The organism is Alteromonas sp. DY56-G5 (genome assembly GCF_041414725.1).
Classification (GTDB): Bacteria; Pseudomonadota; Gammaproteobacteria; order Enterobacterales; family Alteromonadaceae; genus Alteromonas; species Alteromonas macleodii.
Genome location: NZ_JANHZQ010000032.1, coordinates 1 through 57,671, shown reverse-complemented (window position 1 = coordinate 57,671; position 57,671 = coordinate 1). Strand labels below are relative to the sequence as shown.

General features: G+C 46.2%; 53 protein-coding genes (1 of these 53 running past the window's edge). 37 read left to right on the top strand and 16 right to left on the bottom strand.

Translation table 11 applies throughout. The features are described 5' to 3' along the window. The 4 genes from ltrA to NO989_RS15285 form a co-directional block, all read right to left on the bottom strand. Nucleotides 1–1,184: the 5' portion of a group II intron reverse transcriptase/maturase gene (gene ltrA, locus NO989_RS15300; RefSeq protein ID WP_371342824.1), read on the bottom strand. The gene continues 475 nt to the left of window position 1, outside the view; the window shows 1,184 of its 1,659 coding nt (coding positions 1–1,184); the start codon lies at nucleotides 1,182–1,184; its stop codon lies off the left edge, out of view. 1,052 nt (nucleotides 1,185–2,236) lie between these two features. Then, entirely contained in the window at nucleotides 2,237–3,877 is a 1,641-nt protein-coding gene (gene groL / locus NO989_RS15295) for a chaperonin GroEL (RefSeq protein ID WP_371342823.1), read from the bottom strand. 40 nt (nucleotides 3,878–3,917) lie between these two features. Beyond that, entirely contained in the window at nucleotides 3,918–4,208 is a 291-nt protein-coding gene (locus NO989_RS15290; RefSeq protein WP_015068434.1) for a co-chaperone GroES, read from the bottom strand. A 276-nt stretch (nucleotides 4,209–4,484) separates the two neighbouring features. Next, the gene (locus tag NO989_RS15285; protein WP_333972740.1) at nucleotides 4,485–5,009 is read right to left on the bottom strand and encodes an FxsA family protein; all 525 of its coding nucleotides are present in this window, start codon (nucleotides 5,007–5,009) and stop codon (nucleotides 4,485–4,487) included. A gap of 214 nt (nucleotides 5,010–5,223) precedes the next feature. Between NO989_RS15285 and cutA the strand changes: the two genes are divergently transcribed. The 8 genes from cutA to NO989_RS15245 all read left to right on the top strand — a co-directional run bounded on the left by cutA (nucleotide 5,224) and on the right by NO989_RS15245 (nucleotide 13,042). Then, the gene (gene cutA, locus NO989_RS15280) at nucleotides 5,224–5,538 is read left to right on the top strand and encodes a divalent-cation tolerance protein CutA (protein WP_371342822.1); all 315 of its coding nucleotides are present in this window, start codon (nucleotides 5,224–5,226) and stop codon (nucleotides 5,536–5,538) included. A gap of 63 nt (nucleotides 5,539–5,601) precedes the next feature. Continuing rightward, nucleotides 5,602–7,488, top strand: a complete 1,887-nt coding sequence (locus tag NO989_RS15275) for a protein-disulfide reductase DsbD (RefSeq protein WP_371342821.1) — start codon at nucleotides 5,602–5,604, stop codon at nucleotides 7,486–7,488. A gap of 115 nt (nucleotides 7,489–7,603) precedes the next feature. Further along, a complete protein-coding gene (locus NO989_RS15270; protein WP_371342827.1) occupies nucleotides 7,604–8,413 on the top strand; it encodes a M23 family metallopeptidase in 810 nt (269 codons plus the stop codon). 303 nt (nucleotides 8,414–8,716) lie between these two features. Next, complete coding sequence (gene aroQ / locus NO989_RS15265) at nucleotides 8,717–9,157, top strand: type II 3-dehydroquinate dehydratase (protein ID WP_014951275.1); 441 nt, start codon at nucleotides 8,717–8,719, stop codon at nucleotides 9,155–9,157. Between the two features lie 14 nt (nucleotides 9,158–9,171). Beyond that, entirely contained in the window at nucleotides 9,172–9,636 is a 465-nt protein-coding gene (gene accB / locus NO989_RS15260; protein WP_014951276.1) for an acetyl-CoA carboxylase biotin carboxyl carrier protein, read from the top strand. A 14-nt stretch (nucleotides 9,637–9,650) separates the two neighbouring features. Further along, a complete protein-coding gene (accC, locus tag NO989_RS15255; RefSeq protein ID WP_014951277.1) occupies nucleotides 9,651–10,994 on the top strand; it encodes an acetyl-CoA carboxylase biotin carboxylase subunit in 1,344 nt (447 codons plus the stop codon). Nucleotides 10,995–11,403: 409 nt separating this feature from the next. Next, a complete protein-coding gene (locus NO989_RS15250; RefSeq protein ID WP_371342820.1) occupies nucleotides 11,404–12,348 on the top strand; it encodes a hypothetical protein in 945 nt (314 codons plus the stop codon). 253 nt (nucleotides 12,349–12,601) lie between these two features. Continuing rightward, nucleotides 12,602–13,042 carry a hypothetical protein gene (locus tag NO989_RS15245; RefSeq protein ID WP_076011918.1) on the top strand — a complete coding sequence of 147 codons (441 nt, stop codon included), beginning with the start codon at nucleotides 12,602–12,604 and terminating at the stop codon, nucleotides 13,040–13,042. Nucleotides 13,043–13,098: 56 nt separating this feature from the next. On the opposite strand, the gene NO989_RS15240 is transcribed toward NO989_RS15245, so the two are convergent. The 3 genes from NO989_RS15240 to NO989_RS15230 form a co-directional block, all read right to left on the bottom strand. Next, nucleotides 13,099–13,362, bottom strand: a complete 264-nt coding sequence (locus NO989_RS15240; RefSeq protein WP_015000000.1) for a TIGR03643 family protein — start codon at nucleotides 13,360–13,362, stop codon at nucleotides 13,099–13,101. Between the two features lie 92 nt (nucleotides 13,363–13,454). Beyond that, nucleotides 13,455–15,602 (bottom strand): exonuclease domain-containing protein, encoded by a 2,148-nt coding sequence (locus NO989_RS15235; protein WP_371342819.1) that lies wholly within the window; start codon nucleotides 15,600–15,602, stop codon nucleotides 13,455–13,457. Between the two features lie 117 nt (nucleotides 15,603–15,719). After that, nucleotides 15,720–16,007 (bottom strand): hypothetical protein, encoded by a 288-nt coding sequence (locus tag NO989_RS15230; protein WP_230598863.1) that lies wholly within the window; start codon nucleotides 16,005–16,007, stop codon nucleotides 15,720–15,722. Between the two features lie 186 nt (nucleotides 16,008–16,193). Between NO989_RS15230 and NO989_RS15225 the strand changes: the two genes are divergently transcribed. The 3 genes from NO989_RS15225 to NO989_RS15215 all read left to right on the top strand — a co-directional run bounded on the left by NO989_RS15225 (nucleotide 16,194) and on the right by NO989_RS15215 (nucleotide 17,523). Beyond that, the gene (locus NO989_RS15225) at nucleotides 16,194–16,385 is read left to right on the top strand and encodes a CPXCG motif-containing cysteine-rich protein (protein ID WP_014980678.1); all 192 of its coding nucleotides are present in this window, start codon (nucleotides 16,194–16,196) and stop codon (nucleotides 16,383–16,385) included. After that, complete coding sequence (locus NO989_RS15220; RefSeq protein ID WP_014951284.1) at nucleotides 16,378–17,007, top strand: flavin reductase family protein; 630 nt, start codon at nucleotides 16,378–16,380, stop codon at nucleotides 17,005–17,007. The genes NO989_RS15225 and NO989_RS15220 overlap by 8 nt, the downstream gene beginning before the upstream one ends. Nucleotides 17,008–17,229: 222 nt before the next feature. Continuing rightward, nucleotides 17,230–17,523, top strand: coding sequence for a high-potential iron-sulfur protein (locus NO989_RS15215; protein WP_014951285.1), 294 nt, complete (start codon nucleotides 17,230–17,232; stop codon nucleotides 17,521–17,523). A gap of 98 nt (nucleotides 17,524–17,621) precedes the next feature. Here the strand turns inward: NO989_RS15215 and NO989_RS15210 are convergent, their stop codons facing one another. Then, complete coding sequence (locus tag NO989_RS15210; protein WP_371342818.1) at nucleotides 17,622–19,241, bottom strand: amidase; 1,620 nt, start codon at nucleotides 19,239–19,241, stop codon at nucleotides 17,622–17,624. A gap of 142 nt (nucleotides 19,242–19,383) precedes the next feature. After that, complete coding sequence (locus NO989_RS15205) at nucleotides 19,384–20,145, bottom strand: substrate-binding periplasmic protein (protein WP_371342817.1); 762 nt, start codon at nucleotides 20,143–20,145, stop codon at nucleotides 19,384–19,386. 291 nt (nucleotides 20,146–20,436) lie between these two features. Between NO989_RS15205 and prmA the strand changes: the two genes are divergently transcribed. From prmA to NO989_RS15170, 7 genes are all read left to right on the top strand, one after another. Next, on the top strand, nucleotides 20,437–21,315 hold the full coding sequence (gene prmA / locus NO989_RS15200) for a 50S ribosomal protein L11 methyltransferase (protein ID WP_061486807.1): 879 nt from the start codon (nucleotides 20,437–20,439) through the stop codon (nucleotides 21,313–21,315). Nucleotides 21,316–21,685: 370 nt separating this feature from the next. Beyond that, nucleotides 21,686–22,684 (top strand): tRNA dihydrouridine synthase DusB, encoded by a 999-nt coding sequence (gene dusB, locus NO989_RS15195; RefSeq protein ID WP_371342816.1) that lies wholly within the window; start codon nucleotides 21,686–21,688, stop codon nucleotides 22,682–22,684. A 30-nt stretch (nucleotides 22,685–22,714) separates the two neighbouring features. Continuing rightward, on the top strand, nucleotides 22,715–23,008 hold the full coding sequence (fis, locus tag NO989_RS15190) for a DNA-binding transcriptional regulator Fis (protein ID WP_012520109.1): 294 nt from the start codon (nucleotides 22,715–22,717) through the stop codon (nucleotides 23,006–23,008). 82 nt (nucleotides 23,009–23,090) lie between these two features. Continuing rightward, nucleotides 23,091–24,689, top strand: a complete 1,599-nt coding sequence (purH, locus tag NO989_RS15185) for a bifunctional phosphoribosylaminoimidazolecarboxamide formyltransferase/IMP cyclohydrolase (RefSeq protein WP_014977764.1) — start codon at nucleotides 23,091–23,093, stop codon at nucleotides 24,687–24,689. 300 nt (nucleotides 24,690–24,989) lie between these two features. Beyond that, the gene (locus NO989_RS15180) at nucleotides 24,990–25,805 is read left to right on the top strand and encodes a class I SAM-dependent methyltransferase (protein ID WP_039228695.1); all 816 of its coding nucleotides are present in this window, start codon (nucleotides 24,990–24,992) and stop codon (nucleotides 25,803–25,805) included. A 27-nt stretch (nucleotides 25,806–25,832) separates the two neighbouring features. Continuing rightward, nucleotides 25,833–27,125: a phosphoribosylamine--glycine ligase gene (gene purD, locus NO989_RS15175; protein ID WP_014977766.1), complete on the top strand. Its 1,293-nt coding sequence runs from the start codon at nucleotides 25,833–25,835 to the stop codon at nucleotides 27,123–27,125. Between the two features lie 457 nt (nucleotides 27,126–27,582). Further along, complete coding sequence (locus tag NO989_RS15170) at nucleotides 27,583–28,335, top strand: glucosaminidase domain-containing protein (RefSeq protein WP_371342815.1); 753 nt, start codon at nucleotides 27,583–27,585, stop codon at nucleotides 28,333–28,335. A gap of 169 nt (nucleotides 28,336–28,504) precedes the next feature. Here the strand turns inward: NO989_RS15170 and NO989_RS15165 are convergent, their stop codons facing one another. After that, nucleotides 28,505–29,266: a sugar-binding protein gene (locus tag NO989_RS15165; RefSeq protein WP_371342814.1), complete on the bottom strand. Its 762-nt coding sequence runs from the start codon at nucleotides 29,264–29,266 to the stop codon at nucleotides 28,505–28,507. A 157-nt stretch (nucleotides 29,267–29,423) separates the two neighbouring features. On the opposite strand from NO989_RS15165, the gene NO989_RS15160 reads away from it, so the two are divergent. The 5 genes from NO989_RS15160 to envZ all read left to right on the top strand — a co-directional run bounded on the left by NO989_RS15160 (nucleotide 29,424) and on the right by envZ (nucleotide 35,179). Beyond that, a complete protein-coding gene (locus NO989_RS15160; protein WP_371342813.1) occupies nucleotides 29,424–30,359 on the top strand; it encodes an ion transporter in 936 nt (311 codons plus the stop codon). Between the two features lie 122 nt (nucleotides 30,360–30,481). Continuing rightward, nucleotides 30,482–31,387, top strand: a complete 906-nt coding sequence (locus NO989_RS15155) for a phosphoribulokinase (protein ID WP_015000013.1) — start codon at nucleotides 30,482–30,484, stop codon at nucleotides 31,385–31,387. Nucleotides 31,388–31,554: 167 nt separating this feature from the next. Continuing rightward, on the top strand, nucleotides 31,555–32,700 hold the full coding sequence (locus tag NO989_RS15150; protein ID WP_371342812.1) for a DUF2855 family protein: 1,146 nt from the start codon (nucleotides 31,555–31,557) through the stop codon (nucleotides 32,698–32,700). Between the two features lie 301 nt (nucleotides 32,701–33,001). After that, nucleotides 33,002–33,724, top strand: coding sequence for a two-component system response regulator OmpR (gene ompR, locus NO989_RS15145; RefSeq protein ID WP_014951298.1), 723 nt, complete (start codon nucleotides 33,002–33,004; stop codon nucleotides 33,722–33,724). Between the two features lie 135 nt (nucleotides 33,725–33,859). Beyond that, nucleotides 33,860–35,179, top strand: coding sequence for a two-component system sensor histidine kinase EnvZ (gene envZ / locus NO989_RS15140; protein ID WP_371342811.1), 1,320 nt, complete (start codon nucleotides 33,860–33,862; stop codon nucleotides 35,177–35,179). Between the two features lie 26 nt (nucleotides 35,180–35,205). On the opposite strand, the gene NO989_RS15135 is transcribed toward envZ, so the two are convergent. Together NO989_RS15135 and NO989_RS15130 are read right to left on the bottom strand one after the other, a co-directional pair. Further along, complete coding sequence (locus NO989_RS15135; RefSeq protein ID WP_239257754.1) at nucleotides 35,206–36,378, bottom strand: sugar MFS transporter; 1,173 nt, start codon at nucleotides 36,376–36,378, stop codon at nucleotides 35,206–35,208. A gap of 140 nt (nucleotides 36,379–36,518) precedes the next feature. Continuing rightward, complete coding sequence (locus NO989_RS15130) at nucleotides 36,519–38,942, bottom strand: TIM-barrel domain-containing protein (RefSeq protein WP_371342810.1); 2,424 nt, start codon at nucleotides 38,940–38,942, stop codon at nucleotides 36,519–36,521. 282 nt (nucleotides 38,943–39,224) lie between these two features. On the opposite strand from NO989_RS15130, the gene NO989_RS15125 reads away from it, so the two are divergent. After that, entirely contained in the window at nucleotides 39,225–39,716 is a 492-nt protein-coding gene (locus NO989_RS15125) for a hypothetical protein (RefSeq protein WP_075177188.1), read from the top strand. 137 nt (nucleotides 39,717–39,853) lie between these two features. Here NO989_RS15125 and NO989_RS15120 read toward each other — a convergent pair whose 3' ends face one another. The 3 genes from NO989_RS15120 to hslR form a co-directional block, all read right to left on the bottom strand. Beyond that, nucleotides 39,854–41,416, bottom strand: a complete 1,563-nt coding sequence (locus tag NO989_RS15120; RefSeq protein ID WP_283645351.1) for a phosphoenolpyruvate carboxykinase — start codon at nucleotides 41,414–41,416, stop codon at nucleotides 39,854–39,856. Nucleotides 41,417–41,862: 446 nt separating this feature from the next. Further along, the gene (gene hslO, locus NO989_RS15115; RefSeq protein WP_014951303.1) at nucleotides 41,863–42,762 is read right to left on the bottom strand and encodes an Hsp33 family molecular chaperone HslO; all 900 of its coding nucleotides are present in this window, start codon (nucleotides 42,760–42,762) and stop codon (nucleotides 41,863–41,865) included. A gap of 23 nt (nucleotides 42,763–42,785) precedes the next feature. Beyond that, entirely contained in the window at nucleotides 42,786–43,190 is a 405-nt protein-coding gene (hslR, locus tag NO989_RS15110; RefSeq protein ID WP_014977772.1) for a ribosome-associated heat shock protein Hsp15, read from the bottom strand. 129 nt (nucleotides 43,191–43,319) lie between these two features. Between hslR and gspC the strand changes: the two genes are divergently transcribed. The 13 genes from gspC (at nucleotide 43,320) to NO989_RS15045 (ending at nucleotide 56,306) form a co-directional block, all read left to right on the top strand. After that, the gene (gene gspC, locus NO989_RS15105; RefSeq protein ID WP_014951305.1) at nucleotides 43,320–44,237 is read left to right on the top strand and encodes a type II secretion system protein GspC; all 918 of its coding nucleotides are present in this window, start codon (nucleotides 43,320–43,322) and stop codon (nucleotides 44,235–44,237) included. Nucleotides 44,238–44,335: 98 nt separating this feature from the next. After that, on the top strand, nucleotides 44,336–46,387 hold the full coding sequence (gene gspD, locus NO989_RS15100; protein WP_081106123.1) for a type II secretion system secretin GspD: 2,052 nt from the start codon (nucleotides 44,336–44,338) through the stop codon (nucleotides 46,385–46,387). A 1-nt stretch (nucleotide 46,388) separates the two neighbouring features. Continuing rightward, nucleotides 46,389–47,954: a type II secretion system ATPase GspE gene (gspE, locus tag NO989_RS15095; protein WP_275445276.1), complete on the top strand. Its 1,566-nt coding sequence runs from the start codon at nucleotides 46,389–46,391 to the stop codon at nucleotides 47,952–47,954. Next, nucleotides 47,955–49,181, top strand: coding sequence for a type II secretion system inner membrane protein GspF (gspF, locus tag NO989_RS15090; RefSeq protein WP_014951308.1), 1,227 nt, complete (start codon nucleotides 47,955–47,957; stop codon nucleotides 49,179–49,181). Next, nucleotides 49,181–49,618: a type II secretion system major pseudopilin GspG gene (gene gspG, locus NO989_RS15085; protein WP_014951309.1), complete on the top strand. Its 438-nt coding sequence runs from the start codon at nucleotides 49,181–49,183 to the stop codon at nucleotides 49,616–49,618. Before gspF ends, gspG begins: the two co-directional genes overlap by 1 nt. A 5-nt stretch (nucleotides 49,619–49,623) precedes the next feature. Continuing rightward, on the top strand, nucleotides 49,624–50,250 hold the full coding sequence (gspH, locus tag NO989_RS15080; protein ID WP_014977775.1) for a type II secretion system minor pseudopilin GspH: 627 nt from the start codon (nucleotides 49,624–49,626) through the stop codon (nucleotides 50,248–50,250). Further along, nucleotides 50,247–50,675, top strand: a complete 429-nt coding sequence (gene gspI / locus NO989_RS15075) for a type II secretion system minor pseudopilin GspI (protein ID WP_014951311.1) — start codon at nucleotides 50,247–50,249, stop codon at nucleotides 50,673–50,675. The genes gspH and gspI overlap by 4 nt, the downstream gene beginning before the upstream one ends. 1 nt (nucleotide 50,676) lies before the next feature. Next, nucleotides 50,677–51,303: a type II secretion system minor pseudopilin GspJ gene (gene gspJ, locus NO989_RS15070; protein WP_239217823.1), complete on the top strand. Its 627-nt coding sequence runs from the start codon at nucleotides 50,677–50,679 to the stop codon at nucleotides 51,301–51,303. Next, complete coding sequence (gene gspK / locus NO989_RS15065; protein WP_239217825.1) at nucleotides 51,300–52,346, top strand: type II secretion system minor pseudopilin GspK; 1,047 nt, start codon at nucleotides 51,300–51,302, stop codon at nucleotides 52,344–52,346. The genes gspJ and gspK overlap by 4 nt, the downstream gene beginning before the upstream one ends. Continuing rightward, nucleotides 52,346–53,545, top strand: a complete 1,200-nt coding sequence (gene gspL / locus NO989_RS15060) for a type II secretion system protein GspL (protein ID WP_239217827.1) — start codon at nucleotides 52,346–52,348, stop codon at nucleotides 53,543–53,545. Before gspK ends, gspL begins: the two co-directional genes overlap by 1 nt. Beyond that, the gene (gene gspM / locus NO989_RS15055; protein WP_014977776.1) at nucleotides 53,542–54,021 is read left to right on the top strand and encodes a type II secretion system protein GspM; all 480 of its coding nucleotides are present in this window, start codon (nucleotides 53,542–53,544) and stop codon (nucleotides 54,019–54,021) included. The genes gspL and gspM overlap by 4 nt, the downstream gene beginning before the upstream one ends. Next, nucleotides 54,018–54,773, top strand: coding sequence for a type II secretion system protein N (locus NO989_RS15050; protein ID WP_371342809.1), 756 nt, complete (start codon nucleotides 54,018–54,020; stop codon nucleotides 54,771–54,773). The genes gspM and NO989_RS15050 overlap by 4 nt, the downstream gene beginning before the upstream one ends. A gap of 99 nt (nucleotides 54,774–54,872) precedes the next feature. After that, entirely contained in the window at nucleotides 54,873–56,306 is a 1,434-nt protein-coding gene (locus tag NO989_RS15045) for a YdgA family protein (protein ID WP_371342808.1), read from the top strand. Between the two features lie 58 nt (nucleotides 56,307–56,364). Here NO989_RS15045 and NO989_RS15040 read toward each other — a convergent pair whose 3' ends face one another. Beyond that, nucleotides 56,365–57,420 carry an MBL fold metallo-hydrolase gene (locus tag NO989_RS15040; protein WP_371342807.1) on the bottom strand — a complete coding sequence of 352 codons (1,056 nt, stop codon included), beginning with the start codon at nucleotides 57,418–57,420 and terminating at the stop codon, nucleotides 56,365–56,367. Nucleotides 57,421–57,671 lie beyond the last annotated feature (251 nt).

Genomic DNA, 57,671 nt, shown 5'->3' with positions numbered 1-57,671 from the left:
TCCACATAGTTGAAGGTTTCTTTAGCCACCACATGGCGATGATAATTCGCCCACCCCTGTAAAACAGGATTTAGCATCATTATCAAATTGCCAGCAGTGACCGTTTTGTTACCCGCAACTATTTGTTTCAACTTCCTGAGTACATTTCGCAGATTCTTCCGACTGGGCTTAATTAAAAGCTTGCCGTTGTAACTGCGTAAATTCTGACCCAGAAAATCAAAGCCCTCAGAAACATGAGTGACCAGTGTTTTCTCTTTCGATAGCGTTAGTCCTCGCTCGGCCATAAAGGCTTCAACAAAGGGTTTGACTTTATCTTCCAGTAACTCTTGCGAGATTCCTGTGATGATGAAGTCATCCGCATATCGTACGTAATTGACCTTGGTCTTGTAGGCGGCTTTGGTATTTTTCATCCCAAAATGGGATTCAAGCACCGCTTCCAAACCATCAAGCGCCATGTTGGCCAATACAGGAGAAATGATCCCGCCCTGAGGCGTTCCCGCTTCTGTCGCATGTAGACTACCGGATTCCATGAACCCTGCTTTCAGCCACTTTCTGAGTACCTGTTTATCCAACGGAATGTTGGCAAGTAACCAGTCATGACTGATGTTGTCGAAACACCCCTTAATATCCCCTTCCAAAATCCATTTGGCAGAGCTCTTCCTACTGATGTTCACAAAGCATTGCTCTATGGCATCAGCGGTCGAACGCATGGGTCTAAAACCATAGCTATTACGATCCGCAGTAGTTTCCGAAACCGGCTCAAGACCTAGCAGGTATAAGGCCTGCATAGCTCTGTCCAGCATTGTCGGTATTCCCAACGGACGGCGTTTGCCGTTTGCCTTTGGGATATAAACTCTGCGCAACGGTCTGGGCTTGTACCCGTTTCGCTTTAATCGTTCTATAGCATTCCATTTACTCTCTGGAGTGCTCCACAACTCCCCATCGACACCGGGCGTTGCTTTGCCACGGTTCTCAGTCACGCGCTTGACTGCCAATGCCTTGGCAGCAAACGAGCGCACCAACATACGTTGCAGGTTTTTCACCCTGCGCCACTGTTGCTGTTTAGTCGCCTTCGCGATCCGCACCTGTAACCCTCTCACCTGCCTGTGAACCAGATACCAGTTAATGGTATGCCAGCCCAAAGGTGGGTGGGAGAATGCAGGTACTGACATTGGCGTACTCATCTTGCTTTCCTCCTTAACCTAAAATGGAGAAAAGCCCGCCCCAAAGGGGAAGCTAATCCCCATTTGGGTTGGTTTTAAGACGGCTTTACAAGCCTTCACACAATTAAAGACCAGTCTGAAGTCTGCACCTTTTCAGGTTAGGGCAAAGTTTGAACCCCTATCTGAGCTATTACCGCTCAGCATTCGCTTTTTCAGACCTCCTTTACCCGCTCATCCAAAAGCGCTCCTTGCGGATTGCCTGCCTGCTTTACTGTTACCAATAATCAGGCGGATAATCGGGCTTACCGAGTACCGTTGCAGTTACACGAACAACGTAGGTTCTGTCTATCTACCGGTGGTCATAAGACGGCGTAATCCCAGATGTAAAAGGATTAACCGACCACGTACCTTTTGGTTAGAGCGCATCAACAATATTTCGCTCCCGCGGTTGACGGTATTTATCAACAGTTCACTTACGTTAACCATATTGCCCAGCCTAGCCCCCAGCCAGCTTATTGTTAGCCAACTATGCTTACTCTCACGAGTTAAGACACTGCTTACGCAGGGGTACATTGTCAGGAAGCTTCGCACCATGCCGTTACCAGCATCGCACTATCCCTAGGCTACTGTTAGCCGTATAACAGGTCTCGCTACCGAAGTGCCGAAACAAAGCGGTGAGACAATAACTACAACAGCTTACGCCGGAGATCGCTCCAACAGCTGAAATAACCGTGTGGTCTTGTCGAGTACGACAAGTAGAAAGGAGTATCCTCGAAGGTTAAAATTGTCGGCAGGCCAAAGCCGCCGTTCTTTTTCCCTTTCGCACAAAAGACTATGCTTCTAGATACTGACGTGTTGAAGGCAGCGTGAACACGCGCCTGTTTTCTTTATACTGATCGACAATCGTGATCAGGCGAACACTCCCTAAGGGAATGCCGTTGATCGGATTGTGCGATCCGACCAACGGATTTCGACTACTAAATTTGCAGGTGGGCTGGTGGCACTAACTTAAAAGTTAGTACTCACCATCAATATAGCCTGCTAGGTTAGCGACCTACGCGACTCTCGTCGCACTACATCATGCCGCCCATTCCGCCCATGCCGCCCATATCAGGCATTGCTGGCGCAGCTTCGTCTTTAGGTAGTTCAGCTACCATTGCTTCAGTAGTGATCATTAGTGAAGCAATTGATGATGCGAACTGTAGTGCAGAGCGCGTTACTTTAGTTGGGTCAAGAATACCCATCTCTAGCATGTCGCCGTAAGTGTCGTTACCAGCGTTGTAACCGTAGTTACCGTCGCCGTTCTTCACTTCGTTAACCACTACTGATGCTTCTGCACCTGAGTTGATAGAGATTTGACGTAGAGGCGCTTCCATTGCACGTAGCGCAAGCTTAACACCTACTGTTTGGTCTTCGTTGTCGCCAGTTAGCTCAGAAAGCTTCGCCGCTGCGCGTACTAGTGCAACACCACCACCAGGTACCACACCTTCTTCAACCGCTGCGCGAGTTGCATGTAGTGCATCTTCTACGCGGTCTTTCTTCTCTTTCATTTCAACTTCAGTCGCTGCACCAACTTTAATTACTGCAACACCGCCTGAAAGCTTAGCAAGACGTTCTTGAAGCTTCTCTTTGTCGTAGTCAGACGAAGACTCTTCAATTTGACCTTTGATTTGTGCACAACGGCCTTCAATTGCTTCTTGGTCGCCGTTACCGTCAACAACAGTGGTGTTGTCTTTGTTGATAACTACGCGCTTAGCAGTACCAAGGTCTTCTAGCTGAACTTTTTCAAGCTCAAGACCAATCTCTTCAGAGATTACAGTACCGCCAGTTAGAATAGCGATGTCTTGAAGCATTGCTTTACGACGGTCACCAAAACCAGGAGCTTTAACCGCTGCAACTTTAACAATACCACGCATGTTGTTAACTACTAGTGTAGCAAGCGCTTCGCCTTCAACATCTTCAGCGATGATCATTAGCGGCTTACCCGCTTTCGCTACGCCTTCAAGGGTAGGCAGTAGTTCGCGGATGTTAGAAATTTTCTTGTCAACCAATAAGATGAACGGGTTGTCTAGTTCAACGGTGCCGTTTTCTTGGTTGTTGATGAAGTATGGAGATAGGTAACCGCGGTCGAACTGCATACCTTCAACAACGTCTAGTTCGTTTTGAAGTGCCTGACCTTCTTCTACAGTGATAACACCTTCTTTACCTACTTTTTCCATTGCTTGAGCAATGATATCACCAACTTCTGCATCAGAGTTTGCAGAGATAGTGCCTACTTGAGCAATAGACTTGCTGTCTGCACAGTCAGTAGAAAGAGCTTTAAGCTCTTCAACTGCTGCCGCAACCGCTTTGTCGATACCGCGCTTAAGATCCATTGGGTTCATACCCGCTGCAACGCTCTTAAGACCTTCAGTTACGATTGCTTGCGCAAGTACAGTAGCAGTAGTAGTACCGTCACCTGCTTCGTCGTTCGCTTTAGACGCTACTTCTTTTACCATCTGTGCGCCCATGTTCTCGAACTTGTCTTCAAGTTCGATTTCTTTCGCTACAGACACACCATCTTTAGTGATAGTGGGTGCACCGAAAGACTTGTCTAGAACAACGTTACGGCCTTTTGGACCTAGTGTTACTTTAACTGCGTTAGCTAGTGTGTTTACGCCTTTTAGCATTTTGCTGCGAGCGTCATCACCAAAACGTACTTCTTTAGCTGCCATGATTAAATTCCTCTAAAATTCGTTTTAACGTTAGTTGTAATTACTCAACAATCGCTAGAATGTCGCTTTCGCTTAGGATAAGTACTTCTTCACCATCCAGCTTTTCTGTTTTAACGCCGTAACCGTCGTTGAAAATAACGGTGTCGCCAACTTTAACGTCTAGCGCTTTAACTTCGCCGTTCTCAAGAATGCGACCGTTACCTACTGCGATTACTTCGCCGCGTGTAGATTTTTCTGCTGCAGAACCAGTCAGAACGATACCGCCTGCAGATTTGCTTTCTTGCTCTGCGCGCTTAATGATTACGCGGTCGTGTAAAGGACGAATTGCCATTTTCAAGTCTCCTGAAAATTCCACTATTCAAAGTTGTGTGATTACCAACACTCAGACTGCCTGAATGTTGTGTGCCTGGGTTGCTCATTGCTGAGCAGTTAAAATCGTTTCTGCACGGATAGATGGGGTAGTACCCTGATAACTTCAAGGGTTTTTAAACAAAAAAATGTAAAAAAATTGGTTTTTTCGCTAAATACTTCTTTTTATTGGGCAAGTAAACGCCGTTTATCGCGGTAAACGGCGCTCATAACCTGATGGAGAGGGCGTTGGGGCTCGCTATTTTAAGCGCTTATCTGGGTCGTTAGTGGTGTGATCAGTGTACTCACCTTCAAACACATCACCATCGCTATTATTTGAACGTGGACGCTGGTCGAAAGGACTTTGCCCAAACGGTGACTGACCCTGTCCGAAGCCTGCAGTTCCCGGCCCCATACCCGGAGCGACAACACGCATTTTCATGTGCTTACTGACCTGAGCAGCAAAGAAGTGACGAGAGCCTGGTATTGCCAGCAAAAAGCCGAAAATATCGGTAATAAAGCCTGGCGTCACAAGTAAAATACCCGCAACCACCAGCATCAAGCCTTCAACTAGTTCTTTTCCTGGCACTTCATTTCGCTGCATTTTTTCTTGTGCAGTTTGCAGAGTACTCACGCCTTCGCGTTTAACAAAGTAAGCACCAATAAAGGCAGAAAGAAGTACCAAGCCAACGGTATTCCAACCACCGATCACGCTGCCCACATTTATCAGCAACGCAATCTCTAAAATAGGTAATAGGGCAAACAGTATAAATAAAACCCGCAAAATGCTTCCTCTTTCATGTATTCATAACCTGTTATAGGGTCTTTGTACGTAATAACAAGAAAAGGTGCCCACCCTTTCGCTTAAATAGCCACTTAAAGCGACCGATAACGACCGTGATATACTGTAGCTATGAAAGAATAGTGCGACTTTTCAGGTCAACTACATATCGACCCATTAGCAAAGTAACAGGCGCGAAATAAAGTAGGAAAAGTTCATGACAATTAAGCTTATATTGTGCACCACGCCCGATGAAAAGACAGCGCAGTTAATTGCCAGCACGCTCGTTAAAGAAAAGCTTGCCGCCTGCGTCAACATAATCAAGGGTATAGAGTCCGTTTATGAGTGGCAGGGGAAGGTGGAAACCGACGCAGAGTGCCAACTGCTTATTAAAACGAACACACAACACGTTTTACAGGCCCTCGAGAGAGTAAGTGAACTACATCCGTACGATGTCCCTGAATGGTTAGAACTTAATGCTGAGGCTAGCAGCGCTTACGGTCAGTGGTTACAAACCATGCTACAGCGCTAGTTAAAACTTAATTCTAATAAAAATAACGACAACGCAAAATAGATAAAAATGAACTGTAACTTTATGACTTTACTTTCTTTCTCATCAGGCACTGCATCAGCTTCACTGTTTCGTCGCTTTAGCGCTTATGTACTTTCAGCATTTTGTTTAATGACGTTATTAAGCACGTTCGCCTTGGCTCAGGTGCCCAATGCCTTTGACGATCCGTTCGTGGATGAACCCCAGTTTTTAGATGTAGACCAAGCGTTTGCGTTTGATTTCAACCAAAAAGGCGATGTGCTTACGGTAAGCTTCGATATTGCGGACGGCTACTACCTCTACCTAAAGCAGTTTAAGTTCGTGGCGAAACAAGCCGAAATTGGCGAGCCTGACTACCCAAATGGGGTAATGATTCAGGATGAGTTTTTTGGCGAGTCTGAAGTGTTCTACAACGGCGTATCTATTACCTTGCCTATTGAATCAGCACTCAGTGACGGCGTAGTTAAAATTCGCTATCAAGGCTGCGCTGACGCAGGGCTTTGCTACCCGCCTACAGTGAAAGTCGTGTATTTAAACGAAGTGGGAAGCAGTGCAGTTGCCGATACAGATACGACCTCAGAATCAAATGACGCAGCGGCCTCTTCGCAAAGCGAGCAGTTCGATTTAGCGCAAAGGCTAATTGATAAAGATAACCTTGCGCTCACTTTAGCGCTATTTTTTGCACTAGGCGTAGGCTTAGCCTTTACGCCTTGCGTATTTCCTATGTATCCCATTGTGTCGGGCATTGTGATTGGTCAGGGCAAGCCTAAAACCGCATCGCATTCATTCTGGCTAACCTTTGTTTATGTTCAAGGTATGGCGATTACCTACTCGCTTCTTGGATTAGTGGTTGCGGTAGCCGGCGCGCAGTTTCAGGCTGCGCTGCAACACCCTGTGGTGCTGGGCGTATTCATTGTGCTATTTGTGGCGCTTGCCGTTGCCCTGTTTGGTGGCTTTGAAATTCAGCTACCGGCAAAGTATCAAGAAAAGCTCACTCACATGAGTAACAATCAAACGCCCGGCAGTTTCGCAGGGGTGTTTATTATGGGCGTATTGTCTGGCCTTATCGCTTCACCCTGCACTACTGCCCCGCTAACCGGTATATTGTTATTCATCGCCCAAACTGGCGATATGACACTGGGCTTTATTTCTCTTTACTTGTTAAGTATTGGTATGGGCGTTCCACTTATTCTGTTCGGCATGACAGGTGGAAAACTCCTACCTAAAGCAGGTAACTGGATGAATGTGGTGAAGGTGACTTTCGGCTTTATGATGCTTGCCGTGGCCATTGTGTTTATTGAGCGTTTATATAATAGCCCAGCCACTGGCTTCCTATGGGGATTGCTTGGCTTCGGTTTATTCGGTTACTACTGGGTACTCAATCGCGCCAGCAAAAACTCACTGATGAAACTTGTACGTGCTGTTGTGGTGGCAATAGGCATTATGGGAAGTGCTGGCCTTACTTATCAAGCAGGGCTAAACACAGGGCTTTGGGGCGAGCACTCTCATGGTGTCCACGCAGGGCACCCAGACTTTGTTGTTGCGCGAGACTTGGCAGACTTACGTAATAAAATAGCGGCGGCTAACGCACAAGGTAAAACCGTAATGGTCGATTTGTACGCCGACTGGTGCGTAGCCTGTAAGGAATTTGAAAAGTACACCTTCCCTGACGAGAAAGTGGTATCTGCACTTAGCAATACGGTATGGATGCAAATGGACCTTACCGATAACACACCAGAACGTCAGGAGATTTTTGACACCTTTACTGTGCTAGGTCTGCCTACCATTTTGTTCTTTGACGAAAACGGCGACGAGCTAACCAAAGCCCGTGTCACCGGGTTTATGAAAGCAGACGCCTTTGCCGGTCACGTAAACGAGTGGCTTAACAATGGGTCTAACACTAATGACGGTCAAAGTGGTCGCTTGGACTAAGGCGCGTCGATTCCAGGACTTTCCTCTTCTCATATGGCGAGTATGGCGAGCAGTGCGAAGCGCTGCTCTCTTTATCTTGGTTAGAAACGGGGTTCAGAAAAGAAGGTTGGATTCAATGCTGGCCTTCTTATTTATTTCGCTCACTTTTGCCCTATCAGTAACAGCGAAAACCACGGGGTGCTTTGATAACAAACGCTTTTGTTTTGAGCTTACGCCTTCGTCTTCTTCTCTTTATTTAGTCTCAGTACAGAGAAAAGTAGAATTGCCCGTAGCGCTAACTCTGTATTCCAATGTGATGCAAGACATTCCAACAGGCAATGGGGAGCTTAAATCAAAAGCCCACGTTAATGCATTTTTAGATACCAATGACCAAGTGCCCCTTGGCGTAGTAAAAAATGCCGACGCATTCTGGGATTCTATGCGCGTTAAATGGACGGTGGGGCGCGTAGACGCGATACACGACAACGCCTATACGTATCTGCCACCGCTACAACCAGCTAGCAAATACCGTATTGTGCAAGGCTTTAACGGCAATTTTAGTCATTCTGGTGCGCCAAGGTATGCTCTCGATTTTGCCGCGCCTGTAGGTACACCTATTTTAGCCGCCCGGGAAGGCGTAGTGGTCGACACGAAAGATGACGGCACGAAAGGCGGGCCAACGCCGAAGTTTGCAAAATACGCTAACTACGTTGTTATTCTTCATAGCGACGGAACCACCGGCGAATACTACCACCTGAAATATAAAGGTGTTGTAGTAACAAGAGGGCAAACTGTAAAGCGCGGGCAGCTTATCGGTTATACCGGCAATACGGGGTTTTCTTCCTTACCCCACCTTCACTTTGGCATTTATGTAGCCAAATTCCATGGTAAGTACGTGAGTGTGCCGTTTTCCCTCGACAGCGCCCTAACTAAGGCCTCGCCTTAGCATTTATAGCAATACATACTGATACTTTTCGTTAAAACTGCCATCTCATCCCCCACTAACGCCTTCTGAGAGTGCAGCATGCTGCGGTTTCACAGGCAGCCAACAAGCAAACATCCCAATAAACTTTGCGCCGAAAACACCTGATTAGACCAGTATTTTGCTGCGAAATCTTTATCTATCACTATAATCAGCATTTAACACAATAAACGAGCAAATTAATTGGCTTTTTTTCGTGCAACTGTCACAAAAGTTTGTTGAAATGGCAATAACCGTGACTTTTTCCCGAAGATAGCAGCAAACTAGATGAATATTTTGTTATTGAACGGCCCTAACCTGAATATGTTAGGCCAAAGAGAACCCGACAAATACGGCACACAAACCTTGCAAGACATCGTAGATGATTTGCAGGCGCAGGCTGCGTCAAGCAACGTGACCTTAACGCATTTTCAGTCAAACGCTGAGTTTGAACTGATTGATCGCGTGCACGCTGCTATGGGTACTGTTGATGCCATTATTATTAATCCTGCTGCCTTCACGCACACCAGCGTCGCCCTTCGCGATGCATTATTAAGTGTCAATATCCCGTTTATTGAAGTGCATTTGTCGAACGTTCACGCCCGTGAACCGTTTCGTCATCATTCTTATTTTTCTGATGTTGCAGCTGGCGTCATTGTTGGCCTTGGTGCCATGGGCTACTCGCTCGCGCTAACTGCAGCAATCAACTTACCGAAATCGCATAAATAAAGCAGAGACAGAACATGGATATTAGAAAGATTAAAAAACTCATCGAACTAGTGGAAGAATCTGGCATTGCCGAGCTAGAGATCACTGAAGGCGAAGAGTCTGTACGCATCCACCGTGGCCCAACGGGTGTTCAAGCGCCAATGAACTACAGCTTTGCAGCTCCTGCTGCACCGCAAATGGCCCCTGCTCCAGCGGCGGCAGCTACCACTGCTTCTGAAGCACCAGCAGAGCCAGCTCAGCCAGAAGGTCACGTTGTTAAGTCTCCAATGGTAGGTACGTTCTACCGTGCATCTTCACCAACGGCAAAAGCATTTGCAGAAGTGGGTCAACAAGTGAAAGTTGGCGACACGCTTTGTATCGTTGAAGCAATGAAGATGATGAACCAAATTGAAGCAGATAAAGCCGGTGTGGTTAAGGCAATCTTGGTTGAAAACCAAGACCCTGTAGAATTCGACCAGCCAATGTTCATCATTGAATAAGCGAGTGCTTAACTATGCTAGATAAAGTACTTATTGCTAACCGTGGTGAGATTGCCCTGCGTATTTTGAGAGCCTGTAAAGAACTAGGCATCAAAACCGTAGCGGTGCACTCTACTGCGGATAAAAACTTGAAGCACGTGTTGCTGGCTGACGAATCAATTTGCATTGGTAAAGCATCGGCAACCGAAAGCTACCTGAACATTCCTCGCATTATTGCTGCTGCAGAAGTCACTAACTCTATTGCTATTCACCCAGGTTACGGTTTCCTAGCGGAAAACGCAGACTTTGCTGAAGCAGTAGAAAAAAGCGGCTTTATTTTCATTGGCCCTAAAGCTGAAACTATCAACCTTATGGGTGACAAAGTTTCTGCTATCAACGCCATGAAAAAAGCAGGCGTACCGTGTGTACCCGGTTCCGACGGCCCGCTAACTGACGACGTAGAGCGCAACAAAGCCATTGCTAAGCGCATTGGTTACCCAATCATCGTTAAAGCTGCGGGCGGCGGCGGTGGTCGTGGTATGCGCGTGGTGCGCAGCGAAGCTGAGTTGATTAAAGCCATTGAAACAACGCAAGCGGAAGCTGGCGCTGCATTTGGTAACTCAACGGTTTACATGGAAAAATTCCTTGAGAACCCACGTCACGTTGAAATTCAAGTATTAGCCGATGGCCAAGGTAACGCCATTCACTTAGGTGAGCGTGACTGTTCAATGCAACGTCGACACCAAAAAGTGGTTGAAGAAGCGCCTGCACCGGGTATTTCTGAGCAAATGCGCACCAAGATTGGCGATCGCTGCCGCAGAGCCTGTATTGAAATTGGCTACCGCGGAGCAGGTACATTCGAGTTCCTATATGAAAACGGCGAATTCTATTTCATTGAAATGAATACCCGTATTCAGGTAGAGCACCCAGTATCTGAAATGATCACAGGCGTTGACCTTATTAAAGAGCAGCTTCGCATTGCAGCCGGTCAGCCACTATCAATTGATCAGTCGCAAATTCAAATTCGTGGCCACGCTATTGAATGTCGAATTAACGCAGAAGATCCACAAACCTTCATTCCTAGCCCTGGTCCTATTGATATGTTCCATGCGCCAGGTGGTTTAGGTATTCGTTGGGAGTCGCATATTTACGCGGGCTACCACGTGCCTCCTTACTACGACTCAATGATTGGTAAGCTTATCACTTATGGTGAAAGCCGCGACGAAGCGATTGCTCGTATGCGCCACGCCCTTGAAGAGATTGTGGTTGAAGGAATTAAAACGAATATCCCTCTTCAGCGCGCCATTATGGCCGATGAAAACTTCTTCGCGGGTGGAACCAACATCCACTACCTAGAGAAGAAGCTAGGTTTAGCCTAATCCCCCCTTTGGGCTACACGCTGTTTTTTGTGTAGCCCAATTTTCTTTCTTCGCTATTCGCTATTCGCTATTCGCTATTCGCTATTCGCTATTCGCTATTCAGCACATTCTAATTTTCCGATTACTACAATCAATTTTTAACGATTTTCCTATTAAAAAACTGGTTCTATACTGCATACAAGTTTTAAGACATCTCCCTGAGTTTTAATGCTTTTGTGTGTTTTACCCTCATTGGAGTCCCACTCCACTTATTGCCGGCATCCCTGCCGGCTTTTTTTTGTATTTTTTTCTTAAGCCGTTATTCGTTGCGCTAACTACGTTATTCGTTGCGCTAACTACGTTATTCGTTGCGCTAATTAATTAGATTTAATGTATAAACTACTTAATCATGTTGTTTAGGGTTGAACAGGTGCGAAATCCTTTTTTGTTTATTTTACAGCTGATAGCCATTGCAGGAACTAACGCGCATGCAGAACAAATAGCGCCCACCTTCTCACAGAAGCTAGATATTCAAGTTCGTTACGATAATCGTTCCAACCGCCCAAGCCGCGAACAATATCGACTGCGTTACTATCCCTCTCTTGCCATCACTTCTGCGTGGTCAGTAAACAGCTTTGTGGTGACTGGCGATGACTTTTCATCAAGTCACAATACATTCGGCAGCGACAACACTGATTATCTCTACGCAAGGCGTCTGTACTTAAGGCATGAAACCGATTCGGGGAAAACTGAGTTAGGTGTTATTCCAACTTACAAAGGGCGTGTTTCTTCCACCGGCTTGTCGAAAGATGGTTGGATAACGGGAGTACGTCACGTGAAGCAATTGCAAAACGACACCGCCATTGAAATAGTCGTTGGTCAACTTGCAAATGCTGAAGCATCTGAAGCCTTTAATATTGGCGGAGAGGATGAGTATTTCGAAATTGAATATTCGGCCAAGATGGGACAACGACATAGCTACGAAGCCAGTTTTGAAAGAATGCTGAACGGTACGTTTGCCCGGGCAGAATATCGATTACGTATTAATGAACAAGATACCGCGTTCATTGAATTAGTGCAGCGTACTGATGAAAGTGCTGCGAAAGTTGTAGTGGGCACCAGCGGCGAATTCGCTGCAAGCGCTTTTAACACATCATATCCTATCGAATATTTTGCTTACTATTCCTATATAGACAGTAGTTTTGGTGAGCGCGCCGAATTAATTGAAGATTTCCTTGGAACAGGCCACGGTGGCTCAGTAGAGTTTGGTGGAGTGCTTTCAGAAAAGCAGGACATCGAGTGGTTTATAAGGGCTGATGTAGTTGATAGCGTCAGCCGGTTACTAGCAGGGGTAAAACTTTCTTTCGAAAGTTAAGCAGAACCGAATTGGTGGGCCATAGTAAAAAAGGCCCACCAATGGGTGGGCCAAACAGCAAGAACGCGTACACACTTTAACAGTGCATAGTGAGTTACGGTTTATCGACAAACAGAGTTCAGTTATCGCAGATTACGTATTTTTAATCTTAACAACTTTCAACGATATTTAGGTTTTATTACAATTTGGCGGTGTTGATAGGAATTATCTTCATTTTATTTCAAGGTTTTACCCGTTAAGAAAAGGTGTTTTTGTGCCAAGCCGCTACGCTCAGTTCAAAGAAAAACTTCCCATTTCTCGACTCTCAGATGAAGCGCTTCTAGCGTTTCGTGTCCTCTTTGATGATCCCCTAGATATAGTAGACTTAGCTCAGGATATATCTGACTTAACGCTCTACCCTGAACGCCTGAAAGACAGTTACAGGAAAGAATGGGAAGCGTACGTGATCAAGGCGCTGGCCTTTGAAATAAGGCAGCATAATGACCTTTCACCAGCAGAATTCATTGAATTAATGATGAAAAAAGTGGAAGCCGTTCAGCAAAGTGATGAAACCTATCAGAATTTACTGCGCCAAGTCCATCACGCAAAAAGCATTACCCAATCTAGTAATACCATCATATTCCCTACGCCGTTACGTCAGCAGCTAACCGCATTCCTCTTACCGATAACAACAATGACGCATCCTAAGAAGTAATGTAGTGCAGCCTTCGCTAAAGGGGCTCTACAGACCCCACGCGCTGATTGGGTACACTACTTATTGGCACTTTTGTATTTATACTGTGAAGGACAATACCCTCTGTCTACACCTTCAGGTCGCAAGCTAGCGTGCTTTGTTTTTCTGCCCGATACACGCTCTCGCCAGTTTTTGAAAGTTTTCTGTTTGAGGTTTTTGCGCATAAGCTTTATTACGTCTTTTTCTGGCAGCCCGTATAAACGCTCAATGGCTTCAAACGGCGTGCGGTCTTCCCACGCCATTTCAATTATTCGTGATTCTTGTTCTTCAGTTAATGCCATCTCTTACTTCTCAATATGCATTTTTAACCCTTTAGATACTAAGCTAACGCGCATTTTGTTCAGTACACCAGTCTAAAATAACACGAGGACAATTACGTATTTGACGAAATACCCACCAGCTCATCGTCTTTTTCAAACGCTAGCTTTAACAACTCGGCAGCGGCTTTGGCATCGCTCAGCGCACGGTGATGCTGCTCCATATCGATGTGAAAGTGCCGGGTCAGGTTTGCCAAGGAGTAGGATGGTAGCCCCGGATAAGTGCGGCGCATTTCGCGCACGGTGCACATTTTCGGTCGCCTAAAAGTTTGCTCTAATCTTGCGAACTCTTGCTTAATGAACCCATAGTCGAAATTCACGTTATGCGCGACAAACACAGCATCTTCGGTGAAGCTGGCCACGTGTTCCGCGACTTCGGCAAAAATGGGGGCATTTGCCACCATGTCATCCGAAATTCCGGTAAGACGGGTAATATTGCTTGGAATACGGCGCTGCGGGTTTAATAGGGTTTGAAACCTGTCTACCTCTTTCCCACCAACAAGTTTTACCATACCTATTTCGGTAATCCGGTTGTAGCTGCTGTTTCCTCCCGTGGTCTCTATATCTACCACAACATAAGGCTGTGCTGGGTCGCGTATCCATTTCACTGTTGTTACCGCAACGTCAAATCCAGCTTGCTGCAAACGTTGAATTGAAACCAGCTGATTTCGGCGAAGCTGATCGCCAGGCGCTTTGATTTCTTCAAAGCGAAGTGCGCCGTCAAATACCATGATATCGGGGAAGCCATCTCGGAGGCTCTCAAAGTCTTTGCACATCATGCGAAGTAAAGCATAAATAGAATCTAGCGAACCATGCTGAATTAGCGCTTCTATAGGCGTAAGCAAATGACTAGACCACATAAACAGGCTATTCACTTTGCCATAGTGCATCGTGGCCATTTTGTGAATATGAAAACGCAGTTTTTCTTTGCTATCAAGCGCCTGTAACAACGCTTCAATACTGTGTTCAAACTTAGCGTAAAAGTTATTCTGTTTAAGCGATAACGGCCTGCGATCAAACTCCGTAACCAGCGTGTCTTCTTCGTAAAGTTGCCTCCAAAAGGTAAGGCCGAACAAACTGCGCCACAATCGGTTTTCCGTGCGCCAGCCTTCAATGCCGTGCCTTGCATAATGCGCCAGCACACCACGCTCAACCTGTTGGTTTTGGCTTACGTCAATATCCAGTGTACGGCTAGCATTGCGAAGCATGTCGGTAACCGTGCTGGTGCGTTTTTTGTGGTATTTACGGGCATAGAAATCTTCTGCAAATGCTAACAGCGTATCCGATTGCGGATTATCAATTATCTCTTCAAGGGTCTGTTTAACACTATTTTCATTTCCGTCCTTGTAGCTCTCTCTTAACCACTTTTCTTTTGCCTTATCGCTTTGCGCCGCTTTCAATACTTCTAGCCCTTTCGCTCTATCAAACATCAGCACTTTTAGACCTAGTGCATAGAGAAACTGGTCGCGATAAAAACATGCCGACACACCTTCTGTAATGGGCAGTTCACCTTCGGCAATGGCAAGCAACATATCATCGTTATAAAAAGCTAACTGGCTGTAATGGTTGGCGTAAAACCATGACGCTTGGGCGTCGCTTTTAGTTTCAAAACGCGCCGTATCCGTTACGGAATCAGAACGGGTTCTCATTACGCCTAAATCGCGCATAGAAAACTGATTTAGGCGGCTTTTGGTGTTACCAAAATAGATAAACAGCAAATAGCGAAGTGCATCGTCGAACAAGCACACTAAGTAGTTATCTAGCGAAAAACGCTCTGGCCAGCCTCTAGCTTCGATATGTTCATTAAGCAACGTCACGAGTTTAGGCTTGGTGAGAGATGCGAGCCCCTGAATACTGCCGTATTCAGCAAGTAGCTCAAGCAGAGCATCTTTGGTCAAGACACCAGCGATGTCATTAAGCGAAGCGTGGGTAAGGTCACCAAACCAGCCGTTGTCGGTAAGCCAATCTATTTGCTCTTGTGGCACAGCGATTTCGCTATAATTGAACTGCGTCCTGTCAATCACTGCATACTTGCGATTTGCAGCGCGCACAACAATACACTGTTTGTCATCGTCTAACGCTTTAAAACGCCTAACAAAGTCAGTGGCTTCGTCACTTAGAAGCGCCCTGCTAGCACTCTCAAAGAACCCAAGGAACTCGTGAAAGTGTGTAAGGTAATAACGTGGCGGTAAATCTTTTCGCATGAGGTATCTTTGGCTATGAAAACACCAATAGTGTATATTTATACAGCCACGCGAATCAAATTAAATCCTCCGCGATTGGGTATCACATCTGCTGCCAATAGTGCACAGCGTGTACTTTTACACGCGTACGCGCTGTTTAGACACCCAATGAAAGAACGAAGAAAGCTGCGCATCTGCCAATAAACGCTGCAAATTGAAGTAGTGTTTGGCCAACGTCATCTCATCATAAAATCGATGTATACCGCTGTGACATTGTCTGCAAATGTAAATGCCGTCCTGAAGCTCCGCTTTGCTAAAGTGCTTTTTAAAATAGGTACGCCTGTGCATTTTTCGCGGAATAAGATGATGGTAAGTAAGGCGAGTTTCTCTATTACAGCACGGGCATTGACCAACTTTATTTGCCACAAGGTCACCTTTTTCGTCTATCACATCTATTATTTGTGGACCCAGTTTTCTGATTACTCATAAGCGTCAAATGGCAGTCTTGTCCTTTTCTCTTAAAATCAGATACAAGGGGCGTGTCTAAAAGAAAATCCAGTCGTCTTTGCATTACGTAACAAATAGCATTAGTGATTACAAAGGCATTTAAATATGAGTTTAACTCGTTCCATGGGCTTTTCCTGTCCTTACTGCATGGCTCCAAATGATGTTGAAATAGATGAAATTAACGATGTTGGCCAAGTACAGGTGCTCGACTGCCAAGTGTGTTGTCAGCCCATTGAGCTTACTGCTTATCAGCACGGTGATGACATTCAGATAGAGGCAGAAAGAGAGAATGACTAAGCAGTTTACCCGCGGTGATATAGACGCCCTTGCACAGCGCTACCGCGCAAACCTAATTAATAGTTTGTCTGGTTTTAAATCGGCGACTTTGGTGGGTACAACAAACGGCGTTACAAACAATTTGGCTATAGTGAGCTCTATTGTTCATGTCGGTGCAAACCCGCCTCTCATTGGCATGATCATGCGTCCACATACCGTCACGCGAGATACGTTGAGCAATATAAAACAGCAGGGCTTTTATACGCTAAATCACGTGGCTGTTGACTGGGTCGACAAAGCCCACCAAACATCAGCCCGCTATGCGCCAGATGAAAGTGAATTTGAAGCCGTTGGGTTAACCGCGCAGATCAGTGAGTCCTTCAGTGCGCCGTATGTCAAAGAAAGTGAAATTAAAATGGGCTTAAAAGTAGCACAGCATTTTACTTTGCTTAATGAAACCGAAATGGTTATCGGCGAAATCCAGGAGCTCTACGTTCCTGAGCAAATAATAGATTCAGACGGCTATGCAGATATAGAGCAAGCGCAAACGGCCTGTATCTCAGGCCTAGACAGCTACCACAGCACACAACGAATTGCGCAATTTGCGTATGCAAAGCCCGATGTAAAGTTAACCGTGAAGTGAACTAATAAACTGTCCAACGGTCTTACATTCAATACTTAAGGTTGTAACTCTGAAGTTTATTTAATCTGGATCAAGCGAAAATGCGACATTTCGTTCGATCTTTTTTCAAAAAGAGATAGTATTTAAACATGAAACAAAACCTGCCTCTTTGGGCAGGTTTTTGCGTTTAAGGCACTGAATAAAAAAGAATCATTATCGTTTCTATCTCTTAAGGAGAATGTTATGAAATCTGTAAATCGCCGTGACTTTTTAAAGCTTTCTGGCTCGACAGTTATCGGTCTTACATTAGGTGGTGTAGCGTTACGTGCTCAGGCTCAAGAACAATTGAGCGCTGATGACCCTACTGCAAAAGCACTGAACTACACACCGTCGTCAACTGTTGAAGGTGCAAAATGCGCAAACTGCATGTATGTGCAGGGCGCCGATGGCGAACAACACCGCCCTTGTAACATTTTCCCTAATAAGCTTGTTAACGCTGATGGCTGGTGTAGCGCTTGGGTGAAAAAGCCTGGCTAACCAATCGAAAGAAAAGACGTTCAAAAGCCCTTGAGTTAAACCAAGGGCTTTTTTCGTTTCTGTTGAGGCGAAATACGATTATGTATCCTCATTTCCCGCTAGCGAACTACGTCAATTCCGTCTTCGATACCTTTTAGCGCTGGGTTGTCAAAACGTGTAGGCAGAAGGCCAGGCTTAATGAAGAAGCCGTGTTTTGCTTCAAAGACTCTACCTATTTTTAACACGCTTTCGTCTTGCCATTTTCCACCAATAAAGCTAATTCCCACAGGAAGATCTTTCACCTGTCCAGCGGGCACTGTGAGATGCGGATATCCTGCAATTGCGGCCAAATACCCGATACCGATAAAACCGACAGGCGAATGGTCACCATATACGCCGTCTATTAAAAAAGAAGGGCTGTTTGAGGGCGCAACTAGTACATCAACATTGTGCTTTGCTAACAACGTATCAATACCATTTTTGCCCGCCGTGTCTTGAATAAGGCGCAGTTCATTTTGATACTTTTCGCTGTCAATGGCTGCCGACGCGAGCGATTTTTCGAAAATGTCTTGATTGAATAACGCTAACTCGCGCTCTGTTTTGTTATTGAAATCGATAAGCTCAGACAAGTTCCTTGCAGGGAGCTCTGCCGGCGACCCCGACAAGTATTCGTTAATACTATGATGGAACTCGCTCAGCAGAACATTGTAAGAGTCGGCCCAAAATGAATCTGGCTGAGAGAAGTCACTGATGTCCACCAGCGTCGCGCCCGATGCTTTAAGCTGCTTTAACGCGTTTTCATAAACAGCCAGCACATGAGGGTTATCGCCTTGGCGGTACCTAACCACACCAATACGCTTGCCTTTTAAATCTGTAGCCAGCATTGAAGATGTTGGCATAGAAGGGCGGTGAGACTCAGCGTCTAGTGTCGCGTTATCGCTTGCATCAGGGCCCGCCATGATTGCCGTCATTAGCCAGGCGTCTTGAACGTTAGACGTCATTGGGCCTGCGGTGTCCTGACTGAAAGAAATAGGCACTATGTGAGTTCTGGAAAGCAAGCCCACGGTCGGTTTAAAGCCGACTACCCCGTTTATGGATGCCGGACAAATAATAGAGCCATTGGTTTCGGAGCCCACGGCAAGTGACGCAAGACGAAGTGACATGGCAGCGCCCGAGCCCGATGACGAGCCACAAGCACTTCTTGATAGCATATGTGGGTTTCGGGTAAGCCCGCCAACTGCACTCCAGCCGCTGATAGAGGATTCAGAGCGAAAGTTTGCCCATTCAGACAAATTGGTTTTACCCAAAATAATTGCCCCTGCCGCTTTCAGTTTTTCTACGATAGGCGCATCGCGACCAGTATCATTAGTAATAAGCGCCATTGAGCCCGCTGTGGTGGGCATCTCTTTACTTTCTATATTATCTTTTAGCAGCACGGGAATACCTGCCAGAGGGCCAAGCGTCTCGCCATTCGCTAGTTGTTTATCGATGGCCTTCGCTTCGGTCAGCGCGTTAGGATTCAACGCTAAGACGCTATTTACCTTTTCATCTAGTCGTTCGATTCGCGCAAGATAACCGCTAACGAGCTCAGCAGATGTCGTGTCGCCACTCGCAACAGCTTGCGCCTGAACGTGAGCAGGCTTATCTAACCATTGCTCAATCTTATCTGTATGATTGGCTTGAGACACGCATGCAGTGCATAGCACGACTACGGCCAGCAAAATCCCCTGTTTCAACATAAACCTTTCCTTAACGTATGATCCTAGCGCCTGTTACTCCTTCTTATTTTGCAGCTTTCAACGGCAGTAGAAGGTAACGTAATGTTAGTTTCTTATACGTTGAATCAGAAATAGTTCACTGTCTAGACAATATACATCAGAATTATTTTGCCGTTTCCGCTACGGGAAGCTTATGAAGGAGGTTATCGAGCTTATATTCATCAAGCAGTAACTGATACCGCCCATCTTCAATAAATAGCCGAAGGGTGGCGTTGAACTTGGCTCTTAGCGCTGGGTCGGGGATTGCAGCACTGTAAGGCGATATAGGAAAAAGCTCATGAAAGACGGTTGCGTCTTCGGCATAAGCACTGTTTGCAGATTTGAAGTAGTTGAAAATATTTCTATCGAGAATGGCAACATCGACACTGCCGCGCATCAGCATGTCCACTTGACGATCTTGTCGTGCCATTTCTATATAAGTAGTTTGCGATGCGAGAGTTCGCCCAAAGCCCTCACCTAATACCGATTGTGCGGTTTGAAAAGCAATGACGCTTTTACCTTTCAAATCGTCGATACTGTCTATCGTCAGTTCTCTGTCTGCCCGTGTTACCACGACGTTCTGATAGATAATATATGGCTCAGATAAAATGCTTGGATCGACCGTGTGTGCAGGATTAAGGGTAAGTCCAATGTCAACGGCGTCATCTTTTAATAACCTTGCCGTACGCCCGAAAGGAACATAAATAGGCGACAATCCATATCCCATTTCAGCAAGGATCGCCCGCACCAAGTCAACCTCAAAGCCGGTGTGCTCTTGTGAAATAACGTATGGAGGCTTGTTCCAGCCTACAACCACATCTAGCTCTTTCGCGCTAAGCGGTATGATAAAACACAGTAAACAAACAGCAAATAAAAGTGCGCGCATACAACAGATGAACCAGACTATAAATTAAACGATACCCTTCACATAATATAAACTTATATAAGAATTTCACCAGTCGACAAAAGGTTAGTTTTTCTCAAGGCTTACGTAATCAATTGAGCAGCCAAGTTTTACTGGGTACTTGAGAGCCTGTTGAGAGCCAAAGTGGTTAGATTTGATCATGCCTCTGTAAGCATCGCGTTCTCATTTACTGAAAGCTTTTCGCTTGCCTGCATTTTGTTTACTGCCAAGCAAAGGTACAATAATGGGCAAAGGTCTCAATGAACGATAACTATGGCTTGGCTACAACTTCGAATTAATACCTCCTCTGAACATGCAGAATCAATAGGCGACATGCTAACGGCCAACGGCTCACAAGCAGTGACCTATGTGGATGCGAAAGACACCCCTATGTACGAGCCCAAGCCGGGTGAAGTGTTACTGTGGCCCGATACACAAGTCGTCGGCTTATTTGAAGCTGATGCCGATATGAAAGGCATCCTTCAGCGCTTGGGTAAAGCCAAAGTCTTAGGCCCTGATTTTAAATATAAGCTTGAGCCACTTGAAGACAAAGACTGGGAGCGAGAGTGGATGGATAACTTCCATCCCATGCAGTTTGGCGAGCGCTTGTGGATATGCCCAAGCTGGCGCGATGTTCCCGATCCAAACGCGGTTAACGTAATGTTAGACCCAGGTCTTGCCTTTGGTACTGGCACGCACCCTACCACTGCGCTTTGCTTGCGCTGGCTTGACGGCATAGATATGACGGATAAAACCGTCGTCGATTTTGGCTGTGGTTCAGGAATTTTGGCGTTAGCTGCGCTGAAGTTGGGCGCTAAGCGCGTCATCGGCATTGATATCGACCCACAAGCGCTACAAGCAACAAAAGAAAATGCACGACGCAACGGCGTTGAAGACCGTTTGGATGTATACCTTCCTGAAGACCAGCCTGAGCTTGAAGCCGATGTCGTGATGGCGAACATCTTGTCAGGTCCATTACTAGAACTTCAAAGCGTGATTACAAATTACTGCAAATCAGGCGGTTTGTTAGTCCTTTCTGGCATTTTGGCGGAGCAAGTTACGCGCATAGAAGAAGCGTACGCTCAAGATATTACACTTGAACCCAGTGCCATAGATGGCGAATGGGCGAGAGTGTCGGGCAAAAAACACTAAGTTTGAGTGATAAACCGACCAGTCGGTGAAAATTACGCCCAGTTAGAATAGTGTGTTTTCGGTAAACCAACTCAAAATTGCGATGAAAATTTGTACGACAAAGCACGTTGCCGCCTAATTAATTGTTAATTTTTTTCACATTACAGCCCTTTCAAATCGGGGGCTGTAAGACTTTCGTACAATATTTAAACTAAAAATCAACGTTAGCTTACTAATGTGACAGATTTTTTTCACTGTCAAGACCACGGAGTGAAATTTTGTGCGATTTTTAGCCTTTTCAAGCCTTGCGAAAACACGTACACTTAGCGCCCCGTTTTAGCCGGGTGTATATTTTCTGTGCAGTTTTAGATGGCGAGCTATACATTTTACAATGCGAATTGGACCTTACGAGTTAGAAAACAATTTGATGTTGGCCCCCATGGCTGGCGTAACAGACAGACCGTTTCGCCAACTTTGTAAGCGCTTAGGTGCAGGGCTTGTTGTCTCAGAAATGCTTTCGAGTAATCCGAAAGTTTGGAACACAGCTAAATCACAAGCGCGTATGAATCATGAGGGTGAAGAAGGCATTCGCTCTGTACAGATAGCTGGGGCTGATCCTGAGCTTATGGCTCAAGCAGCACAATTTAATGTTGAGAACGGTGCGCAAATCATCGATATCAACATGGGTTGTCCTGCTAAAAAGGTCAATAAGAAGCTAGCAGGTTCTGCATTGCTTCAATACCCAGACACAGTGGAAGCGATTATTAAAGCAGTAGTTAATGCTGTTGATGTACCCGTGACACTAAAAATTCGTACCGGCTGGAACCCAGAAAATCGCAATGGGGTAGAGATTGCCCGCATTGCAGAGCAAAACGGCATACAGTCGCTTGCTGTTCACGGCAGAACACGAGCTTGTATGTATAAAGGAGAAGCTGAATACAGCACCATACGTCAAATAAAGGCGGCAATTTCAATTCCTGTTATTGCAAATGGTGATATTACTTCTCCAGAGAAAGCACAAGAGGTGCTGAATTACACCGGTGCAGATGGCGTAATGATAGGTCGCGGCGCGCAAGGTAAACCTTGGATATTTAAGCAAATCCAACATTATCTTGAAACGGGCGAGAACCTACCAGCACCGCCGCTGTCAGAGCTATATAAACTCTTGCATGAGCACGTAGCCAATGTGCAGGACTTTTATGGCGACATAGCCGGTGTGAGAATTGCCCGTAAGCACGTGGGCTGGTATCTCGCGGAGCACGATACGGATCGTCAGTTTCGTAAAACGTTTAACGCTATCGATGATGCGAATGAGCAACTCGATGCACTAAATGCATATTTTCAAGCGCTGCAGACACGAGAAACCCGACAGATTTCTCCCGCAGCATAGTGATGACTAACTTAAGAGCAACACAGTATTATGTTCGATCAAAACGTGACTTCACCTTTTACTACTACAGTAACTACGCCTTCACAAACGCAAGCTCAAAAGCCACTGCGTGACTCTGTAAAGCAAGCGGTTAATAAGTACCTTAAGCAATTGGATAACGCAAACATCGATAACCTGTACGAAATGGTACTGGCTGAAGTTGAAGCGCCGCTGCTAGAAGAAGTCATGACTTACACACGCGGCAATCAAACCCGCGCTGCCATCATGATGGGCATCAACCGTGGCACACTTCGCAAGAAGCTTAAGCAATACGGCATGAACTAAGATTCCAAGGGCTTTGCCCACCAAAGAGCACCAATCGGTGCTCTTTTTGTTTCAACACTACAACATTAGAAACTTAAAATTTATGCAAACACCAAAACCAATTAAACGTGCTCTCCTTAGTGTCTCTGATAAAACCGGTATCCTCGATTTCGCGACAGCGCTGCATAACGCTGGCGTAGAACTTCTGTCGACGGGCGGTACTGCTAAACTTCTCGCTGACGCTGGCTTACCTGTTAAAGAAGTGTCTGATCACACAGGTCACCCAGAAATTATGGCTGGCCGCGTTAAAACCCTTCACCCGAAAATTCATGGCGGTATCCTTGGTCGTCGCGGTACCGATGAAGCAGTGATGGAAGAACACAGCATTGCGCCTATCGACCTTGTGGTGGTTAACCTTTACCCGTTTGCTGCTACCGTGGCAAACGAAGACTGTACGCTAGAAGATGCGATTGAAAATATTGATATCGGTGGGCCAACGATGGTTCGCGCTGCAGCGAAAAACCATAAAGATGTCACTATTGTTGTTAATGCGGCGGACTACTCTCGCGTGCTTGCAGAAATGAACGACAACAATGGCTCGTTAACGTACAACACTCGTTTTGACCTTGCGATTAAAGCGTTTGAACATACGGCCGAATACGACGGCATGATTGCAAACTACTTTGGTGCTCGTTTAGACAGCACAGGTTGTGAAGCAGACTGTGACCACCAGCACAGTGAATTCCCACGTACCTACAACATGCAGCTTACTAAGAAGCAAGACCTTCGCTATGGCGAAAATAGCCACCAGGAAGCGGCATTCTATGTTGAAAACAATGTTCAAGAAGCGTCTGTGGCTACCGCTACTCAGCTTCAGGGTAAAGAACTGTCATTCAACAACATTGCTGACACGGATGCGGCGCTTGAGTGTGTAAAAGAATTCGAAGAGCCAGCATGTGTAATCGTTAAGCACGCTAACCCATGTGGTGTGGCCATTGGCGATGATATTTTAAGTGCCTACGACCGTGCGTTTAAAACTGACCCAACGTCTGCATTTGGTGGCATCATCGCGTTTAACCGCGAGCTTGATGCGAAAACAGCGCAAGCGATTGTTGACCGTCAATTTGTGGAAGTGATTATTGCGCCGACAGTAAGCGATGAAGCGAAAGAAGTAGTAAGTGCGAAGAAAAACGTACGTCTTCTAGCGTGTGGTGACTGGGCTGGTCAGCTAACTGAAGGTTATGACTTTAAGCGCGTAAACGGTGGTTTATTAGTACAAGAGCGCGACTTCGGCATGGTTGAAATGGAAGACCTAGAAGTTGTGACTAAGCGTAAGCCAAGCGAAGATGAACTACGCGACCTTATGTTCTGCTGGAAGGTAGCAAAATACGTGAAGTCTAACGCGATTGTTTACTGCAAAGACGGTATGACGGTAGGCGTGGGCGCAGGTCAAATGAGCCGTGTTTACTCTGCAAAAATTGCGGGTATTAAAGCAGCTGATGAAAACCTTGAAGTAGCAGGCTCTGTCATGGCGTCTGATGCATTCTTCCCATTCCGCGACGGTATCGACGCTGCGGCTGAAGCAGGTATTAAAGCAGTAATTCAGCCAGGCGGCTCTATGCGCGACCAGGAAGTCATTGATGCCGCTGACGAGCACGGCATTGCTATGGTGTTCACGGGTATGCGCCACTTCCGTCACTAATAAGTATTTACGCTATACCTTTTAGTGAGGGACACCAACACCTAGGTTAAACACGCAGTAAAGTGGCATTTAGTGGCTTTACTGTGTGTTTGTTATTTTTCCTTAACCCTTTTAAATACGCAGACTCGAGGTCATTTGCTTGGTTGTAGTGAAATCTCATCGAAGCGACAGAGTTGCGAATTATTCTGCTAAGGCGTAAGTGCAAATAGGGGTTAGCTGATAGGCTTGATCTGTCCCGTGGTAATTTGTAGTAATAGTGTTATGTTATTCGCCTACCCTCGACAGAAAAAGGAAATAAGAATGAAAAAGTTAGCCCAATATGTGTTAGCCGCAACCTTAGGTGTAAGTGCTACTTATGCCAGCGCAGATGCGATTTCTGATGCCGCAATGAGCGATATCCGCTCTGCTAGTGCAAAAGTGCGCGATGAGTACCGTAATCCTCAGCAAACACTGCGCTTTTTTGGCCTTACCCCAGACATGACTGTGGTAGAAATCTCTCCAGGTGGTGGTTGGTACGCCGACATCCTTTATTCTGTTGTAAAAGATAACGGTAAGTATGTAGCTGCTCACTTTTACGTGGATGATGAAACCAGCGGTTACTTTAAAAAATCGGTGGAAGGCTTCAAAGAAAAAATGAAGCCGGGCATGAAGTACGAAGGTGCTGAGCTTACTGCATTCGACCCAATCAAAGCGTTAGATATTAGCGACGCAGGTAGTGCCGATATGGTGCTGACGTTTCGCAACGTACACAACTGGTATATGCGTCACGGTGACGAGGGTATCGACAATGCATTTGGCGCATTTTTCAAAGCGCTTAAGCCAGGAGGCGTACTGGGCGTAGTGGAACATGAGCTTCCTGAAAGCGCAGATGATGAAGCAATGAAGAAAAGTGGCTACATGAAGCGTTCTTACGTTGTGGCTGCCGCCGAAAAAGCAGGCTTTGTGCTTGAAGCAAGCAGCGATGTCAACGCTAACCCAATGGATACTGCCGACCACCCGAAAGGTGTGTGGACGCTACCTCCACGTTTGGCGCTAGATGATCAAGATCGCGAAAAATACATGGCGATTGGCGAGAGCAATCGCATGACGCTAAAATTCACCAAACCAAAATCATAAAATTAAACACTCAAAACGGAACAGTTAATGAACGTACTTGTAATTGGCGGCGGTGGCCGCGAACACGCGCTAGCGTTTAAAGCAGCGCAGTCTTCTGATGTTTCAACAGTATTTGTAGCACCTGGTAATGCCGGTACAGCTACAGAGCCTAAGCTTGAGAACGTGGCTATCGATGTAAATGATATTGCTGGCTTGGTTTCTTTTGCTCAGGGTAACGATGTTGAGCTTACTATTGTAGGCCCAGAAGCGCCGCTAGTTGCAGGTGTTGTTGATGCGTTCACAAACGCTGGTTTAATGATTTTTGGCCCCACTCAAGCTGCCGCGCAGCTTGAGGGCTCTAAAGCTTTTACCAAAGACTTTTTAGCTCGACACAATATTCCTACGGCTGAATACCAAAACTTCACAGAAATTGACCCAGCTATTGCCTATGTTCGCGAGAAAGGCGCGCCGATTGTAGTAAAGGCTGACGGTCTTGCTGCGGGTAAAGGTGTTATTGTTGCGATGACCCTTGAAGAAGCGGAAGACGCTATCCGTGACATGCTGGCAGGTAACGCGTTTGGCGAAGCTGGCAGCCGCGTAGTTATTGAAGAATTCCTAGACGGTGAAGAAGCGTCTTTCATTGTCATGGTAGACGGCAAAAACGTACTTCCTTTTGCCACCAGCCAAGACCACAAGCGTGCTGCTGACGGTGACAAAGGCCCGAACACAGGCGGTATGGGTGCATATTCTCCGGCTCCGGTTGTAACGCAGGACATTCACGACCGTATTATGCAAGAAGTGATTATGCCGACAGTTAACGGCATGGCTGCTGAAGGCAACGACTACGTTGGCTTTTTATATGCTGGCCTTATGATTATGGCCGATGGCACTCCGAAGGTAATCGAATACAACTGCCGCTTTGGCGATCCGGAAACCCAGCCAATCATGCTGCGCTTAAAGTCTGACTTGGTTCCACTTTGCCAAGCAGCGTGCAAAGGCGAACTTGCTGGCAAGACGATTGAGTTTGATGAGCGCGCGTCGGTAGGTGTTGTGCTTGCCGCTGGCGGCTATCCAGGCAGCTATGATAAAGGCGACGTGATTACTGGTTTCGAAGAAGCCGCTAAGTTAGACGGAAAGGTTTTCCATGCAGGCACTGCCCTTCAAGATGGCGAAGTGGTAACAGCAGGTGGCCGCGTACTTTGCGCTACAGCTTTGGGTAACAACGTTACCGAAGCGCAGCAAAAAGCCTACGAGCTACTTAAAGCCATTCAGTTTAAAGATGTGTACTACCGCACTGATATTGCGCACCGTGCAATTGCGCGTGAAGCTGAAGCCAAGTAGCCGAAAGCCTCATAGAAAGTGCTAAATGAACGCAGCTTAACGCTGCGTTCTTACATAATTACGTAAAGCCAGGGTGTGAATTCTTCCCCCCCACTTCTACTCTTACCACTTACTCACCATGCTAACGTGCAGCAAATGCAGAAATCGTAGTTTCCCAGCTACATATCACTGCTTAACCTGACACTAACGCTCAACACAAAATTAAACTCACGCTCAGTACATAAGCTACAAGGTATTGAATTTCACATCGAGTCTGATTTGGTACTTGCCGATAGTGCTGTATACATTATAAATCTTTAATTTACTGACTCTCTCCATATGTTGCAGCGCATACAAGAACCTGTATGGTATTAATATCAATCCGCATAGATGATTAACCACTTGGCGAGATTTAATAAGCTCAGGTAGTCCGCTTAAAAAGCGTATTATTTCATTCTAATAAAAGAGGTATCACCTGATGTCGAACACTAAACTTATTGCTGTGTTGCTTGTAGCAGTAGTGGCGAGTACCGCAGCGTGGTTCGCCTTTTTTGCCAAAAAGTCTGCTCCAGACTTTACTGCTTATGCCGCAGGCCCTGACCGAAAAGCGGCATTTTTTGAGTATTTCACTCCTATTGTAGTCGAGGTGAACAAAGAGCTAGCCACCGATAGAGTGCAAATTCAAAGTTCTTGCGACGCGGATGAAGCAGACAATCTAGACCAGTTCCTGACAAAGTTTCGTGTTGACGATGCTGACCTTGAACAGGAGTCAGCCTGCGAGGTGTTGTTAAGGCGTGCCGACATTGTTCCTGCGTCGTTAGCAATTGCACAAGCAGCGAATGAAAGTGCATGGGGTACCTCTCGTTTTGCAAAATTAGGGAACAACTTTTTTGGTCAGTGGTGCTTCTCTAAGGGCTGCGGTATCGTTCCAAAATCGCGTGACACTAACAAAAATCATGAAGTTGCTGATTTCCGTTCGCCTGCCGACTCAGTAGAAAGCTACATGCTAAATTTAAACACCCACGATGCTTACAAACCATTGCGTAACATTCGCCAGTCCTTACGTGAAGACGACAAGGCTGTCACCGGGGTTGCGCTTAGCTATGGCTTAGGGAAGTATTCTGAGCGTGGCGATGAATATGGAAAAGAAATACGTGAGATGATCAGTTTTAATAAACTTGCAGTGCTGGACAAATTAGATCTGAGTAAGCAGGAAGGCGAAGACAATTAACTCAACCAGCTAGAGCGTGACGAGCTCTGTTGCGCATTTTTTTATCGCTAAATGGCATGGCTTTTAGTCAAGGTGAGTGATTGCAGGTTAAAAGGAGTGGCATTTCTGCGACTCCTTCCAATTACGCGCAGCAAGTCAATCAATTAGAGTAGAGACAAATTATGGTTCACTACTTTGTCAACTTCACCTTTCCAAACACCGACGCATCTTTATACCCCAAGTTTTTATCGCCGTTTACTGGGGTGATCTCATGAGAGCCTAAAAAATGCTCTCTGTCGCCACCATCCGCATCGCAATAGGCAAGCATAAAGCCCAGTGTCATACCTTCTTTTAAGGTAACAGGCGAATTATCTTTTCCGTGTTGATAGCTATCATCAAATACACGTACCGCTGCTTCCCAATGAATCTTATGCGGCGCCAATATATCTCGCTGCCATTTGTTCTCTACGTGATCATTGTAGAGTTGTGGTACGGCCTCTCCTGCTTCATTTGGACCTATATCAACAACCTGATTATCTAACGCTAAGTGATAGGCAAACGCATTGTAGTTATTAAGGTGATCGCCACCAGAGGCATCCGCATCAATGAAAATTTCTAAACAGTCATCGTCCCAATAACGTTCAAGGGGATTGGCATAGGTATCTGAAAGGTGATCGTCTTGTATTTCTGCCAACAGATAAAGCGCATCCTTGTTCCATCGCAGTTTATATCGACCAGAAAAATCACCGGACTCAGGAGCCGAGCCCCACATAAGCGACGTCATTTCATGCCAATCGCCCCCTTTCCATGCAGCGTCATTGGCTACACCATCTATAACAGGTGGCGTTGATGAAAAAAGTACGCTGTTAGACTTAGCTTGTGCTGTGGGCACAGACATAGCCACAAGCAGTGCCGAGGTTAGTACTGCCCCTAAATGTTTTGCACTTTTCAATTGGATACGCTCTTTGTTTGCTTATTTGTATTTTAAACTACCATGTTTTGACCCCATCCGCGCTTGAAAATAGCGCCGAACACCTCCTTCTTTTTTAGAAGCATTACCAATTTGCAACGGTAATTGGTATAAAAAGGACATTCGTTCCCTCACTACCATGGCTATGTCATTTCAAAACGCGTGCTATCACATCCTTGCGCCTGCTAGCGAGGCTCACGAGTACAAAAAGCTGAGCAAAATATTTGATGTATTTCTTATCGCGTTAATAATCGTAAATGTTGTCGCTATGATGCTGGAAACAGTGCCGGGTATCCCTGCCATTTGGCAGTACGAACTTCATATAATCGAAGTGGTTTCAGTACTAATATTTACCGTCGAGTACTTTCTTCGTTTATACGGCAGCGCATCGGCCCCAAACCGCCCTACTCACGAACGTACAACGACATGGCAAAAGCGCTGGACCTATTTGAAAAGCCCCATGGCGCTCGTCGACCTAATGGCAATTCTGCCTTTTTACTTAAGCGTTTTCGTGGCGTTCGATTTACGTATTTTGCGAATCTTCCGGGTAATGCGAATTCTAAAAATTGGGCGCTATTCGCGCTCTATGCAAACTCTCGTTACCGTATTGCGCAACGAGTCTCACAGCCTTATTGCGGCGTTAAGCGTACTTTTGTTGTTCACGATTATCGCCGCCACCTGTATTTACTACATCGAACATGCTGCTCAGCCCGATGTTTTTAGCAGTATTCCCGCTTCATTGTGGTGGGCACTCGTCACGCTGACCACGGTGGGCTATGGTGACGCCGTTCCTATAACTGCATTGGGTAAAATATTTGGCGGCCTCATAACTATTATGGGAATCTGTTTTTACGCCTTACCAGCGGGTATTTTATCTTCTAGCTACACGTCGCAGATGCAGCTAAAACGCGATAGGTTTAAGGACACAGTAAGAAGCGTTTTGGACGACGGAAAGTTGAGTGAGCACGATGTGCACCACCTAGAACATGTTCGCGCACTTCTTGATTTAGACGAAGAAGAGGCAAAGCTAATTGTGCGCCTATTGCAGCATCATCACAAACGGCTAGATGATTGAATACACACAGGCTGGAGCGAAAGCAACTTCTAAGAATCGAGTGGTAAGCGCTTATACCTCCCCTTGATTCTTAGCTCACATCAGCTTATAACTAGTACCCGTCATTTCCAAAAAGAATTCCTATGTCTGTCAAACACCCTATTATTGCTATAACAGGTTCTTCTGGCGCGGGTACTACTACCACGACCAACGCTATACGCCATATTTTCAGGAACTTAAGTGTTAATGCTGCGGTTGTAGGAGGCGATAGTTTTCACCGTTTTACCCGCCCGGAAATGGAAGTGGAAATTCGCAAAGCCCAAGAACAAGGCAGACATATCAGCTACTTTGGCCCTAAAGCCAACGACTTTGAGCTACTGGAATCCCTGTTTAGGGAATACGGCAGCTCGGGGACAGGACAGTTTAGACAATACCTTCACACGTTCGATGAAGCCGTGCCTTTTAACCAAATGCCCGGCACCTTTACACCTTGGCAAGATTTACCCCAAAATACTGATTTGCTGTTCTATGAAGGTTTACATGGCGGTGTAAAAACGGAAGAGAATGACGTAGCAAAACATGTAGATTTACTGGTCGGCATGGTGCCGATTGTAAACTTAGAATGGATCCAAAAAATTGTACGCGACACCACTGATCGAGGACACTCTCGTGAAGCGGTAATGAGCAGCATAGTGCGAGGACTAGACGACTACTTCCACTACATCACGCCACAATTTTCACGCACCCACGTTAACTTCCAGCGCGTACCGACCGTTGATACCTCCAACCCCTTCAGTGCACGAGAAATTCCAACCCAAGATGAGAGCTTTGTGGTTGTGCGCTTTAGACGGGAAATGAAGACTGTGGACTACCCCTACCTACTTCAAATGATCGACGGCGCGTTTATGTCTCGCATCAACACCTTGGTTGTACCGGGCGGAAAGATGGGCTTAGCCATGGAACTCATTTTAACTCCGCTCCTTGAAGACATCTTAAATAAAAAGCGCAGAGCTGGTCATCAGATGGATTGGTTGAGCAGCGACGAGTAAGCCCAATATACATCGCTTCTATAGGCATATATTTAAAACAGTAAGTCGTAATGGCTCATGCCCTGCGTCAATCTAGGTTCTATTCGAAATCTTTCTTGGTTTAGTTTCTTGATTTAGTTTCTTGATTTAGTTTCTCGACCTAGTTTTTGACACAGCAGGCTCCTATTATGACCACAATTAAAAGCCAACAAATTTGGGTAGACCAGCAAAACCTTGCCAACACTATCGTTGTTACCCGCGATATAAACATCAGCGACTTACAGCAAGACGACGTATTGCTTGAGACAGACAGCTTTGGCTTTTCTGCCAACAACATCACCTATGCTGCATTGGGTTTTAAAATGGGCTATTGGGGGTTTTTCCCTGCAAAGAGTGATAATGACGTTGATGAAGCACATGGCTTCGGTATTGTGCCCGTTTGGGGCTTTGCTACCGTTAAGTCGTCTTGTCATAGCGATATCAAAGTAGGTGAAAAGGTGTTCGGCTACCTGCCTATGGCTAGCCATTGGGTGATAAAAGCTGGCAAAGTTGCCCCTCACGGTTTTTCAGACATCCACGAAAAACGGAAGAGCATTAGCCCTGTTTACGATCAATATCTTCGCTGTGCCGCCGACCCCGGCTACGACAAAAACCGCGAAGCATGGCAGCTTAATTTTAGACCCCTTTATATGACTTCGTTTGTGCTCGATGACTATGTGGCAGAGAAAGCAAACAATGAAACCTTACTGTTGTCGAGCGCTTCGAGTAAAACCGCATTGGGTACGGCACAACTGCTTAAAGACCAAAAAGCATCACGAAACGCAAGCTATAAGGTGGTTGGGCTAACCTCCACGTCCAATGTGGATATGGTAAAAGCGTCCGGCTGCTACGATGAAGTGTATAGTTATGACGAACTCTCAGCCCTAAGTAGCGAAGGCAATAGCAGTAAAAGCAGCGATACGCGCTACTGGCTGCTTGATTTCGCTGCCAACGGTACGTTGATTAATAACCTTACCAAGCAGCTTGGCGACAGCCTGAGCGACGTTACACTCATTGGTGCGACAGATTGGAAAGCCCAAGAGAAGCCCAACCCCAAATTGCTCAATGCAGAGATATTTTTCGCGCCAGCTCGCGTGAAACTGCGCCAACATGAATGGGGGCACGAGGCCTTTTTGGCAAAATACGCCAGTGCATGGAAACGCTTCGCAGAGAAAGTGAGCGATCAGTTTTATGAGCAGTCGCACAGCGGAGCTGATGCTATAACGCAGTTATATCTAGAAACCCTTAATGGAACGGCGCAAACAAAAGCCCTTAACGTCGTCACTTTTGATTAGCGCCCCTTAAGGATTACAACTTGAACTGCTGGTGTGTTGTTGCAGCGCCTACGTTTTTTACAGTTTGTAATCAACCGGCTGTTCTCAATAAGTTTAGGGAGGAGAAATGCTTAACGGCCTCCTTTTCTCTAAAGCTTGCTGGCTCTTTACTGGGTCTTTACTGAATCTTGCTTTACATAAAAGAGCAACAGGCCCTAGACACTATTTGTAACAAACATCCCCTGCCTTTTACGCTTTTCTCGCTTTTGTATTTCACATCTTGTGGTTATAGTGAAACAAAAGTAAAACGAAAGGTATGAGTATGGGTCAGGAAACCTCTAAAATTCTCGTTGTTGATGATGACATGCGTCTGCGCAGCCTATTAGAGCGCTATTTGCTCGAGCAGGGCTATCAGGTGCGCAGTGCGGCTAACGCAGAGCAAATGGACAGACTGCTTGAGCGCGAGAATTTTCACTTAATGGTTTTGGACCTTATGCTACCTGGCGAAGACGGCTTGTCTATATGCCGCAGATTGCGCCAGCAAGAAAACGACATGCCCATTATTATGCTTACTGCAAAAGGCGATGAAGTTGACCGTATTATCGGCCTTGAAATGGGCGCAGACGATTATTTGCCTAAACCATTTAACCCACGCGAGCTACTAGCACGCGCTAAAGCGGTATTGCGCAGACGCAGCAGCGAAGCGCCGGGCGCGCCGTCTAAAGATGTGCAAATTGTGGAATTTGGCAATTACAAACTGAACCTTGCCACCCGAGAAATGACAGCAGGCGATACACCTTTAACCCTGACAAGCGGTGAGTTTGCGGTATTGAAATCTTTGGTTACTCATCCACGTGAGCCTTTGTCACGAGACAAACTGATGAACCTAGCGCGTGGTCGCGACTACAGTGCACTAGAGCGCAGTATTGACGTTCAGGTTTCGCGTTTACGAAGAATGCTTGAAGAAGACCCTGCCAACCCTCGTTATATACAGACTGTATGGGGATTGGGCTACGTATTCGTGCCTGATGGCGAACAAGTTTAGCACCTATGACTGATACGGCGGGCTCTACCGTCTTGGCCAGTGCGCAAGTGAAGTATGTTTACTCATGACCCCTAATTATGCGTTTACCTACTGCCATTCCAAACACTGGCTTATGATTCAAAGCGACGGCATGTTATGCGTTTAATTCCCAAAAGTGCATTTGGCCAAACGGTCATGCTTATTGGCGTGCTGTTGCTTATTAATCAGATTGTGTCCTACATCTCTGTTACCTATTACTTTATTCAGCCCAGCTACCAACAAATTAACAGCTTATTGGCCACCCAAGTTAAATCTGTGCTCGCCAACGACTTGTTGGTGACTAACCAAGAAACTCGCGACCGCTATTTTCAAAAAACCCAGGTACAGGTCTTTGACGAAAGCGTTGCCAAACAGAATGGATTAGAGAGCGCCGTATACTATAGCTATATTTCATCTCAGGTTAGCGAGCAGCTCAGGCAGCTTGCAGATGTGCGCATTAGCACCACCACGCAGGCCAGTGACGAAAATGCGCCATACATTGTGTGGATATCCCTGAACCGCTACCCAGATACGTGGATCTCTATTCCTATTTCAGGACTTAACGAAGCGAATATATCCCCTCTGACTATGTACTTAATGGTAATTGGCATATTGAGTGTGGCCGGAGGCTGGTTGTTTGTAAGACGCATGACCCGTCCATTGTCAGCCCTGCAAAAAGCAGCAATAGCGGTGGGTAAAGGCGAGCACCCGGCGCCGCTTCGCGAACAAGGCAGCACCGAAATGATTCAGGTTACTCGGGCGTTTAACCGCATGAATCAGGGTATTAAGCAGCTTGAGAATGACCGAAATATTATGACAGCGGGCATTTCTCACGACTTGCGCACGCCGCTTACCCGTATTCGCCTTGCCTCAGAAATGCTGCCAGAAGATCAAGATTGGATAAAAGACGGCATTGTAAATGACATAGAAGACATGAACGCTATCATCGACCAGTTCATTGACTATGCGCGCTACGACACCGAAGAAGTCACTCAAGAAACCGATTTAAACGCGATTATTGCAGAGCTGGTACAAGCCAGACATTTAGACGACAAGCACCACATCGAACTCAAACTCAACGCCATTCCTCCGCTGTCACTTCGGCGAATTGCAATGAAACGCGTGATCGACAACCTCATCGAAAATGCTTTCAAGTACGGCTCGGACGATATTGCAATTAGCAGCTTTTACAATCGCCACGAAAAGCGCGTGTATTGCAAAGTACGTGATTTTGGCCCGGGTATACCGGAAGCGGAACTCGACAGTGTATTTATGCCGTTTGCACAGGGGGATAAGGCGCGTAACTCGTCAGGCTCAGGCTTAGGTCTTGCCATAATAAGGCGTATTGTTGAAGCTCACGACGGCGAGGTGACATTGCGAAATCATCCTCAGCAGGGCTTGGTCGCAGAGTTTTATTTACCTTATCAAACCCATTAAGCCCAAAAACACTACACGGATTGGTATTAGCTTCGGTGGTACTTAATTTTTCGGCTGTATCCATAAGACGCCAACCACAGCACGCAGCCGCCAAGGGGAATTACCCAAAACGCCGTAGTAAGTGGCGCGAAGTTCGCCCATAGTCCGGTAGAAAACGATGCCACTTGTACGCCAGTAGAGTTACCGATAATAGAAATACCAGAAAGTACGGGGCCGTTGTCACTGTCAATATTCATTGCCGCAGAAAGTGCTAACGGGAAGAGCCCACCTAGCCCTAAGCCAAGCAGTAAGTTACCAGCGCCAATCCCATAAAATGAAGGCATTAGTTTCAGTGCAAATACACCCGCTAGCGAGGCTGTTGCCATGATTACAATCATGCGGTGTACCGATACAAATCGCAGTAAAAACGGGAAGGTAAGACGACTGATCACCATGCCAGCGGTAAAAAATGCCAGTAAGTTTCTCGACTGTTCGCCGGTAAAGCCTAAGCCGTTTTGCGCATAGCTCACAAACCAGTTCGCGTTACCAAATTCTACAGCACCATAGCCAAAGGTAAGCAAAGTTAGAAATATGAAAACAGGCTGCTTAATAATGACCCCAAATGCCAAGGTCTTTTTAGGCGCTTTAGGCTGACCTTTAAGCACTTTTGCCTGAGAACGCGCCGCAATAAATGCATAGCACGAAAGCACAATCATAACGCCTGCCAACACCTGAATAGGTAAACGCCAGTTGTGCTCAACAAGGTATAACAGCGTTACAAAGAACGACGCCGCAAACGTTCCTAAGCTGAACATAAAGTCCATTAAGCCCATCATGGTAAAGCGCTTTTCTGCGTACATTCGTGCAATAAGCGTGTGGCCAATAGTAAATATTGTTGAGCTCACCACACCGATTAATACCGCTAACACCAAAAACCACTGCCAAGCGGTAAGTACTGACACAAGCAGCAACAGCGCCGTATTCATACTAAATAACGTGGCTAATAGCGGCATATACTCAAAGCGACTGGCATACTTGCCACCAATCACAGCGCCTAACATCATGCCTACAGAGAAGAGCGAAAAAAGTGCGCCACTGACTACTTCAGACATTTGCAAATCGGCTGCAATATCTGGCAGTAATATTCCCCACAAGAGAAACAATTTACCAATTAGAAAAAAACCAGCGAAAATAACGATGGTGGCAGGAAGTCGGCTCATTTAGGCTCCATGGCTGATATCAGTAGAAAGACATCCGATTTAGGCGTGAGGGCACAGCGTAGTTATGCCCTTGACCACAAAGTGAACCTTTTGAGGGCGCTGACCTTTACTGTGCAAGAAAGAACAGCAGCCCTTAATTATCACATAATCACTACCTTTACAGATTGCTGATAATCGCAAGAAATTGCAAGTGAAAGCGTTTTCCCTTTTTCATCCCACATTACAGGTACGCTCCTGCCATCAAATGAAACGCTCTGTGGTTTTTCGCTTAAACCATGCACGATGTAAGTGATATCTCGCTGCTTAGGCATACCTATATAGCTACCTTCACTATCAAGCGTCAGGGTTAATGCGGCCTTATCGTCTACTGACGCATTAAGAAGTAGCTTTGTGTATAAGCCTTTTTTGACAGACGCTGGATTTTTGCCGTCATCCTCGTAATAAGTATATGAAGATGAATTCACTGAATTGTCATGCCAGTAATGCATTTCTATTTTACGGGCATCAAACTGCTCTGTGCGGCTAAGCCCGTCAGCCATTGGCATAAAGCTTCCTGCTTTTACCCACACCGGGAAATTATCTTGGCTTAGCGGGTAGTTAACGGTTTGACCACCTTGGTATTTCGTATCAGAGAAAAAATCAAACCATACGCCTTCAGGCAACTTGGTCGGCCACACCGTTTGGTTAGCGCTAGTCACAGGCGAAACTAACAGGCCATCGCCCCACAGATAACTGTCTGCATTTTCAAACCAATCGCTTTCACCATACGCCATAGCTAACGGGCGCATTAATGGCGTGCCGTAAAGCGCATTTTCAAAGGCAAGTGAATAGTTGTAAGGCAGCATGTCATAGCGAAGTTGGATAAACTTGCGCGCAATAGACTTTACGGGATCGGCGTGGAAAATTGGCTCTGGCGCAATATTATCTTGAGCATGAGGCCTAAATACCGGTGAAAAGGTACCGAACTGAAGCCATCTTGTATAAAGCTCAGGATCAAAGGTTTCGCCTCCAGCAAACCCACCTAAGTCGGAATGGGTATACGCCATTCCAAAAACACTCATTTGAAGTGCCAACTCTACCTGAGGTTTAAGTCCGCCCCAGCTTCGACTCACATCGCCTGTCCAAGGCACCATTCCGTACCGTTGACTGCCCAAAAATCCTGAACGCATCAGCACAAAGGGGCGCGTATCAGGCTGAAGCTCTGTTAAATTGTTATATACGGTTTTAGCCCACTGGTGACCGTAGGCATTGTGCACTTCTGCGCCGCTTACTTTTGTAGACTGCCACATGTGCTGAATATCATCAGGGTGCACTTCTGGCTCTCCCAAGTCGCCCCACCAGCCGGCAACACCCTGTGCAGCAAGCTTTTCATAATATTGCCAAAACCAATTTTGACCCGCTTCACTGAACACATCAACAAGGCCGGTATTGCCAAAATAGAAATCGAAAGTATACGGCGCACCATCATCGTTTTGAGCAAGGGCATTACTGGCAACGGCGCTATCCCATTGCTTTGACGTCGTAAGAATAAAAGGCTCCGTTATAAGCACGGTTTTCACGTCTTGAGCGCGTAGCTCACTAATCATTTTCTCAGGCTCAGGGAAAGCGGCGGTGTCCCAACTTAAGTTCCCCATATGCCCTTTAATGTCTTTACCAAACCAATATAAATCGAGCACTACGGCATCAACGGGAATATCTTGCGTATTAAAGGCATCGACAACATCCATCACCTCATTTTGAGATTTATAGCCAAATCGAGACGCAAAGTTACCCAGCAGCCAACGCGGTGGAAGCGGCTGTTTTCCCGTAACTGCTACGGTATTCGTAACCGTGTCTTCTAAATTTTCACCCAACACCATGATGTAGCTAGCACGGCCGCCTTGTGCCTTAAATAGCAACTCGTCGCTGTTCGTTTTGCCAATATCTAGCTCTCCAGAAGCGGTGTTATCGAACAATACGCTGTAATTTTTTGACGACATCACAGCCGACAAACCAAAGTACATCTGATTTGAAGACGTGGTGTAGCCATAGTGTGCTTTGTTATATAGCGGCATGCTATGACCACGACGATCCATACCTAAAACGCGCTGGCCGCCACCGTAGAGTTTTTCGTTTTCATCTAACGCAAACGACAGGCTGACGCCGTTATCAGAAATGTTTAGCCCATCTTGTTCTTTTGCTACTACTTTGCCGTTTACCGAGTAACTGATAACGTGCGTTGATTTATCGACATGTGCAGAAATATTATTGAATTTCAAGGTAAGCGTTGTTGCGGTTTCTTCTAGCTCAACATCGCCTGCGATATCTTTTGTAACTGCACTCGTGGCTTCCTCAGGAAGTGCCATAGAAGGTAGGTTTGCGTAGGGCGCACCTTTGCCATCGGTAAGGTAGGTTACCTGAAAACTGTTGTTACGCAGCGCCTTTATCTTAAAATCATTAGTATCCGTATCAATGGTAAGCGTTGCGTTTTCAAGTGTTGCTGTTTGAACTTCCGCTAGCGCATTTGCCGAAAAGAGTGCAAAACCCGCACATGCCAGTGATACACGCAGTTGCCTGTCTATCATACTTAAAACCTTTTTTATGCTTCGATGCGAAGCGCGCTTAATTAAAGCCTACTTGTGTACGGTGAATGATAGCCAGTGCATTGCTCAACTTAAATAAACATACGTATTCATAATGTTAAATTTGTTAACAACAATTGCTTTATTAATGATTATCTCTTTGGCTCACTTACTGATATAAAAAGATGTATAAACAGGGAGTCTATTAATCATTGGAGAATACTTCGTTATGCCTTATGCGCCGATGCCAACCTTTCCTAATAAAGTTAATCTAAAGCGAAATGAATGATGCGATGGATGTTATTTGGTGTCATTACATCTTTATTTGGGTTTTATTGCTTTGTCAGATTATTTCAGCCTAGCGCATTTATTCATGTTGGAGATAATACCGTCGCTTTAGCGACAGTATTTATTGACTCCAGTTGGGACATCCAACAATCGGGATTTGATCGCGAAGAGTTATTTGAGGTTGTCAGTAAACATAACCTCCCACAAGGCGTTGTGTATTTACATGTTCCAGTTATTTATGATGCTCAAAATAAATTAACTCCACCACCAAACAATAAACAAAGAGAGATTAGTATTTTTGATACTTCGCTACTTATCGAAACTGCTCCTCTAGATCCATTTGGCGTGCCCTACACCCTAAGACTTATCTCTATTGATAAACAGAAATACTGGATAAGAGATAGTCATATGGACAGCGCACTTTTTCAGTACAAGGCCGACATCAACTTTACTCCAGTATCCACAAATTGGTTTAGCTCAATGCTCTAATATTAAAGGTGCCATTAAAGCAGCTAGCTCTCGAAAGCCTAATAATACCAATCCGCATAAAAAAGCCCGCAACACGGTGCGGGCAAAACATCAATCACGTTGAGTGTGATGAACGTTGGGAAGGGGCGAACCGAGTGTTAGTTACCCGGCCCGGCTTTAACGATAGCGTCGCTAACGTCGTATTTTTCAAAGTTCTGTTTAAAGTCGTTGACTAAGTTAGCGGCGTATTCGTTGTACTTCTCTTTGTCTGCCCACGTGTTTTGTGGCACAAGCAAATTGCTGTCTACACCGTCTATTGCCACTGGCACATCTAGGTTTAACGCGTCAATATGCTGAGTTTCAACATCAGCTAAGTTACCCGATACAATCGCATCGATGATGGCGCGTGTAGTAGGGATATCAAAACGGCTACCTGTGCCGTAAGGACCGCCTGTCCAACCGGTATTAACCAAGTAAACCTTAGCGCCAAACGCTTTAACACGCTTAATCAGAAGCTCTGCATACACGCCTGCTGGACGTGGGAAGAAAGGCGCACCAAAACAAGTTGAGAAGGTTGATTCAATATCGCTAGTAGAGCCAATCTCAGTAGAGCCTACTTTCGCTGTGTAACCGCTTAGGAAGTGATACGCCGCAGCTTCTTCACTTAACACTGAAACAGGAGGCAACACGCCACTTACGTCACAGGTCAAAAATACAACCGAGCGAGGTTCGCCGCCTCGGTTTTCAGCAACGCGCTTTTCAATGTGTGAAAGCGGATAGGCCGCACGTGAGTTTTGGGTTAACGACGTGTCGGTATAATCTGGCGTGCGTGTTTCATCAAGCACTACGTTTTCTAGGATGGTACCAAACTTGATAGCATTCCAAATTACTGGCTCGTTCTTTTGAGATAGGTCGATACATTTAGCGTAGCAACCGCCTTCAATATTAAAAACGCTACCTGGTGCCCAGCCGTGCTCGTCGTCACCAATCAAGAAGCGCTTAGGATCGGCTGAAAGCGTGGTTTTACCTGTGCCTGAAAGACCGAAAAACAGAGTCACGTCGCCTTCTTCACCCACGTTGGCAGAACAGTGCATAGGTAGCACGTCTTTTGCCGGAAGCAGGAAGTTTTGCACTGAGAACATGGCTTTTTTCATTTCACCCGCGTAACGCATGCCCGCAAGCAATACGCGTTTTTTCGCGAAGTTGATGATAACTGTGCCATCACTGTTTGTGCCGTCACGCTCTGGCTCACAAGTGAAACCAGGTACGTTTAAGATTTGCCAAGGCTGGTCGCCTTTAACATTCCATTGTTCAGGAATAATAAAAAGGTTGCGGGCAAAAACGTGCTGCCACGCGGTTTGCGTTCTTACTTCAAGCGACAAAGCATGTTCAGGATCGGAGCCCACTTGAAGGTGTGAAAGAAAGTGTTCTTGGGTAGACAGGTAGGCTTCAACGCGGTCCCACAGCGCATCAAATTTGTCAGCGTCAAAAGGCTTGTTCACCTTGCCCCAATCGATGTCATTTTCGGTTGTTGACTCTTTAACGATAAATCTATCATTTGGAGAGCGACCGGTTCGTTTTCCGGTCTCAACGACAAGCGCCCCGTTTTTGTCAAGGACACCTTCGCCGCGCTTGACGGCGCGCTCGATAAGTTCTGCATTTGGCAGGTCGGTGAGTGGCGTTACTTTCAGATCCGTTTGAATTGAGGCTGCTGCGGTCATGGCTGTTACCCTATATGTAATTTTTCAAAAGCACTTTCAAAAAAGTATCACCTCTTCGAGTGTAATGTAAACAAGGCCTAGCGCGCATTTATAAAACACATACTCACTATTTCTCATATGTTAATTTCATAAATATTGTAAATTAATTACAAGGAAAGCCTTTTCCTTGGATATAAATGCAAAAATAGGGCGTAGAAAACCTATATTGATCGATGAATTTCAAAATAAAAAATGACAATTTTTTTTAGAAAGTGAAGGTGAAAATTTTCACCACGACAGGAAGAAAAGGAAAATAGGATGATGTAGGAAAGTTAAACACTTACTACTGGGCATTTTTTAACCACAAGTGAAGTGTTGGGAAAATGAACCTATCTAGACGGTGAGAGATTCAGAAACAAAAAAGCACCTTCGAAAGAAGGTGCTTTAACACAGCAGTAAACAAGTAGTTACTGATTTGAAGACGGTGCGTCGAAGTTGCCGCTGTGAATAGCCTCTACGTCGATACTATCGAAGCGATATTCAGTATGACAATACTGGCAGTTCATTTTGATCGCCCCTTCTTCAGCAATAATTGCGTGAAGCTCAGACTTCTCAACGTGACGAAGTGCTTCAGCGCTGCGCTCCTTTGAGCATGAGCAGGCAAAGGTTACGTCCTTCGCGGGATACACTTCCACGTCTTCTTGGTGGTAAAGACGATATAAAATGTCTTCAACCGACAACGTAAACATCTCTTCTTTGGTCAACGTTTGAGTAAGTTTAGAGATATGAGCAAACTCATTGGCTTGCGACACATCAGTAGCGCTAGCATCAGTCGGTAAGACCTGAAGTAACACTCCCGACGCTTTCGCGTTTTTAGGGTCGCTCATGTCAGTCATTAGGTGCACGCTGGTCGCTAGCTGCTCTGACTGAGCAAAGTAGCCTTCAATACATTCGGCTAGAGAAGGCTTATCTAATGCAACAACGCCTTGATAACGCTCGCCTTCATCAGGTGTGATAGTAATGACCAATACCGCTTGAGACAATAACTCTGAAAACGTTTCTGGCAATGTTTCTAATGTCTCGTCCCAGCGCGCCACACCGCGAAGCGTTTGTTCGTGAGTGGCGTTTAACACCGCGTAACTTACTGGGCCTTTGCTTTGAATTTGAAGAGAAATTTCACCTTTAAACTTAAGCGTTGCCGTTAACAATGACGTCGCTGCCGCCATTTCACTTAGCAATGTTTGAATTTGCACAGGGTATTCATAGCTGTGCACAATTTGATTTAAGCTTTCATCAAGGCGAACCAATTCGCCACGAACGTTAGCTTGGGTAAATAAGAAGCGGTGTAATTTATCGAAATCGCTCATAACTAATCCTGTTGAGCAGCTCATTATTGCTGCTTAAATTTAATAATCTGTCGTCGCTGCTTTTTATCAGGTCTATGATCTGGTTTAGGGCTGTGAAAGGCGTTCATTTTGCGCGCCGTTTGGTTTTCTTCACGTTTTGTTACACTTTCAATCGTCTCTTCAAAAAGCGCCTGCGCCAAAGGCGCGCTCAAACGCTTGTCACTTAAGCCTAGCACCTTAATTTCACGATTATCCCATCCTGAGGGAACTTTAATCATGGCGCCAAGCTCTACATGCTTACCAGGTTTGGCTCTTTGCCCGTTGTACTGGACTTTTCCCGACTGCACCATGTCTCTTGCTATTGCGCGGGTCTTAAAGAACCTTGCAGCCCATAGCCACTTGTCCAGCCTGACATTTTGTGTTGTATTGTTGCTATCCGATTGGCTCATGTAATATTTTCGTAATGGTGTGGCTTTAGTGTTGTGACCCTCACCTTTACTAGGCTATTATGGGTTTGCTAAAGCGCGGTTAACCAAAAATTCACTAGATTATAATAAAGCAGTACCATCAGTGGCAGCATGACATTCAATAAACCCAACCCACAATCTCTGGTTGTTTATCTGAACCAGCATCAAAAACAGCTACATACCATCGTAGTGGTTCTGCTCAGCCTGTATTTAATTGCATTTGCTGCCAAACTCGTGTGGCGAATTATACCCGAACCTCAACTATCTGCGACACCCACAGTAAGCCGTGCTCCGGTTATTTCTTCGTCGTCAGGCCAAAATGGGGTCAACATCGCAAAAATACAACAGCTGAATTTATTTGGTAATGCTGCGGCCAAACCTGCTGAACCGGTCGCCGAGGTTACCGACGCACCAGAAACGCGCTTAAACCTAACCCTGACGGGCGTTGTGGCCAGTTCAGAGCAGGAAGCGGGTACCGCTATTATTGAAAATCGCGGCAGCCAAGCGGTTTATGGCTTAGGTGAGAAGATTGAAGGCACCAATGCCACGTTGCAAAAAGTGTACAACGATCGCGTTATTATTAAGAACGGGGTGAGAAACGAAACCCTGATGCTTGACGGAATTGACTACGACGAAGCTAATCGTCGCCGTGAAATGCAGGCAAGAAATCGACCTGAGCCAGAAGAATTAGAAGAAGACACCGTTGAGCTTAGCGACGAAGCATTAGAGGCAACTGCAGCACTGCGAGAGCGTCCAGCCAACTTCACAGACTTTATTTCAATATCGCCAAAAACTGAAGAAGGCCAGCTTATCGGCTACCAGGTGAGCCCTGGCAAAGAGCCTGAATTATTTAAATCGGCAGGGCTTCAGGCTGGTGATGTTATTACACAGATTAACGGGCTAGACCTTACCGACTTGCAGCAATCGCAAGAGGCGCTGTCTGAGCTACGCAACGCACAAACTATAGAATTAACGATTATTCGAGATGGCAGTTTAACTACGCTATACCTAGATTTACCCGAGTCTTAATACCACTAACGGTAGCAGCGCTATATTGTCGCTAGGTAAGCAAAATAACAAATAAAGCAATTCGGTCATCGACAAGTTAGGAAATGAAGGAAGTTAGAATGAAAAGGCGCACTAGCCAAAAACTATTATCTCGCTTGAGCACAGCCATGTGTACAGCGCTTCTGTGTTTCTCGGTGACGGCCGCTGAGTACATGCCTAATTTCAAAGATACTGACATCAACGAGTTTATTAATATTGTTGGTAAAAATCTTGAGCGCACCATTATTGTCGACCCTAACGTACGTGGAAAAATAAGCGTACGCAGCTATGACATGCTCGATGAAGATCAGTACTACCAGTTTTTCCTAAACGTACTACAAGTGTATGACTTCGCCGTTGTAGAAATGCCTAGCGGTATTTTGAAAGTGGTTCGCTCGAAAGACGCTAAAACATCCAATATTCCTGTTGTTGAAGGCGCTAATCGCGACGGCGATGAAATGATCACTCGCGTTGTGCCTGTTTATAACGTACCGGTGCGCGAACTTGCACCTATTTTACGTCAGCTAAATGACCAGGCGGGCGGCGGTAACGTGGTTAGCCACGACCCATCGAACGTAATGATGCTAACCGGCCGTGCTGCGGTAGTTAACCGACTAGTAGAAATTATCGAGCGCGTGGACCGTGCCGGTGACGAAGAAGTAGAAATCGTTAAACTTCGCTATGCGTCAGCATCAGAAATGGTGCGCATTATTGACAGTATTAATAAGTCACAAGGTAAAGCCAATACTGGTACTAAGTCTGAGCCTCGCGTAGTGGCAGACGACAGAACTAACTCAGTTATTGTAAGCGGTGATATTAAAGCGCGTCAGCGTCTTATTAACCTTATTCAGCGCATGGACCAAGAGCTTGAGTCAAACGGCAATACCCGCGTGCTGTTTCTTAACTACGCTAAAGCGGAAGATTTAGTAAAAGTATTGCAGGGCGTATCTGCAAGCATTCAAGCTGAAGAGCAAGGTGGTGGCACTACGTCACGTCGAGCTGGCTCTAACCGTGAAATCAGCATTGATGCGCACGAAGATTCTAATGCCATTGTTATAACTGCAGAGCCAGACATGATGCGCTCGCTAGAAGAAGTGGTGCGTCAACTGGATATTCGCCGTGCACAGGTACAAGTTGAAGCCATTATCGTTGAAGTTTTTGAAGGCGACGGCAACACATTAGGTGTGCAATGGGTGTCAGAAGAGGGCGGTGGTACACAGTTCAATAATGGTGTTATAGGCGTCGGTTCATTAGCTGTGGCACTACGACAGGCCGAAGATAGAGAGACCACGCAAACCAACATCACTGCCAACGGTGAAGTGGTAGAAACAACGGACACGATAGAAGGCGACTTCACTGCTCTTGCAAGCTTACTTGGCGGTGCAAACGGCCTGATTGCTGGCGTTATCGAAAATGGCTGGGGCGCAGTGGTACAGGCGGTAAGCACTGATACCAATTCAAATATTCTTGCCACACCTCACCTAACTACCATGGATAACGAAGAAGCGTTTTTCATTGTGGGTCAGGAAGTACCGATTATTACCGGTACGACAACCGGCTCGAACAACTCTAACCCGTTCCAAACGGTGGATCGTCAAGAAGTGGGCATTAAACTTAAAGTTACGCCGCAAATTAACGAAGGCGATGCCGTTCAGCTTCTTATTGAACAAGAAGTGTCTAGCGTTAGCGGTGCGACATCAGTAGACATCTCTATCAACAAGCGCGAAATCAAAACCACAGTGATTGTTGACGATGGTGGTACTATCGTACTAGGCGGCTTGATTGACGAAGACGTACAAGAAAGTGTGTCTAAAGTGCCACTTTTAGGCGATATCCCTGTTCTTGGTCATCTTTTCAAGACGACGTCTACAAGCAAGCGTAAGCGTAACTTGATGGTGTTCTTGAAACCGACCATTGTCCGTGACGGTGCAACCATGAACACAATCAGCCATCGCAAATACAATTACATTCGTGCACTGCAGCTAAAACGCCAGCAAGAAGGTGTATCGCTAATGCCTTACGAAGAAACCCCGACTATTCCACAATGGGATGATGCGCTAGCGTTGCCACCTTCATTCGAAGAGTACCTTTCTGAGAAAGAGAAGCAGAAACAAGAAGAAGGTAACGACTAGCATGGCAGGGCAGGACGAACAAATTACTCAGGCATTAGAGGCGCAAGAAGAAGCCTTAGAAGCCATGGGTAAAGACGCAGGTTTGCCTGAAGAGGAGGCCGGTTCAAGACAGCTTTCTTTTAGCTTTGCGAAGCGCAATCAGGTATTGCTGGAAACCAATGAAACCCCTGCGGTTTTGTATTTTACAGAGAATACGCCGTTTGATGTATTCGCTGAAGTGCGACGTTTCTACGGCGAGCCCTTTGTGCCGAAAACTATTCCTGCCAATGAATTTGAAAGCCTGCTTACCAGTGCGTTTCAACGCGATAGCTCTGCGGCTAAACAGCTAATGGAAGACCTTGGCAACGAGAGTGATTTGTTCGCTCTTGCTGAAGACTTGCCTGACACTGAAGACCTGTTAGACAGTGAAGACGATGCGCCTATTATTAAGCTTATCAACGCCATGTTGGGCGAGGCGATTAAAGAAGGTGCATCAGATATTCACATTGAAACCTTTGAAAACCAGCTTGTGGTTCGCTTCAGGGTAGACGGCGTGTTACGCGAAATTTTGCGCCCGAATCGCAAACTTTCTTCCATGCTGGTATCGCGTATTAAAGTTATGGCGAAGTTAGATATCGCCGAGAAACGCGTGCCTCAAGATGGCCGTATTACATTGCGTATTGCTGGGCGAGCAGTAGACGTGCGTGTTTCGACCATGCCTTCAAGCCACGGCGAGCGTGTGGTATTGCGTCTACTGGATAAAAACAATGCGCGCTTAAATCTAGAAGATTTAGGCATGACGCTGCAAAACCGTAATCACTTTTCGTCTCTTATTCGAAAACCTCACGGCATTATTTTGGTTACCGGCCCAACGGGCTCGGGTAAAAGTACCACCTTGTATGCAGGGTTAACCGAGATAAACTCGCGAGACAGAAACATTTTAACCGTTGAAGATCCTATTGAGTTCGATCTTCCGGGCATCGGACAAACACAGGTTAATCCCCGTGTAGATATGACTTTTGCCAGAGGCCTTCGCGCTATTTTGCGTCAAGACCCCGATGTAGTGATGGTGGGTGAGATTCGTGATATCGAAACGGCGCAAATTGCTGTTCAAGCCAGTTTAACCGGTCACTTAGTACTCTCTACTCTGCATACCAATACGGCAGCGGGCGCGATCACCCGTTTAGAAGACATGGGTATTGAGCCATTTCTGCTGTCTTCGAGCTTATTGGCCGTCTTGTCACAGCGGCTCGTTCGTACCCTGTGCCCAGATTGCAAAAAGCCACATACGCCTGACGCTTCTGAGCTTGAAGTATTAGGGCAAAACGCCACAAGCGAGACCACCATCTACAAGCCCCATGGCTGCGCCGCGTGTAATCAAACCGGATATCGCGGTCGTACCGGTATTCACGAACTATTGTTGGTAGATGAAAAAGTGCGCGAGATGATGCACGAAGGTGTAGGTGAGCAAGCCATTGAACGCTACATCAGAAAGACGACACCAAGCATTCGTGAAGACGGCTGTAGTAAAGTGCTGGCGGGCGCTACCTCACTTGAAGAAGTGCTTCGAGTTACGAGGGAAGACTAAATGGCGGCATTCGCTTTTAAGGCGGTTAATGCCCGCGGTAAAAATACAAATGGCGTACTTGAAGGTGATAACGCACGCCAGGTTCGCCAACAGCTGCGCGAAAAAGGTTTAATTCCCTTAGAAGTAGAGCAGGTCGCAGAGCGCGCACAAAGCGAAGGCAAAGGCCTGTCGTTTTCTTTATTTAAACCCCGTATTTCAGCATCAGACTTAGCGCTACTCACGCGTCAGCTCGCCACCCTTGTAGAATCGGCCCTTCCCGTTGAAGAAGCACTGCTTGCCGTCGCTGAACAGTGTGAAAAGCCTCGTCAGAAAAACATGATGATGGCAGTACGCAGTAAAGTCGTGGAAGGACATGGACTTGCCGATGCATTGGGTCAATTTCCAAGTGTGTTCGACGAGCTATACCGTGCGATGGTTGCAGCTGGTGAAAAATCAGGTCACCTTGATACCGTGCTTAACCGCCTTGCTGACTACACAGAGCGCAGACAACAAACCCGCAGCCAAATTACACAAGCGATGATTTACCCATCGCTAATGCTGTTCTTTGCAATGGGTATCGTGTTGCTATTGTTAACAGTGGTTGTACCTAAAATTGTTGGGCAGTTCGACCACATGGGTCAAGACCTGCCGGGAATAACACAGTTTCTTATTTCTATAAGTACCTGGCTGCAAAATTACGGCTTATTTATGCTTATTGGTATTGCCGTGCTTGTTGTCATTATTCAGCGCGTGCTGCAGCAAAAGCACATGAAGCTACGCTACCACAGAGCGCTGTTAACCTTGCCGTTAATTGGCCGGGTGTCTCGCGGGCTCAATACCGCGCGTTTTGCACGTACCTTAAGTATTTTAAGTGCCAGTGCGGTTCCACTACTAGAAGCTATGCGTATTTCAGGTGATGTGCTAGAAAATCAGCATATTAAAAACCAAGTGGCAGATGCAGCCATTAACGTTAAAGAAGGCAGCAGCCTTCGGGCTGCGCTGGATAACACAAAAATGTTTCCACCAATGATGATGCATATGATTGCGTCTGGTGAAAAATCGGGGGAGTTACAGCAAATGCTAGCTCGCGCCGCAGATAATCAAGATAGGGAATTTGAAGCGCTTATTGGTGTCTCACTTAAGGTATTTGAACCCTTACTTATTGTATCGATGGCAGGCATTGTCCTGTTTATCGTTATGGCAATATTGCAACCAATTTTAGCATTGAACAACATGGTGAATATTTAATGAAAACACTTAATCGCAGTTCTGGTTTCAGTTTGATTGAAGTCATGGTCGTACTTCTAATCATCGGTATTATGGCGTCTATGGTGGCACCGCAAATCTTGGGTAACCAAGAAGAAGCGCAGCTTAAAAAGGCGGCGGTAGACATCCAGCAAATGGAAAGTGCGCTTGAGATGTACAAGCTGCGTAACAACCGCTTTCCAACCACAGAACAGGGACTAGAAGCGCTAGTTACCGCGCCGACTATCGACCCGATTCCTCGTAATTACCCTGAAGGTGGTTTCATTAAACGCCTGCCTGAAGATCCGTGGGGCAATCCATATGCACTAATTAGCCCGGGAGAACTTGGCGTAGTTGATATTTTTTCTAATGGTCCAGACGGCGAACCGGGTACTGATGATGACATTGGTAACTGGAACATTAACGAATACCTGAACTAACCTTTATGCGCAACCGCGGCAGTACATCTTTGAAAAAAGCAGGCTTTACCCTATTAGAAGTCATGCTGGTACTGCTGCTTATGGGATTGGCGGCGGGTTACGTTATGTTTAACGCATTCGGTGCGAGTAAATCTGACCTGCTAAAAACCCAAGCGCAACGCCTGCAGGTGATTGTTGATATGGCCAGCGATTTTGCGGTGTTAAATCAACAACAGCTTGGTGTGCGGTTTGAAGCCGATAAAAATGAATACTACTTTGTCTACTTAGACGACGATGATGAGTGGCAGCGTATCGAAGGCGAAAAAACCTACGAGCCTTATACGTTACCTGAGCCTTTCACCTTCACTTTAAATTTAGACGACTTACCATGGGATGTTGAAGACAGGCTCTTTGACAGGGAACTATTCGACGAGAATTTAAGTGTTTCTGATGAAGGGGTTGAAATAGGTAACGAAGAAGAGAAAAAGCTGCCTCCGCCTCAAGTGCTTATAATGTCGAGTGGCGAAATTACGCCTTTTACCTTGTCGTTTAATTACGAAGGTGATGACGGCGACAACCCCGTCTATTACAGTCTGCAAAACCAAGATCTTCCGCCTTTAGTGCTTGAAGGGCCTCTGGAGAGACCACTATGAGTGCGTTCAACGTTGATGCATCGACAAAGAACGTTGCACCTGTCACGCCACGCCAGCAAAGTGGCTTGACGCTACTGGAGGTTATGGTCGCCCTGCTTATTTTTGCGCTAACCGGTACAGCAGTGCTTAAAGCTGCAGGCGAGCATTTATCAAGCGTTGGGCAAATAGAATCTGTCACCTTTGCCAACTGGGTGGCAAGCAATCGCTTAAACCAGCTTCAATTAGATACCACGTGGCCGCCCAAGAACAATTTAAAAGGCACGATGGAGATGGCCGATCGCACGTGGTACTGGCAGCAAACGGTGACAAAAACCAACGACAACGACTTGCGATCGGTAACCGTTTCGGTGGGTGAAGACGAAAGCTACGGCAGTTCAGTTACATCAGTAACCACTTTCGTTGCTAAACCGACGGCGGGAAATTAGCATGCAGCGCGGATTCACGCTTATCGAAATACTGATTGCTATGGCCATATTCACCCTAATTGGGCTTGCATCCACAGGTCTACTTACCACAGTTATCGACAGCAATGATATTTCAGAAGAGCGTTTTGCAAAACTTCAATTATTGCAGCGTGCCATGATCACGATTGAGCGAGACCTTCAGCAAGCCGTGCCTCGCGCAGCAAGGGTTAACGGCGAAAAGCAAGACGTGGTCATGTCTGGCGGTGAAACCGACGACAGTGACGATGACGGCATTGGTTTTGTACGCGGAGGGTGGCACAACCCTCAGTTAATGTTGCCACGAAGTACCCTACAGTTTGTCGCCTATAGACTCAAAGAAAACAAACTGGAGCGCCTTTACAGCAACTATGTGGATAACGTCATAGGCTACGAGCCCAAAGTCCGTGTGCTGTTAGAGGATGTAGAAAGCTTAAAAATTGAATTTCTTGCCACCGCTAACAGTAGTGCCTTAGATGAAGACGAAGACCTGTCGTGGAGCGAAAGTTATAAGGGGGCTGCACTACCGCGCGCGGTGGCCATTGAGTTTGTCAGTAAAGACTTCGGAAAAATACGCAGAGAATTTACCTTAACTACGGGTGAATCGTCATGACAATCAAGAGTACTCAGCGCAAGTCGATTACTCCACCCGCTAAGCAGCAAGGCGTGGCATTAATGATTGTGCTCATGATAGTAGCCTTGGTTGCGGTATTAGCCACAGAAATGGGTACACGCTTGCAGCTTCAGGTGCAGCGTACGATGAACTTAAAAGACAATAATCAGGCTTATTGGTACGCCATGGGAGCCGAGGCATTCGCTCGAAAATCTATACAGTCTTTAATAGAAGAGAGCCCGGACGTTATCTCCATAGACCAGGCTTGGGCGCAGGAATTCAGCTATCCGTTAGAAAACGGTGGTTTAACCGCTAACTTAGACGATTTGCAAGCGTGTTTTAATTTAAACGCGATTACGTCTGGCAGTGCAGGAGGCGCGGGCAGTAACAGCGGTAATGGCAGCAGTGGAGCGAGTAACACCACGGAAGCCATGGACGCTTTTCACACTATGTTGCTATCACTTAGCGTTGACGGACTAGACAACTACACCGCAGATACCTTACGCGACAGTTTAGCCGACTGGGTCGACGAAGATGACAGAATGCGCCCTTACGGTGCAGAAGACAGCGAATACGAGTCCAGAGAGTTTCCTTACCTAGCAGCTAACGGACCACTGGCATCAAAAAGTGAATTGCGTATTATTAACGGTGTATCACCACAGTGGCTAGACGCATTACTGCCATTAGTTTGCGTGATCCCGGATTACAATGAGTTGAAAATTAACGTCAACACATTAGAAGAAGAAGATGCACCATTACTTGCAGGCCTAACGGGGTTAGACATTCAGCAGGCTGCAAGTTTGATTAGCAGTCGCCCGCAAAACGGCTGGGACGATACCAATGCATTTTTAAGCGAGCCCTCTATTCAAGCGCTTAATTTAACAAGCACTCGACAAGATTGGTTTTCGGTTAAAACTGAATATTTTATGTTGCATACAAAAACACAATACAACAAAGCAACCTTTAAGCTTTCCACCGTGTTTCACGTTAATGCCGATACCGGCGTTAGCATCGTGAATCGCGAGTTTGGGGGAACCTATTGATGGAACAACTCTTGGTGCGTTTAGGCGCCAACCATACAGACCCAATTAGCTGGCTCGTTTATTCGCGAACCGAAGATGAAATTATTGCATCGGGCGAGCTGCCTAATGCAGAAGCCTTATCTTCGCTGACCGAACGCGCGGGACAACGAAGTGTTATTGCCTTAGCGCCTAGCAGCGAAATTTTACTCAAATGGGTTGAGCTGCCGCCTAAAGCTGGCCGCAAGATCATTTCTGCCGTCCCGTTTATGCTAGAAGACGAGCTTGCCACTGACATTAGCCAGCAGTTTTTTGCGATCGGCCCTAAGCGAGGCGATGAGCAGGCCGTTGCAGTAGTTAGCCATGAAAAGATGGAGCTGTGGCAGTCCTGGCTTAGCGAAGCAGGGTTATTCTGCGACACCATTATTCCTGATGTACTCGCAGTGCCAGTCACCGAAAACGGTTGGTCAGTGCTTACGTTAGGTGAACAGCTTCTCGTTCGACAAGACACATTCAAAGGCGTGCAGGGCGAGGCAACATGGTTACTGCCAACTCTTGTCCATTTTACAGCACAACAAGAAAGCCCGATAACCATTACCAATTATGCGGGTATCGATTTAAGCACTTTGCCAAATATTGAGGAAGCGCAGGCACCCTTAGAGCTGCCTATGCAAGTATTGGCAAAAGAGGCGATGCAAAGCAGCTTTAACCTATGCCAAGGCGATTACAAGGTAAAGCGCAAGCGCAGCGGTGTTCTGAATCAGTGGCGTGTTGCTGCAGTATTAGCAGTGTTAGCGCTATGCACCAGCCTTATCGACAAAGGATTTTCTCTTTACCAGCTTAAAGCCCAAAATCAGGCGTTAAGCAGTGAGATTAATACCGCTGTTAAAGCGGGTTTCCCCAATATTGGTACCTATCGCAACGTGCGATTGAAGCTACAAAGCGAGCTTGCCAAGTTAGAACAAGGCGGTGGCAGTGCCTCTATGCTAATAATGCTAGATCAGCTCGCTCCAGCTTTTTCAGCCACTGATGTAAAACCGCAAACACTGCGCTTCGATGCAACCCGCACTGAGATTCGCATTCAGGCGCAAGGTAAAAACTTTGAAGCGCTAGAGCAGTTTAAACGTACAGCAGAAAGCGCAGGCTTTGTGGTTGAACAAGGGGCCATAAATAATCGTGACAATGGCGTTGTAGGTACAGTATCAGTAAGGAGTACCTCATGAATGCACTCTTAGAAAAGTACAAAGCGCTGACCGAGCGCGAACAAAAGTTAGTACTGGTTTCAGCTGTGCTATTAATAATTGCGCTATTTTATTTTGCTGTATGGTCGCCGCTTAATGCTGCTTTAGATAAACAGAAACAGCTTCTCGACAATCAGCAATCCTTGTTGGTTTGGGTAAAAGACAGTGCAGCAAGAGCACAGCAATTGCGCCGCAGCAGCGGGGGTAAACGAACATTCTCTGGCTCGTTACCGCAAGCGGTAAACCGCACTACTGCTCAGCACGACATTGCTATATCTCGTATGCAGCCACAAGGCGACGAGCTTCAGGTGTGGGTTGATCAGGCGCCGTTTAACAGTGTTTTAGAATGGCTCAAAGCCATGGAAAATATGGGCGTGATTATTCTTCAAGCGGATATTGCCGAGGCCGATGCGCCAGGCTATATCAAAATTCGCCGATTACAATTAGGTAAAGCATGAAGTCGAAAGTTAGTTGGATTATAGGCGGCATTATTGCCTTCTTATTGTTTGCCATTGCTTACATGCCTGCTGTTCACGTTATTGGCCGTATTGCGTTACCTAGCAATGTTGCCGTTAGTGGTGTGAGCGGCACCTTGTTTTCAGGCAAGGCGCAAACTGTAGTGGTTAATGGCCTGCCCATCAACAATGTAAAATGGGAGCTTAGCCCCTTACATATGTTGATAGGTAAAATTAAATTAAACCTTAAAGCAGGTAATATTAGCGATAAAAACGACATTGCATTTGAAGGGCCTATTACCACGGGACTTTTCAGCCAAAACAGTGTAAATACCGAAAACTTCACGCTGTATTTACCGGTAGACCGCGTGCTTGCACAAGTTCGCCTTCCGCTGCCAGTAAATGCTGGTGGGCGCTTTAAAGTGTCGCTCAGTGACTTAACGTTTGGGCCTGCGTGTCAATCGCTAAACGGCACCGGAGATTGGCTAAACGCGACGGTTGCCGGTACACAGGGTCCTATTGATTTTGGCACTTATTCCGCAAAGCTGCGTTGTGAAGGCGATGACATTGGAATACTAGTAAGCGAGCCTAACTTACTAAGCTTGTCGATGGATGCGGTTATCCCTACTACGATGAAAAATATTCGAGTAAGTGGTAAATTTAAGCCTGACGACAGCTTACCGCAAGAAGTCCATCAGGCCGCACGCTTGTTTGGTGCGCCGGATAGTAGCGGCTATATTGCGATTAAGCTGTGATGCATAGCACAACCTATGCGTAGAATTTCTAGGTCACCAGCGTACTCTACATTTGTGGCCAGAGGAACTGGGAACACTTTTTAACAAAGGATTGTAATCATGAACAAACCTCTTCTAGCTGGCGCGGGCGTAACTTTGGTTGCACTTGGCGTTGCCCCTTATTTTATTGGCACTAGCGTTCACGAAAATGTTAACGCCGCCGTAAACGAAATTAACCAACAAGCCGTTTATTCTGCCGAGGTACTTTCGTATGACAAAGGCTGGTTTTCGACAACAGCAGAAATCAAGCTTGCTGTCGATTTTCAAGCGCTAATTAATGCACAGAATGTTGACTCCACTGATATACCAATGGAAGAAAACCCTAGCATTACCGCTACGCTAGTAGCTCATCACGGACCGGTGTACTTTGGCGATGGCTTAGGATTAGGCCGCGTTCACTATACGGTCTCTATTGATGGAAATAAGTTAAGAGAATACGTTCAGTGGGATGGCCAACAGCCAATTTATCGCAACGAAGGCGTGGTTGGTTTGTTTGGTGGACTAAGCTACGCAGACGTTATTCCAGCGCTTAGCGCGACGGCCGAAGAAGAGGGGTTCACACTGCTTTTCTCTGGTTATGCGGGTGAAGCTGAGCCTGATGGTGACCAAACTTTGTATACGTCGTCGGGTGAATCGCTAAGCATAAGTGCAGATGAATTTTCCTTAGAGATGAAAAATCTGTCTATGGATATGAGCTATGATGGCGATATGGTAGCGGCGTTCAAAGGTGACTTATTTGAATCTACTGGTAAGGCGCGTATTGAAAGCATAGAAATTTCTAACATTGAGCCAGGTGCGACAGTTAAGATTGAGAACCTAGCTTTTGCTACCGATGTCAAGATTGACGAAGACAATAACACCGCCAATGTCTACGTAGAATACGCTGTCGACAAAGCCGTGGGCCCTGAGCTTGATGCTACAGACATGGTATTAGGCGTTGCCATCAATAACTTAGATATCGACTTCATTAAGGCCTATCAAGATTTTAGCAACAATTCATTATTGGTGCCTTCTGAAGAAGTGCCAGCCAAAATGATGGAGTTTATTGAAGCTAACTTGCTAACACAGCTTAAAGCTGAGCCAGAGATTAATATAACGAAGCTGAAAGCAACGTTGCCTGAAGGGTCGTTTAACGCTTACGCAAACACGAAATTAGTGGGTATAGATGCACTTCCCGGTACGTTGGAAGACGCCGCTTATTGGGTCACGCATTTACTGGCTGATGCACAAATCACCGCCGATAAAGCGCTTGCACAGAGTATGGCATCTGGTTATATGATGGGCCAACTAATGGCGACGCCACAAGCACAAAATATGACGGCTGAAGAGCTTCAAGCCGCTGTAGAACAACAGACACCTATGATGCTAAGTACCTTTGCTCAACAAGGCTTAATAAAAGAAACCGAGAAAGGTTACGAGACAAAGCTAACACTAAAAGATGGCGAAGCCAGTGTGAACGGTACGCCTATTCCACTGCCTTTTGCCCCTCAATAATAGTTAGAGAACCTCTATAAAAGCGTAAACCGTGTATCGCAAACGGTTTACGCTTACTTTACTCCTGTTCAGACAGGGTAATGTTCATTAAATCTTCAGCGGCATATACTCGACCTTCAGCTACAACAGTAATCGCCTCAGTAAGTGCATCAAGGCCCGGTTCGCTACGCTTCATAATATGAGACAACACTATTTGCTTAGCGTTTGACTGCGCGGCAATGTCGATAATCTGAGTCGGCGTCATATGCAAGTTCTTAGCAACCTGACCCGCGTCATCACCAATGGCGTTGTGTAGCACCAAAAGGTCTGCGTTTTTAGCAAAACGAGCAAGGTTTCCTTGTTTATCATTGGTATCGCCTGAAAATACCGCCTCGCAGCCATTGGCCTTGACCTTCCACGCTAATGCTGGAATAGGCCCGTGGTTCACCGTCATTGCCTCAACACTGACGCTATCGTTTACATTACGTTTAAACGGTTGTTCAAAGGTTGTGGCCCCGATGCTTTTTGTGGATATCGCATAGTCATCTTGGCCTTCTATGGTGTAAGAAGACAGATACTTAAACGCGCCGTTTTTCCCTATTAACGACGACACATAGGCGTTTGTGGACGGCATAATGTCGTTGCCCTCTGGCCCCATTATTATTAAATCCTTCTCGCGATCGGTGAAATACCCACCTTTTACAAAGCTTGGCAAATCGGCGGAGTGATCGGTGTGTAAGTGGGAAAGCAAGATAACTTCTAACGATTCAAACGTTGCCCCCGCAGCGCCAAACTGAACGCTGCTTCCGCTTCCAGCGTCTACCAACACGCGGGCGCTGTCATTTATCCAAACCACATAGGCACTAGATGTTCTGCCGTCATCCAATTCAGGTCCACCCGACCCTAATATTTGCACCGAAACGTTATGGCAACCCATAGGACTGGTGCTTAAGTCGGCATCGTCTGATGTAGTTGAAGGTTGAGACAACGGCTGCGCTAAAGCCGAGAGCGATAGAATAGCAGTGGTTGTCATAGAGCAAAAAAACGCAGTTTGTTTTCTACCGCGCTGTTTGTCCTGCCTTGTAAGCCCAATGCCTGACCTTGCATTGCTTAACCGTTCATTTATAACCGTCATAACCATCGCCTTATGTTATTCCCTACTCATTAATACACAGATATTTGATTAAAAGACCGTTTGCCCGGACGAAACTATTCAGCCTAGTTGACTGCGCACTGTTTTTTTCGCCTGATTGTTTTCAATTACATGGGCTTTACTGTGCGGCTACCTTAATGAATAGGGCGTACGGCAAAACATCGAGTAGGGTGAGGCGTCACCGCCTCATCCCTCTCACAGAACCGTACATACGGGCCTCGTATACGGCTCAT

Bases quoted from the DNA above. Each gene is read 5' to 3' on its own strand.
- purD (WP_014977766.1), top strand. From the start codon at position 25,833: ATGAACGTACTTGTAATTGGCGGCGGTGGCCGCGAACACGCGCTAGCG.
- NO989_RS15210 (WP_371342818.1), bottom strand. From the start codon at position 19,241: ATGTTGAAACAGGGGATTTTGCTGGCCGTAGTCGTGCTATGCACTGCA.
- NO989_RS15235 (WP_371342819.1), bottom strand. From the start codon at position 15,602: ATGCGAAAAGATTTACCGCCACGTTATTACCTTACACACTTTCACGAG.
- groL (WP_371342823.1), bottom strand. From the start codon at position 3,877: ATGGCAGCTAAAGAAGTACGTTTTGGTGATGACGCTCGCAGCAAAATG.
- NO989_RS15125 (WP_075177188.1), top strand. From the start codon at position 39,225: ATGATGCGATGGATGTTATTTGGTGTCATTACATCTTTATTTGGGTTT.
- NO989_RS15155 (WP_015000013.1), top strand. From the start codon at position 30,482: ATGTCTGTCAAACACCCTATTATTGCTATAACAGGTTCTTCTGGCGCG.
- NO989_RS15135 (WP_239257754.1), bottom strand. From the start codon at position 36,378: ATGAGCCGACTTCCTGCCACCATCGTTATTTTCGCTGGTTTTTTTCTA.
- gspG (WP_014951309.1), top strand. From the start codon at position 49,181: ATGAAAACACTTAATCGCAGTTCTGGTTTCAGTTTGATTGAAGTCATG.
- NO989_RS15130 (WP_371342810.1), bottom strand. From the start codon at position 38,942: ATGATAGACAGGCAACTGCGTGTATCACTGGCATGTGCGGGTTTTGCA.
- accB (WP_014951276.1), top strand. From the start codon at position 9,172: ATGGATATTAGAAAGATTAAAAAACTCATCGAACTAGTGGAAGAATCT.
- NO989_RS15160 (WP_371342813.1), top strand. From the start codon at position 29,424: ATGGCTATGTCATTTCAAAACGCGTGCTATCACATCCTTGCGCCTGCT.
- hslR (WP_014977772.1), bottom strand. From the start codon at position 43,190: ATGAGCCAATCGGATAGCAACAATACAACACAAAATGTCAGGCTGGAC.
- NO989_RS15275 (WP_371342821.1), top strand. From the start codon at position 5,602: ATGACTTTACTTTCTTTCTCATCAGGCACTGCATCAGCTTCACTGTTT.
- NO989_RS15220 (WP_014951284.1), top strand. From the start codon at position 16,378: ATGACTAAGCAGTTTACCCGCGGTGATATAGACGCCCTTGCACAGCGC.
- prmA (WP_061486807.1), top strand. From the start codon at position 20,437: ATGGCTTGGCTACAACTTCGAATTAATACCTCCTCTGAACATGCAGAA.
- accC (WP_014951277.1), top strand. From the start codon at position 9,651: ATGCTAGATAAAGTACTTATTGCTAACCGTGGTGAGATTGCCCTGCGT.
- ompR (WP_014951298.1), top strand. From the start codon at position 33,002: ATGGGTCAGGAAACCTCTAAAATTCTCGTTGTTGATGATGACATGCGT.
- cutA (WP_371342822.1), top strand. From the start codon at position 5,224: ATGACAATTAAGCTTATATTGTGCACCACGCCCGATGAAAAGACAGCG.
- gspK (WP_239217825.1), top strand. From the start codon at position 51,300: ATGACAATCAAGAGTACTCAGCGCAAGTCGATTACTCCACCCGCTAAG.
- NO989_RS15045 (WP_371342808.1), top strand. From the start codon at position 54,873: ATGAACAAACCTCTTCTAGCTGGCGCGGGCGTAACTTTGGTTGCACTT.
- envZ (WP_371342811.1), top strand. From the start codon at position 33,860: ATGCGTTTAATTCCCAAAAGTGCATTTGGCCAAACGGTCATGCTTATT.
- gspM (WP_014977776.1), top strand. From the start codon at position 53,542: ATGAATGCACTCTTAGAAAAGTACAAAGCGCTGACCGAGCGCGAACAA.
- gspD (WP_081106123.1), top strand. From the start codon at position 44,336: ATGAAAAGGCGCACTAGCCAAAAACTATTATCTCGCTTGAGCACAGCC.
- aroQ (WP_014951275.1), top strand. From the start codon at position 8,717: ATGAATATTTTGTTATTGAACGGCCCTAACCTGAATATGTTAGGCCAA.
- NO989_RS15040 (WP_371342807.1), bottom strand. From the start codon at position 57,420: ATGACGGTTATAAATGAACGGTTAAGCAATGCAAGGTCAGGCATTGGG.
- NO989_RS15240 (WP_015000000.1), bottom strand. From the start codon at position 13,362: ATGGCATTAACTGAAGAACAAGAATCACGAATAATTGAAATGGCGTGG.
- gspL (WP_239217827.1), top strand. From the start codon at position 52,346: ATGGAACAACTCTTGGTGCGTTTAGGCGCCAACCATACAGACCCAATT.
- gspE (WP_275445276.1), top strand. From the start codon at position 46,389: ATGGCAGGGCAGGACGAACAAATTACTCAGGCATTAGAGGCGCAAGAA.
- gspJ (WP_239217823.1), top strand. From the start codon at position 50,677: ATGCAGCGCGGATTCACGCTTATCGAAATACTGATTGCTATGGCCATA.
- NO989_RS15120 (WP_283645351.1), bottom strand. From the start codon at position 41,416: ATGACCGCAGCAGCCTCAATTCAAACGGATCTGAAAGTAACGCCACTC.
- gspI (WP_014951311.1), top strand. From the start codon at position 50,247: ATGAGTGCGTTCAACGTTGATGCATCGACAAAGAACGTTGCACCTGTC.
- NO989_RS15180 (WP_039228695.1), top strand. From the start codon at position 24,990: ATGAAAAAGTTAGCCCAATATGTGTTAGCCGCAACCTTAGGTGTAAGT.
- dusB (WP_371342816.1), top strand. From the start codon at position 21,686: ATGCGAATTGGACCTTACGAGTTAGAAAACAATTTGATGTTGGCCCCC.
- NO989_RS15290 (WP_015068434.1), bottom strand. From the start codon at position 4,208: ATGGCAATTCGTCCTTTACACGACCGCGTAATCATTAAGCGCGCAGAG.
- gspH (WP_014977775.1), top strand. From the start codon at position 49,624: ATGCGCAACCGCGGCAGTACATCTTTGAAAAAAGCAGGCTTTACCCTA.
- NO989_RS15170 (WP_371342815.1), top strand. From the start codon at position 27,583: ATGTCGAACACTAAACTTATTGCTGTGTTGCTTGTAGCAGTAGTGGCG.
- NO989_RS15225 (WP_014980678.1), top strand. From the start codon at position 16,194: ATGAGTTTAACTCGTTCCATGGGCTTTTCCTGTCCTTACTGCATGGCT.
- NO989_RS15205 (WP_371342817.1), bottom strand. From the start codon at position 20,145: ATGCGCGCACTTTTATTTGCTGTTTGTTTACTGTGTTTTATCATACCG.
- purH (WP_014977764.1), top strand. From the start codon at position 23,091: ATGCAAACACCAAAACCAATTAAACGTGCTCTCCTTAGTGTCTCTGAT.
- NO989_RS15050 (WP_371342809.1), top strand. From the start codon at position 54,018: ATGAAGTCGAAAGTTAGTTGGATTATAGGCGGCATTATTGCCTTCTTA.
- gspC (WP_014951305.1), top strand. From the start codon at position 43,320: ATGACATTCAATAAACCCAACCCACAATCTCTGGTTGTTTATCTGAAC.
- gspF (WP_014951308.1), top strand. From the start codon at position 47,955: ATGGCGGCATTCGCTTTTAAGGCGGTTAATGCCCGCGGTAAAAATACA.
- fis (WP_012520109.1), top strand. From the start codon at position 22,715: ATGTTCGATCAAAACGTGACTTCACCTTTTACTACTACAGTAACTACG.
- NO989_RS15270 (WP_371342827.1), top strand. From the start codon at position 7,604: ATGCTGGCCTTCTTATTTATTTCGCTCACTTTTGCCCTATCAGTAACA.
- NO989_RS15150 (WP_371342812.1), top strand. From the start codon at position 31,555: ATGACCACAATTAAAAGCCAACAAATTTGGGTAGACCAGCAAAACCTT.
- NO989_RS15215 (WP_014951285.1), top strand. From the start codon at position 17,230: ATGAAATCTGTAAATCGCCGTGACTTTTTAAAGCTTTCTGGCTCGACA.
- hslO (WP_014951303.1), bottom strand. From the start codon at position 42,762: ATGAGCGATTTCGATAAATTACACCGCTTCTTATTTACCCAAGCTAAC.